The organism is Nocardioides sp. R-C-SC26 (assembly GCF_021246465.1).
In the GTDB taxonomy this organism is placed as follows: Bacteria; Actinomycetota; Actinomycetes; order Propionibacteriales; family Nocardioidaceae; genus Nocardioides.
Genome location: NZ_JAHRHK010000019.1, coordinates 10,650 through 51,692 on the forward strand (window position 1 = coordinate 10,650; position 41,043 = coordinate 51,692).

The window sequence follows — 41,043 nt, forward strand, 5'->3', positions numbered from 1 at the left end:
CGCGCGGGCGCCCGGGGCGGGCCCCGTCGTGCGTGAGGTCGAGCGTGGTGTCAGCGGCCGGACTTCTTGCCCTTCTTGGCCTTGACCACCTTCAGGACGGCGACGTTCGAGGCGGTCGCCGCGGTGCGGTCGTCGCCCAGGTAGACGGCGCGCAGTCGGTGGGTGCCGACACCGAGCTTGCTCAGCCGCGCGGTGACCACCTGCAGCTCGCTGCCGCCGGGCAGCGGGAAGCGCTGGACCACCGTCGACCCGTCGAGCAGCGCGAGCTCACCGGACGGCGCGCCGCTGGCTGCGTACACCGCCAGCTTGACCACGGCGGTCGTGCCGCGGGTGACCTGCCGTGAGGCGGGCTTGAGCGCCGTGAGCGAGGCGAGCTTGTCGACCAGGTGGGCGCCGGTGGTGGCGGCTGCCCCGTCGTAGCCGGTGATGTCGGGCACGACCTTGACGGCGACCTCGCGGCCCGCGTCGGCGGCGGTGGTGGTGTAGGTGGAGGCAGTGGCGCCCGTGATCGGCACGCCGTCGCGCAACCACTGGAAGACGAACTCGATCTTCTGGGTCCACTCGCCGGGGTCGGCGGTGAGCAGACTGCCCACGCTCGCCCCGCCGACGACCTTCGGCGCCTCGACCATCTCCGGCCGACCGCCGAGCAACGCGGTCACGAACGAGCTGACGCTGCGGGTCGGGTCCAGACCGTCGAGCAGCCCGGTGGCGACCACCGAGATCTGTCGGCCGAGGTCGTTGCTGGTCAAGGAGTAGGTGAGCCCGGTGGCTCCCGCGATGGGCACGCCGTCGCGCAGCCACTGGAAGCTGGTGAGCACGTTCAGGACGTTCCACACCGGCGCGATCGCGCTCAGCGTGCTGCCGAGCTGCGGAACGCCGCTGATCGCGGTGGGCTTGGTGGCCACGGGCGATGCGCCCTGGGTGACCACGACGCCATTGGTCGGTACGACGAGCGAGAGCACGGTGCCGAGAAGGCCACCGAGCGCGTTGCCGGTGAACTGCGCCGTGATCGTGCGGCCGACGTCCTGGGCGGTCGAGAGGTAGGACAGCCCCGTCGCGCCCGGGATCGCGACGCCGTCGCGCAACCAGGTGACCGACGTCGTCACGCCGGTGAGCAGGTTCCACACCGGCGCCACCGCGGTCAGCACGTTGCCGACCTGCGGACTGCCGCCGAGCAGCGGGGCGGTGATGACCTCGAGGTTGAGGAGGCCGCCGAGCAGATCGGACTGCGCCGCATGCGTGGCGCGCGGCTGCGGGTCGGCGGCGAGGCTCGCCGGAGCCGCGACCGCGGTGCCGAGTGCGAGAGCGGACGTGATGGCGACGGCGCCGACGGCGCGCTGGGGAGACAGCATGCTCGGGCCATCGGCCGCCGACAGCACGACCTGAGGTCTCGTCGGTGATCGGTGGGAGGATCCCTCCGTGGACGTGCATCTCGCCCCGCGGCTTCGCGATGCCTTGCAGGCGGCCGACTTCACCTACGACGCTGTCGCCGATCTCTTGGGCACCCGCGCTCACGAGGCGCTGGCACGCAACGAGACGGTGCCCGGACGACGGCGCACGCGCGGCGGCACGCCGCTGGAGACCCTGGTGCGGCTCTTCCTGCTGCAGACCGCCGTCGACCTCGACGCCGCCGAGGCGGCCCTGCCCGGTCTCGTGGACCGGCTCGCCGTCGCCGGCCTGCTCGAGATGAGCGTGGGCGAGGTCGTCGCGCGACTCGACTGCCGGCCCTATGCCACCGACGACCAGCACCTGTGGGTCGTCAGCGACCTCACGCCCGGCCTCGACGGCGGCCCCGCGCGCGTGGGTCCCGACCACGTGCTCGGCATCAGCGCCGCGTCGTCCTCGCTGGCTCAGCTGACGTTGCGCGAGCCGGTCGGCACCGCGCTCGACCTCGGCACCGGGTGCGGCGTCCAGGCACTCCACCTGGCGCGGCACAGCGGGCGCGTGGTGGCGACCGACGTCAACGCGCGGGCCCTCGCGCTGGCGCGGTTCAACGCGGCGCTGAACGACGTCACCCACCGCGTGGAGGTGCGCGACGGCTCGTTCTTCGAGCCGGTGGCGGGCGAGCGATTCGACCTGATCGCGACCAACCCGCCGTTCGTGATCTCCCCGGCGACGGGCGAGAGGCTGGTCTACCGCGACTCCGGGCTGCCCGGCGATCGCGTCGTCGAGGACATCGTGTGCGCCGCGCCGCGCCACCTGAACCCCGGCGGCTGGTGCCAGATCCTCGGCAACTGGATCATCGAGCGCGACCGCCCGTGGGACGAGCGACTCGCCTCGTGGGTCGAGCCCGGCCACGATGCGCTCGTCGTCCAGCGCGAGGTCGTCGACCCCGCCTCCTACGTCGAACTGTGGCTCAAGGACGCCGGTCGTCACGGCGCCTCGGACTACCGCGAGCGGTACGAGACCTGGCTGTCGTGGTTCGACGAGCAGGGCATCGAGGCGATCGGATTCGGGTGGATCAACCTCCGCGCCACCGGTCACGAGCAGCCGCGGGTCGAGCTGATCGAGTGGCCCTACGACGTCGAGCAGCCCATCGCACCGGCCATCGCGGCGTGGGGTGAGGCGACGGAGGCGGTGCAGGCCGGCATCGACGGCGGTGCCTACCTGCACGCCCGTGAGGACGTCGTCCAGGAGACCTACGGAGCGATCGGCGTGGAGGATCCCGAGACCGTCGTCCTACGTCAGCAGCGCGGTTTCCGGCGCGCCCGCACCGCCGACACCGTGGTCGCCGCGCTCGTCGGAGCCTGCGACGGCGACCTCACCGTCGACCAGATCCTCGGCGCCCTCGCCGAGCTCCTCGACCTCGACGGCGACGCCGTCCGCGCCGAGTACCTGCCCGTCGTCCGCGAGCTTGTCGCCGACGGGTTCCTCTCCGACTGACGTCGGACTCGGCCGGAGCGACGCGGCAGGATCATCGCGACGTCGATAGCCTCACGACGTGGCGATCCCCGGCTGGTACCCCGACCCCGCAGGACAATCCGGCGCGTTCCGGTACTGGGACGGCGCCGTCTGGACCGCGGAGCTGACCGGCGATCCCACGAGCCCCCACCCCGGCGCTGCTGTCCCACCGACTCCGACCCCCACCCCGCCTCCGAGCCCGGTCGCTCCGCCGCTCGAGCACACCCAGCCGTTCGCGACCCAGTTCAGGCCCGACGACGCCGGCCACGCCGCGTCGGGCGACGGCGGCCGGTCCGTCGACGATCCGACGCCGACGACGGCGCTCCCGCCCGCACCGCCGACGTCGCCCTTCCCCCAGGCCGGCTATCAGCCCTCCGGCCAGTCCGCGGGGTTCGGCAACGCCGGACACGACCCGGGCGCGCCCGGGCAGCCCTGGCCACCGCAGTCCCCCTACGGAGTCCAGCCCTACGGAACGCCCCCGCCGGGCAGCCACCCGCGGCGCGCCCGCCCGGTGCTGTTCGTGCTCCTCGCGGCAGTCGTGGCCCTGGCGCTCGGCGTCGGCACCTTCTTCGTGGTGCGGGGGCTGATCGACGACGGGGAGACGGTCGGCACGTCGACACCCGCGCGACCCGGCCCCGACGGTGGTCCGGACGCCGGTCCGAGCCCGAGCGAGGACCCGGAGCCGAGCGACCCCGACCCGAGCACCGGGACGGACCCGGGGACCGGGCAACCGGCACCCACCCAACTGCAGTGCGCCGGAGGCCTCCCGCAGGCCGGCGTGATCGGGGAGCAAGGCCGCTTCCTGGTCGGCGGCGGGCTGCAGATGCCCGAGATCGCCGGCTTCGCCGCCGGTACGGGCCTGGACCAGGCCGCTGCCTTCACCTTCGCGGACGGCGTGGTCGCGCCCTCGCGCATCATCGAGCAGACCGAGACGTCGGGCTGGGTGGCCGTCTATGCGCTCGGGGGTCTCAAGCGCGCCAACGGGTTCGGCAACCCCCAGCAGGCCGCCGAGGCGGTGATGACCTGCATGGAGCAGTCGCCGGTCTTCTACGAGAACGTCAGCGGACGCACCGACGTGTCCTCGGAGGCGGTCGAGGTCGACGGCCGCCCCGCGTGGAGCGTGACCAGCGAGATCCGCGTCGACAACCCCGAGCTCAGCGTCGAGGGCGACCGGGTCGTGGTCACCGTGGTCGACGTCGGCGACCCGTTGTCCTTCGGGCTCTACGTCAGCGTGGTCCCGATCGGCGACGACGCCCTGATCGGTCAGCAGGCCGAGCAGCAGGGGCTCCTGCGGCTGGCCCGCTGACGCCGTCGGCGTCCGTCCGGGCCCTGTCGACGGGGCCTGGCGACTGATTCGCAGCTGCAGCACCGCTCCGTTCCGGCGTCGAGACCCCGGCCGCGGCCGTGCCCCACCGCAGAGCCACTGAGGACGATGCGGTCACGTGCACGCGCTACCGTTCCGCACTGAGCGCCCTGCGGTCGCCGTGTCGGCCGCGCTCACCGGGCGCTCATGGTGAGGAGTGAAGGTCCGTGTCGCACAAGTTGGTGATCGTCGAGTCCCCGGCGAAGGCCCGCACCATCGGCGGGTACCTCGGCGACGGCTACGTCGTGGAGTCGTCCATCGGCCACATCCGCGACCTGCCCAACAACGCGGCCGACACGCCGGCCAAGATCAAGGACAAGCCGTGGGGCCGCCTGGCGGTCGACGTCGAGAACGAGTTCACGCCCTACTACGTCGTGCCGCGCGACAAGAAGTCGCACATCTCCAAGCTCAAGGGCCTGCTCAAGGACGCCGACGAGCTCTTCCTCGCCACCGATGAGGACCGCGAGGGGGAGGCGATCGCCTGGCACCTCCTGGACGAGCTGAAGCCGAAGAACATCCCGGTCAAGCGGATGGTCTTCCACGAGATCACCAAGCAGGCGATCCTCGAGGCCGCCGAGAACCCGCGCGAGCTCGCGATGGATCTCGTCGAGGCCCAGGAGACCCGCCGCATCCTCGACCGCCTCTACGGCTACGAGGTCAGCCCGGTGCTGTGGAAGAAGGTCATGTCCGGCCTCTCCGCCGGCCGCGTGCAGTCGGTGGCCACGCGCCTGGTGGTCGATCGCGAGCGCGAGCGGATCAAGTTCAAGGTCGCCTCCTACTGGGATCTCGAGGGCACCTTCGACGCCGGCGCCAGCCACGACCCGCGGATGTTCCCGGCGAAGCTGTACTCCGTCGACGGCGTGCGCGTGGCGTCCGGTCGCAACTTCGGCCAGGACGGCCAGCTCACCTCGTCCGACGTCGTCCACCTCGACCGTCCGCGGGCCGAGGCTCTCGCCGTCGCGCTGGCCGACACCGACTTCGCCGTCCGCTCGGTGGAGTCCAAGCCCTACCGCCGTTCGCCGTACGCACCGTTCCGCACCACGACGATGCAGCAGGAGGCCAGCCGCAAGCTCGGCATGAGCGCCTCGGTGACGATGTCGGTCGCGCAGCGGCTGTACGAGAACGGCTACATCACCTACATGCGTACCGACTCGACCACGCTGTCGGACGGCGCGGTCTCGGCGGCTCGGTCGCAGGTGCGCGAGCTCTACGGCGCGGAGTACCTGCCGGACGCGCCGCGCACCTACGCCAGCAAGGTGAAGAACGCCCAGGAGGCGCACGAGGCGATCCGCCCGGCGGGTGAGTCGTTCCGCACTCCTGCCCAGACCGGCCTGACCGGCGACCAGTTCCGTCTCTACGAGCTGATCTGGATGCGCACGGTCGCCTCGCAGATGAAGGACGCGACCGGACAGTCGGTGTCCGTGCGTCTGGGAGGCGCCGCCGCCCCCGTCGCAGGGCGCAGCGAGGACGTCGTGTTCTCCGCGTCCGGCCGGGTGATCACCTTCCACGGCTTCCTGAAGGCCTACGTCGAGGGCACCGACGACGGCGGCGCCAAGGACGACCAGGAGACCCGGCTTCCCTCCCTCGCCGAGGGGGACGCCGTCGCGGCGGCGTCGGTCTCGGCCAACGGTCACGAGACCAAGCCGCCGGCCCGCTTCACCGAGGCGACGCTGATCAAGGAGCTGGAGGACCGCGAGATCGGCCGGCCCTCGACCTACGCCTCGATCATCGGCACCATCCTCAACCGCGGCTACGTCTACAAGAAGGGCACGGCGCTGGTGCCGGCCTGGCTGGCGTTCTCGGTGATCCGGCTGCTGGAGGAGCACTTCCCGCGACAGGTCTCCTACGAGTTCACCGCGCTGATGGAGGACGTCCTCGACGAGATCGCGGGCGGACGCAAGGACCGCGTCAGCGAGCTGCAGGAGTTCTACTACGGCTCGGACCGCGTGCAGGGCCTGCACACGCTCGTGACCGAGCTCGGCGACATCGACGCCCGCGAGCTGGCCACCTTCCCGGTCGGCGACCCGGAGCTGGGCATCAACCTGCGCGTCGGTCGGTACGGCCCCTACCTGGAGGGTCCCGACGACGAGGGGAACCCCGCCGGCAAGCGCGCCAACGTGCCCGACGACCTCCCGCCCGACGAGCTCACCGTGGAGAAGGCGACGGAGCTGTTCGCCAATCCTGCGGGCGAGGAGATCGAGCTCGGAGTGCACCCGGAGACCGGGCTGCGGGTGATCGCGAAGAACGGCCGCTTCGGTCCCTACGTGACCGAGGACCTTCCCGAGGACGCGAAGAAGAACGCCAAGCCGCGTACGGGCTCGCTCTTCAAGTCGATGTCGCTGGACACGATCACCCTCGAGGACGCCGTCAAGCTGCTGTCGTTGCCGCGCGTGGTCGGCGTCGACCCGAACGACGCCGAGGGCGTGGAGATCACTGCCCAGAACGGCCGCTACGGGCCGTACCTGAAGAAGGGCACCGATTCGCGGTCGTTGACCAGCGAGGACCAGCTCTTCACCGTCACCCTCGACGAGGCGTTGGCGATCTATGCCCAACCCAAGCAGCGCGGGCGTGCCGCCGCGGCTCCGCCGCTCAAGGAGCTCGGCAACGATCCCGTCTCGGGGCAGCCGGTCGTGGTGAAGTCGGGTCGCTTCGGCGAGTACGTCACCGACGGCGAGTACAACGCCACCCTGCGCAAGGACGACACCGTCGAGTCGATCACCCTCGAGCGTGCCGCGGAGCTGCTCGCCGAGCGTCGCGAGCGCGGTCCGGCGAAGAAGGCCGCGAAGAAGGCGGGCGCGAAGAAGACCGCCAAGAAGGCGACCAAGACCGCCGCGAAGAAGACCGCCGCGAAGAAGACGGCGAAGAAGGCTGCTGCCAAGAAGTCCTCGTAGTCAGACCCACCGACGACGCCGACACGCGACGACCCCGCCAGGGACGTCGGCGTGTCGGCTTTCTCGGTGCGTCCGACTACCCGCGGCTCAGTCGGAGGGAAGGTCGGCGAAGGTCTCCTTGACGCCGTTGTACCAACCGAGCGACTTCTTCGGGTGACGCCAGCGGCCCTTCATGTCGTTGCGTGCTGGCTCGTGCGCAGTGTCGCCGGCCTTCACCGCGTCCTTGAGGTGGCGGTCCTGAGCCTGGATCACCTCATCGGCGGTCTCGCCGCGGTGGGCGAGGTCGCAGGGGCCGCCGAGCTGCTGGCAGGTCATCGTCTTCATCGGTTCTCCTGGTGTGGGGGGTGGGTGCGGGTCACAACGCGCGCTCCGCCGTCGTCATGGTGATGACGATCCCCGCGATGAAAGTGTGACCACCATGGCCAGCCCCGATTCCCGTCCTACGCCGGACCCCGCTGCGTTCGAGGCCGAGCGCCCGCGTCTGACGCACCTGGCGACCCGGATGCTCGGCGACGCCGCCGAGGCCGAGGACGTCGTGCAGCGGGCCTGGCTGCGGTGGCACGACCACGCCGACGTCAGGGACGACGTCGCACCGATCGAGAATCTGCCGGGTTGGCTGACGACGGTCACGACCCGCCTCTGCCTCGACCGGCTCCGCCAGCGGGTCCCCGCGCCGATGGATCCCGCCGAGCACCCGGGGCTGACCGAGCCGGACCGGGGCGCCACGGCGCCGGTCGACCCGGCCGATGCGATCGCCCTGGCCGACACCGTCGGGTTGGCGTTGGAGGTCGTGCTCAGCCGGTTGAGCCCGGCCGAGCGGGTGGCGTTCGTGCTGCACGACAGCTTCGGGTTCGACTTCGCCACGATCGCCTCCGTGCTCGACACCAGCGACGCCGCGGCGCGCAAGCTCGCCTCCCGGGCGCGCGCCAAGATCGGGCAGCCGACGCCGGAGGACCGCCTCGCCGACTGGGAGATCGTCGACGCCTTCCTGGCGGCGGCACGGGAAGGGGACTTCGCCCGACTGCTCGACCTGCTCGCCCCCGACAGCGTGATCGGAGCCGATGCGGCCGCGGTCCTGATGGGCACGCCCGAACGCATCGAGGGACGCGACGAGGTCGCCGCCTTCTTCAACGGTGCGGCGAGTGCGGCATTCGCGTCGTTCGTGGACGGCCGGCCCGGCGCGGCGTGGATCAATCGTGGAGAGGCCAAGGTCGCCTTCGACTTCACCATCGTCGACGGACGCGTCGCGAGCATCGTCTTCCGCGCGGAGCCGGCACTGCTGGCGACGGTGCGCCGCCGCTGAACCCGCACTCAGCGTGGCTCCAGGCTCAGCCCGGCGTCGGAAGCGTGAGCACCTGAGACGCTCCGGTGGTGATGGTCACCGGCATCGGCACGGGGCCGCTGCGGTAGTTCGTCGATCCGCCCGCGACGACGAGCCGTACCCGGTGCCCGGTCTTGAACCGGTGCACGATGGCCGGGAGCCGGACCGTGAACCGATTCTGCGGATCCAGGACCCTCGCCGGCGCGACCAGGTTGCGGATGAGGGTCGTGGTGCCGTCGGGCGCGACGTCAAGCAGCTTGACGAACAGCGTGAGGCCGCCGACGGAGCCGGCGATGCCGGTCACCTCGGCCAGCGGGGCCGACACGCCGAGCCGCAGGGTGGGCACCCCGGCGACGACGAACGGCTCGGGCAGCGGGGCGGTCGTGAAGTCGAGCGCCGTGCCGGGCAGATCGAGCTCCGGGAGCGGCACGGGGACGGCGCCGCCGAAGACGTCGAGCGGGTCGAACGACGTCGGCGCGCCGGCGGGCGGCGTCAGGAGCGACCGGGAGACGGCGCGGGCGCTCGCCGTGTCCGGCACCAGGGCCGAGCCGGAGAGATAGAGCCTCGCCTGCGAGGGCAGGGGGTAGCGCGGCGCGGTGCCGTAGGCGGGACGGGCATTGCCGCGGTAGCGGACCCAGTCGCGGAAGTAGGTGAAGCCGGGACCGGTGGAGACGTCGAGGTCCTTCAGGTAGCGGTCGAACCACCCCTTGATGCGACCCGCGACGTACTGACGCCGCGTGTCGACTGCGAACTCGTCGATCTCACCCGGCGCGAAGTCGGCGGAGTGGCCGCCGTTGAACCAGATCATCTGGGTCGGCACGCCGCGCGATCGCAGCGCCTCGTAGGTCGCGACCGCCTCGTTGAGGTTGAAGAGCGTGTCGCCCTGCCCCTGCCCGAGCAGCGTGGGGATCCGGATCCGGTCGATGAAGCCGGCGACGGATCGCCGGTGCAGTCGACCCTGCGTCGTGGCGTCGATCGTGCCGGTGACACCGGCGAGGGCCAGGGAGCTGCAGACCCACGTCTCGAAGTTGGGACAGCCGATCAGGCGCGGCGTGTCCGCGGGCAGGTTGGTCAGGCCGGACGCGACCCCGGCGGCCACGAATCCCAGCGCCCAGTTGGTCTTGGGTGCGCCAGGCACTCCCGCGACGACACCCTGGCCGGCGACGTTGTTGGGGGCGAGGGAGTAGGAGAGGTCGTTCCAGGTGGCCAGCGGCACGATGGCGTCGATGCGGGGGTCCTCGGCGGCAGCCGCGAACTGGGCACCCCCGCCGTAGGAGCCACCCACCATGCCGACGCGGGGGTCGTTGACGCTGCGACGGCCGGTGTGGTCGCGCGTGTCGCGGCGGATCACCTGCAGCGCGGGGGCCGGGCGGGTCAGATCGGCGTCGAGGAAGGCCGCGCCGGTGGCGCCGCCGAGGTAGCTCACCAGCTGCTGGGCGGCGCGTCCGTCCCACAACGGGTCGTCGAGGTGGATGGCGCAGGAGGAGCCGCCGAAGCCGAGCCCGGAGTAGGCCAGCAGCGCGTAGCCCTGACGCGCGAACTCGCGCCCGTAGCCCGCCAGCCCGTCCTTCGACCCGCCGAACCCGTTGGTCGCCATGATCGCGGGCACCGGTCGCGTGCGCGACGCCGCGCGAGGGAGGTACAGGTCGGCGACGACCAGGCACGTGGTCGCGCGGTCGGGTCCCACCTCGACCCGGAACCACAGCGGCGTGACGGTGAACGGCTTGGCGGCGGCACGGGTCTGGGCCGCGCTCTGGCCCGGTGTCCGGCCCGGCGTCTGCGCGGCGCTCGCGGCGACGCCGTCGGGCAACGACGTCCCGATCAGGGCGGCGGCGAGACCTGACGCGAGCAGCATCACGGGACGACGGAGCAGGGTCGGCAGGTGTTTCACAGAGGTCTCAACGAACGGGAGTGTCGACGGTCACGTCCAGCCCGGGCGGGGCGACGGGTCGATGCCTCCGTTGCTCTCGCGCGCCCCGGACGGCCCCGGTCTGGCCGCTGTCGGCGTGGGCTCGTAGGTTCGACTCCGTGAGTACCTCCGGCCAGCCCGTCTACGCCGAGCGCGGGGTCTTCGTGTGCTTCGAGGGGGGCGACGGCTCCGGCAAGTCGACCCAGTCGCGCCGGCTCGCCGGCTGGCTGGCCCGCGAGGGCTTCCACGCGCGGCTCACGCACGAGCCCGGCGACACCCTCGTCGGCGCCGAGCTGCGCCGCATCGTGCTCAGCCCCGAGACCGGCGAGCTGTCCGACCGCACCGAGGCGCTGCTCTACATCGCGGACAAGGCCGAGCACGTCGACACCGTCGTGTGGCCCGCGCTGAACCGCGGCGAGGTCGTGATCACCGACCGCTACGTCGACTCCACGCTCGCCTACCAGGGCGCGGGCCGCATCCTCGACGTCGGCGAGGTCGAGGCCGTGGCCCGCTGGGCGACCGGCGACCTGCGGCCGCACCTGACCGTCGTCCTCGACCTCGAGCCGGAGGCGGGCCTGGGCAGGTTCGAGGGGCGCGATCGCATCGAGGGCGAGTCGCTGGAGTTCCATCAGCGCGTGCGGGATGCCTTCGTCGCGATGGCCGCTGCCGACCCCGAGCACTACCTCGTGCTCGACGCCCGGTCCGATATCGAGACCATCGAGACCGCGATCCGTGACGCCGTCCGACCGCTGCTGGCGCAGGCAGACCGATGAGTGTCGCAGCGGACGAGAGCGTCTTCTCCGACCTGATCGGCCAGTCCCACGCCGTCGCACTGCTGCGGCGCGCCGCCGCCGGCCAGGGCATGAGCCACGCGTGGCTGTTCACCGGTCCACCGGGCTCTGGACGGTCCAACGCCGCCGTCGCCTTCGCCGCCGCGCTGCAGTGCGCCACGCCTGCCGGCTCCGCCGAAGGTGGCGCGCCCGGGCCTGGATGCGGGCGTTGCCACGACTGCCGTACGGCCATGGCCGGCAGCCACGCCGACATAGCCCGCGTGCGCACCGAGAAGCTCTCGATCGGTGTCGACGAGGTCCGCGACCTGGTGCGGCGCTCGGCGCTGGCGCCGTCCGGACCACGCTGGCAGATCCTGATCGTCGAGGACGCCGACCGGCTCACCGAGCAGGCCTGCAACGCGCTGCTCAAGGCGATCGAGGAGCCCACGCCGCGCACGATCTGGATGCTCTGCGCGCCGAGCGTCGAAGACGTCCTACCGACGATCCGTTCGCGGTGTCGCCAGCTCACCCTGACCACACCGGCCGCCGAGCAGATCGCCGGCTACCTGGTGCGCCACGACGGCGTCGCGGCGGCGCTGGCCACCTACGCCGCCTACGCCAGCCAGGGCCACATCGGGCGAGCCAGGGCCCTGGCCCGCGACGAGTCGACCCGCAACCGCCGCCGCGAGATCGTCGCCGTGCCGGCGCGACTGCGCTCCCTGGGTGCGTGCATGCACGCCGCCACCCAACTCGCCGACATGGCGAAGGAGGAGGCGGACGCGATCACCACCGAGCTCGACGCGCGCGAGAAGTCCGAGCTCGACGCGGGCTACGGCGTCGTCGAACGGGGTCGCCGCCCCCGCGAGTATGCGCCGGCGCTCGCGGCCCTGGAACGTGCGCAGAAGACGCGCGCCAAGCGGCGCCAGCTCGACGTCGTCGACCGCGGGCTCATGGATCTCGTCTCGGTCTACCGCGACGCCATCGCCGTCGCGCTGGGTGCGCCGGGCCGGCTGATCAACGAGGAGGCGCGCGCCGACGTCGAGATGCTGGTCGAGAACTCCACCCCGGAGCTGAACCTGCGGCGGATCGAGGCGATCTTCGAGGCCAGAGAGCAGATGTTGGAGTTCAACGTGCCGATGGCTTTGGCGTTGGAAGCCATGATGGTCGCGCTGGTCGTGCCTCGCAGTTGAAGGAGTCCGTGTGATCGACGCCGTGGTCGAGCCGTGAAGCGACAGATGACGTGGATCGTCATCGGGGTGCTGGTGATGGCGCTCGGCGTCGGCGGCGGCACGCTCGCCGCGTTCGTCCTCACCGACGACGACGCCGGGCCGCGGGCCGACGATCGTGAGTCGATGCCGCAGGGCGCCGAGGCGACCGGCGATCCGGTGAACGTGCCGCGCCGACTCACCGGCTTCTACGACCAGCTCGTCGACTGGACTCCCTGCGACGCCGTCGAGTGCGGCACCCTCGAGGTACCGGTCGACTACACCGATCCGGACGGCGCAGTCGTCGCGATCGCCCTGAAGCGGCTGCCCGCCGCCGAGCCCGATGAGCGCGTCGGCACCCTGGTGGTCAACCCCGGTGGCCCGGGAGTCGGCGGCACGACCATGGTCGACCAGGCCGGCTCCTACTTCCCGCAGAACTTGCGCGACCACTACGACATCGTCGGATTCGATCCCCGCGGCACGGGCGCCTCCGACCCGATCGACTGCGTCTCCGACGACCAGCTCGACTCCTACCTGGCCGCCGACCCGGTTCCCGACTCGCCCGAGGAGCTCGCCGGGCTGATGGGCGAGATGCAGACGTTCTTCGCCGGCTGCGTCGCCAACAGCGACGCTCTGATCGGCCACGTCACCACGGTGGAGGTCGCGCGCGATCTCGACGTCCTGCGCGGGGCTCTGCGCGAGGACGCGCTGGACTACCTGGGTTTCTCCTACGGGACGACCCTCGGCTCGACCTACGCCTCGCTGTTCCCGGAGAACGTGGGCCGGTTCGTGCTCGACGGCGCGACGAACCCGAAGCTGGGCCGGGTGGAGGACTCGCTGAGTCAGGCCGCCGGGTTCCAGCGGGCGCTGGAGTCCTACGTCCAGCACTGCGTGGACGGCGGTGGGTGCTTCCTCGGCGACGACGTCGAGTCCGGTCTCGCCACCATCAGCGGCCTCCTCGACGGGCTCACGACCCAGCCGCTCTCGACCATGCTCGGGCGCGAGCTCACCGTCGGCAACGCCTTCTACGGCATCGTCGCGCCGCTCTACAACGAGAAGAACTGGGTCTATCTCGACCAGGGTCTGCGCACGGCGATCGGCGGGGACGGCACTGTGCTGCTGACCCTCGCGGACTCCTACTCCCAGCGCGACACCTTCTCCGGTGGCTTCCAGAGCAACCTGATCGAGGCCAACATCGCGATCAGCTGCCTCGACGACCCGACGTCGGTGCAGCCCGATGAGATCGCGGATCTCCTCCCGCGCTTCGACGATGCGTCGCCGACCTTCGGTCGGGTCTTCGCCTGGGGCCTGCTCGGGTGCGCCGGCATCGAGGTCGCGGCCACGGAGGAGGCCCCGGCGATCAAGGCGGCCGGCGCCGCGCCGATCCTGGTCATCGGCACCACCCGCGACCCCGCCACGCCCTACGAGGAGGCCGTGGCCCTGGCACAGCAGCTCGACTCCGGGGTCCTCCTCAGCCGCGACGGCGACGGTCACACCGCCTACAACCAGGGCAACCCCTGCATCGACGCGGCCGTCGAGGCATTCCTGATCGACGACGTGGTGCCCGACGACGGCACGGAGTGCTGACGTAGGACGACGGCCGAGGGTCTCGAAACCCCGTTCCTCCGGTGGTCGAGCCTGTCGAGACCGTCACCCCATCTCGGCACGCTCGATGACCCACCCGGTGGTCGAGCCTGTCGAGACCCTCACCCCATCTCGACACGCTCGATGACCGACCCGGTGGTCGAGCCTGTCGAGACCCTCACCCCATCTCGGCACGCTCGATGACCGACCCGGTGGTCGAGCCTGTCGAGACCGTCACCCCATCTCGGCACGCTCGATGACCGACCCGGTGGTCGAGCCTGTCGAGACCGTCACCCCATCTCGGCACGCTCGATGACCGACCCGGTGGTCGAGCCTGTCGAGACCCTCACCCCATCTCGGCACGCTCGATGACCGACCCGGTGGTCGAGCCTGTCGAGACCCTCACCACCGGTGGTCGAGCGTGTCGGTTCCTCCGTCACTCGGACTGCGCTCGGATCAGACCACGCGGCCGAACCAGCGGATGGAGAGACCGGCAGCGAGGAGTCCCAGCAGCAGGGCGACCGCGACGGCGTAGGAGGTGACGTCGCGCGGCTCGGTGCGGAAGCCGATGGCGGACTGGATGTCGCCGTAGACCTCCTTCAGCTCCGATGCCGACTCCGCCGCGTAGCTCTCGCCACCGGTGGCGGAGGCGAAGGAGTCCAGCGACGCCTCGTCGACGGGCACGGGCACGAGCTGGCCCTCCACCATCACGGTGCCGTCGGGCGTGCCGTAGGCGATCGTGGAGACCGGCACGCCGTCCTCCACGGCCGCGGTGGCGGCCTGGTCGAGGCTGCTGCCGACGGTGTTGGTGCCGTCGCTGAGCAGCACGACGTGCGCGGGCACCTGCTCCTGGTCCTCGGCGCCGGACTCCGGTGTGCTCTCGGCGGCGATCGCCTCGATCTGCGCGAGCGAGGTGAGGACGCCGTCGCCGATGGCGGTTCCCTCGGCGAGCTGCAGCCGGTCGAGCGCGTCGATCGCGCCGGCGTGATCGGTGCTCGGCTTGGCGAGCACCGTGGCCGAGCCGGCGAACTCGACGACACCGACGTTGAAGCCCCCCGGCAGCCCCTCGATGAAGCTCTTCGCCGCGGCGCGTGCCGCAGTCAGCCGGTCGGGCTCCACATCGGTGGCCTGCATCGAGAGCGAGACGTCGACGACCACCATCACCGTCGCGCGCTCGCGCGGCACCTGCCGGTCGACCTGGGGGTGGGCGGCCGCGACGCACATCGTGACGAACGTCAGCGCGAGCAGCAGTGGCGGCAGGTGGCGGCGCCACTGCGGACGCTCCGCCACCAGCCGGTCGAGCATCGGCAGCGTCGCGAACGTGACGGCGTACCGCCCGCTGCGGCGGCGCTGCAGCAGGTACAGCAGGGCCAGCACCGCCACCGGGACGAGCAGCCACAGCCAGGACGGCTCGGCGAGTCTCATCGCGTCCCCGGGGTGATCGACGGCGCGGTCCGTGCGTTCGGCCGGACGGCGGCGCGGTGCAGGTGGCGCGCGAGGTCGCGCACCCAGTCGCGGTCGGTGCGCAGGGTGACGTGCTGGGCGCGAGCCGCGCGCACGGCCGCCGCGGTCGCCGACCGGTGCTCGGCTGCCGCAGCGGCGTAGCGCTCGCGCAGGCGCCGGTCAGAGGTCGCGACCTCGCGACGACGTCCGCTCTCGGGGTCGCGCAGGGTGAGCACCCCGACGTCGGGCAGCTCGAGCTCGCGAGGGTCGACGACCTCGACGAGGAGGACCTCGTGGCGCGCGGCGAGTCGGCGCAGGGGAACCTCCCAGGCGAAGGGACGATCGGTCCTCCCGTCGGCCTCGACGAGGTCGCTGACGACGACGCGGACGCCGGGTCGCGGGTGGCGGGCCGCCAGCTCGCGGATCGCGCGGGCCAGGTCGGGAGCCTCTGCACGTGGTGGGGCGGGGGTCGGGGCGTCGCCGCCCCGTCGACGCAGTGCGCGTTGGGCCGCAGCGCGGCAGGGGAGCGGTGCCTCCCAGCGCACCCCGCCGGCGGTGAGGTAGCCGGCGCCGAGCCGGTTGCCGGGGCCTTGGGTGAGGAGCCCGATCGCCGCCGCCGCCCCCGCCGCGAGGTCGCGCTTCTCCAGCGCCGCGGTGCCGAAGGCCATCGACGGGCTGTCGTCGACCAGCACCCAGGCCTCGAGCTCGTGGGTGGCCTGGGGGCGCCACACGTGCGGTTCGCCGACGCGCGCGGTGACGTTCCAGTCCATCCGGCGGACGTCGTGCTCACCGGGGCGGTAGCGCACGATCTCCTCCGGGTCGGTGCCCGACCCGAGCGTCAGGCCGGCCTGCTCACCGTGCAGGCGTCCGGGCAGACGACGTCGGACGGCGAGGTCGAGGGTCGCGAACACCGTCTCCGGATCGGTGCTGCCCAGAGGTACTGGCTGGGGCACCGGGCCCGTCGGGCCCACGCGGACTGCTCTCGGGTGGCCACGTGCGGCTGGGGGACCGCGCGCAGCACGTCGGCGACGACGGCGCGGGGGTCGGCGCCGTCCGCGACGGCGTCGAAGGTGAGCAGGAGCCGGTGACTCATCACGTCGCCGGCGATCTCGGCGACGTCGGAGGGCAGGACGTAGGAGCGGCCGCGCAGCAAGGCGAGCGCCCGGCCGGCCGCGAGCATGCCGAGCGAGGCACGCGGACTGACACCGAGCTCGATGACGCCGGCCAGGTGCGGCAGGCCGTAGCGGGCGGGATCGCGGGTCGCGACGGTCAGGTTCACCAGGTACGACATCACCGAGTGGTGCACGAACACGCGGTCGGCGACGCCTTGCAGGGTGACGACGTCCTCCGGCGTGAGCAGTCGCTGCGCCCGCGGCGGGTCGACCGACATCCGGTGCAGGATCTCGAACTCCTCCTGCCCGGTCGGGTAGGGCACGTCCACCTTCAGCAGGAAGCGGTCGCGCTGAGCCTCAGGCAGCCGGTAGACGCCCTCGGACTCGACCGGGTTCTGGGTGGCGAGTACCAGGAACGGGTCGGGCAGTCGGTGGCTGGTGCCGGCGATGCTGACCTGCTTCTCCGCCATCGCCTCGAGCAGCGCGGACTGCACCTTGGCGGGCGCACGGTTGATCTCGTCGGCGAGCACGAGGTTGGCGAAGATCGGGCCGCGCTCGACCTCGAACGACTCGTGGCTGGCTCGCCAGACCCGGGTGCCGGTGATGTCGCCGGGCATCAGGTCGGGGGTGAACTGCAGCCGCGCGAAGCTGCCGCCCACGACGTCGGCGAGCGTGCGCACGGCCAGCGTCTTCGCCACACCGGGCACGCCCTCGAGCAGCAGGTGACCGCGCGCCAGCAGGCCGACCAGCATCCGCTCGACCATCGCGTCCTGGCCGACGACGACCTTCTTGACCTCGATGAGCGCCCGCTCCAGCACCTGGGCCGCCTCGGCGATCCGCGCCTCGGCGGCGACGGCGTCCTCGGGCGCGTCGGTGCCGACGACGTCGGACGCGGCAGCGGGCGGGGACGAGTCGTGCGTCATGGCGTCCACAGTGGCAGAAGATGCCCAACGCAGGCTGAGAGCGGAGCAAGATCCGTGGGCCGCCGCGGCCGGAGGGTCAGCGGCCCTCGCGGGGGATCGCCATCCAGTCCGACCAGGTCAGGTCGCGTCCGACGTACCGCGGCGCCTTCAAGGGCCAGACGTCGCTGATCCATCGTGGGACGAAGGCATCCAGCGCGGCCTCGACGTCGGTGCCCAGGTACTCCTCGCGCACCCACCAGGAGATGTCGGCGTCCGCGCCGGCCTTGTCGGTCGGATCGATGTACACGCACCCGATCAACTCGGTCTCGTCGGCGTCGAAGAGGGCGTAGTTGAAGGAGAGGTGGGCCTGCGCCTCGTCCCAGTGGTGCTGCAGGTCGGCGCGGTCCTGGTCGGCTGTCATCGACGCGGGCGGCCACCCCCAGGCAGCCCCGTAGATCGACCACAGCCGCTCCCGCGATCCCATCACGGCGGGCATGTCGAGGTCGGTGTCGTCGGGATGGATCGGGCGCAGGTGGTGGCCGGTCGGAAGTGGGACGACGGTGGGGTGCCGCCAGTCGGCGGGTAGCCAGGGGTGGGTCGTCATGGTGGTCCTCCTGAGAGTGAGCGGTCGATGCGGCGACCTTCGGGGCACCGGCTTGCGGCCGGCTGAACGGACCGACCGTGTGCGCACAGCATCGGCCACAAGCGGCCCGCAACCGAGCCGCAAGGACGTGCGCCGACGGTGTCGCCATGTCCACGACAACCCTGTATCGACTCAGTGCCTGGTGCCTCATCGGCTCCTTCGTCCTCAGCCTGGCCGGCGGCCTCGCCCACCCGGTCGTCGACGGCGACGCCCACTCGGTGGATTCGCTGCTCGCTGGCCGCACCCCCGGTGCCCAGTACCTGATCTACGCCGGCGCCGTTCTCCTCATGCTCGGCCTGCCCGGTGGCTACCTCTTCCTGCGCGACCGGGTCGGCAGGCTCGGCTTCGTCGGCTTCGCGGGCTACATGCTCGGCAACGCGCTCAGCGCGATGTCGCACCTCGTGGTCGAGGGCTTCGTCGCCCCGACCGTGGCCGCCGACCCCGACGGTCGACACCTGATCGGCGAGAACAGCGAGATCATCGACGCGACTCCGTTCGTGACCCTGCAGGTCGTCGGGGGTCTGGTGTTCGTCCTCAGCATGATCCTGATCGCGATCGCCCTTCTTCGCGCGCCGGGTTTCCCCCGTCCGGTCGCCGCACTGCTCCTCCTGGGCGCCCTGGCGCTGATGACGCCGATCCCCGAGCACGCCGTGCTCAGCGGCGTCCTCGTCGAGGTGCCCCGAGGTCTCACCGTCGCGACCCTCGGCCTCCTGATCCTGCGCCGGGCGCGCCCGGGCGAGACGGCACCCGACTCCCTCGCCTCCACCGACCCCACGGCCGTCCGGTCGTCCTGAAAGGAGCTCTCCCCATGAGGATCCGCACCAACCGTCGCTCGTCCCCACCCGTCCGCACTCCGCGGACCCCGGCTCTGACCCTCCTGCTGGTCGCTGGGCTGACCGGCGCTCTGGCGCCGGCGCTCGGTTTCACGCCGTCGGCCCACGCCGCAACCACCCCGAACGTGCCGGCTCCGACGTCGTGGGAGGAGGGCTCCCACGACGAGGACCAGATCGTCGACTGCATCACGAGCGGGCCCTCGACCGGCGTCAGCGCGAACGTCGGGTGGGCGCCCGTGGGCAACCGCGTCCCGCGCGTCGGTGAACCCTTCTACGTCCGCCTGTACGCGGGCCTCGTCGGGCTGCCGTGCAGCGGCAAGGTCGCCGTCGTGCCGGAGATCCTGCGTCCGGCGGGCGTCGAGTTCGCCGACGAGGTGCCCGGGTACCCGGTGCGTTGGTCGCTGACGCGGAGCGGCGAGACCCCGCGGCTGCGCACCGGCGGACTCGGCTACCACCTCGGAGTGAACGGGGGCGTGACCGTCGAAGCGCCGGGCGACGAGGCGTGGGTGCTGCGTCAGGGCGACGTGTTGGAGGTGCAGGTCCCGGTCGTGGCCGAGCGCGGTCTCAAGGGCCCCGCCACCCAGCGACCCGAGTGCCAGAGCCGGCGCGAGGGCACGCGACCGTGCCCGGTCGCGCAGGCGGGCGACCACCTGCAGGTCGCCTTCACCGTCGGGGGGCACGGCGGTACCAAGTCCTACGTGACGCCGTACGTCGCTCTGTTCGCCGACGGCGCAGGGACGCCGGGGCCGGGCACGCCGGGCGCTGCGCCGTCGCGGGTGAAGGCCACCTATGTCGCCCGTTCGACCGGCTCGGGCTCGGCCACGGTCGTCGTGTCGAGCTCCGCGCCCGCCGTCGGTGCGCTGACCGTGCGCGACGGTGCCCGCGTCATCGCCCGCGGCCGCGTGGAGCGCGCCGACCAGGGCCGGGTCCGTCTGCGCCTCCCCCGCCTGACGCCGGGCGTGCATCGCCTCTCGACTCGTTTCGAAGGCTCGCGCAGCGTGGCGCCGTCCACCTCGCCGATCACCCGGGTCACGGTGCGGGGATCGAAGACGGCGAGCGCCCCTCGGCTGCTCGGTGCCTCTGCTCCGGTGGAGTACCAGCGTGTGCACACCGTGTCGGGCTGGGGCGGGTTCGCCGACGGCCAGCTGCGGACGCCGCGATGGCTTCGCGCCCATGACGTCGCCGCCATCGCCGCGGGCGACGACCACTCGCTCGCCCTCACCCACGACGCCGGGTCGCCGGCTGGGGTTGGAACGGCGAGGGACAGGCCCAGCCGCCCGCCGACCTCCAGGACGGCAGCAGCCCGGTCGGCGTGATCGACGCCGGTCCGTGGCACTCCTTGGCGGTGCTCGCCGACGGCAGCGTGCGCGCGTGGGGCGCGGGCGGGGAGACCGATGAGGGGCAGGCCGACGTGCCGGCCGCGTTCACCGGGCCGAACCCGCAACGACCGGTCGTCGATGTGGCAGCCGGGTTCTACCACTCCGTCGCGCTCACCCGTGACGCTCGCGTCGTCACCTGGGGCGCGGAGCAGAACTTCGGTGACGTCGACGAGGGGCAGCTCGACGTGCCCGATCCGCTGGAGGACGGGACTCGCCACGCGATCGACGTCGCGGCCGGTGGGCGGCACACGCTCGCCCTCGACAGCACCGGTCGGGTCTGGGCGTGGGGAAGCGACGACCAGGGACAGGTGAGTCTGCCCGCTGAGCTCGACGGCACCCGGGCGGTGGCCGTGGCCGCCTACCACGCCGTCTCGATGGCACTGCTCGACGATGGCCGCGTGATCGCGTGGGGCGACGACGGCACGGGCACGGTCTCGTTGCCGCCCGAGCTGACCGGACAGCGGATCCTCGCGATCGACGTCGGCGCCGAGATCGCGGTGGCGCTCACGGCGTCCGGTCGCGTCATCAGCTGGGGTGACAGCGCCACACCCGTCCCCGCCGCGATCGCCCGGCACGCGCCGTTCCGTACGGTCGCGGCCGGCGGACGTCACGTCCTGGTCGTGCACCGGGCGCCCAAGACGCCGACGTCGGTGCGGGTGCTGACGCCACGGCAGGTGCGCGCCGACCGGCCGGTCCGCGTCGGGGTGCGCGTGGCAGGTGTCGAGTCCGGCACGGTCATGCTGACCGACGGCGGACGGCAGGTGGCCGTGGTGCGTCTGGAACGCGCGGGCACCGACGTCGCCACCGGCACGGCACGCCTGAGCGGCCTGAAGGCCGGTCGTCACACGCTCGTGGCCACCTTCGCAGGGACGGCGACCGCCGCCTCGGCCTCCTCGCCGGTGCGGATCGTGAAGGTGAGGGCCGGTCGCGGCTGACCGGCTCGGGGACGGCTCCCCGCCACGCTCTCGGAGGGGCGCCCGCATGCAAGTGAGTTGCAAGCGGGCGTCCCTACGATGCGTCCATGCTCGAGATCAGCGCGTTCGGCGGCGTGCGCGCCCGTCTGGACGGGCGAGCCCTGGACCTCGGCGGTCCACGGCAGCGATCCGTGCTCGGGCTCCTCGTCGCCTCCGGGCGGCGAACGGTGTCGGTGGACCGGTTCCTCGAGGAGCTCTGGAGCGGGGAGCCGCCCCCGAGTGCCGCGGGTGCGCTGCAGGCCTACGTCTCGCGGCTGCGTGCGGCGCTCGAGCCGATGCGAGCCAAGCGCACCCCGGCGTCGGTGCTGGTGAGTGCGCCGCCCGGGTACGCCCTGGCCCTCCCGGACGACGCGGTCGATCTGTGGCACTTCGAGCGCCTGGTGCGAACGGCCCGCGCGGCGACACCTGCATCGCGCGGGCCGATCGTGGACGACGCTCTCGCGCTGTGGTCCGACGAGCCGCTGGCCGAGTACGCCGACGAGGAGTGGGCGGCCCCGGAGATCGCTCGGCTGCGTGAGCTGCGTGACGAGGCGGTGGAGCTGCGGGCCGAGTCGATGCTGGGCGACGGGGGGACCTCCGCCGAGGCGGCGGCGCTCGTCGCCGACCTCGAACCGCACGTGCGTGAGCATCCGCTGCGCGAGCCGTCCGTGGCCCTGCTCGCCCGGGCCCTGTACCGCGCGGGTCGTCAGAGCCAGGCGCTCGCCGAGCTCGCCGCCCTGCGGGAGCGTCTCGTCGACGAGCTCGGTCTCGACCCGAGTCCCGACCTGCGTGCACTCGAGGCCGACATCCTGCGGCAGGCCGAGCACCTGGCTCCTGCGCCACCGACGACGACGCGCGTGCCCGGCCCCCGCCCCCGGGCGGAGGCGGGCCACGAGCCTTCCCCCGAGACTCCGCGAGCGCACCAGACGGCCGACGTGTCCGAGCTGGTCGGTCGTGAGGACGAGCTCACGCGTCTCGAGCGCGCTGCCGCCTCGGTCGGGCGCCGACCCGGGATGGTGTGGGTGTCGGGCGAGGCCGGCGTCGGCAAGTCGGCGCTGGTGAACCGGCTCTGCGACCAGTCGGTGTCTGCCTGGGCGGTCGTACGCGGACAGTGCCCGGAGGTGATGGGCGCCCCGCCGGGACTCGCCTGGGCCGAGGCCCTGCGTCAGCTCGGGGTCGACGTCGGGGCTGCGCCCTGGGAGCTCTACCACCTGGCCGACGAGGTGCGACGCACGCTGGAGGCGCGCGCGGACACCGCCTTCCTGGTGGTGCTCGAGGACGTGCACCGCGCGGACGACGGCACGCTGCAGGTGCTGCGCCACGTCCTGGAGACCACGACGGCACGAGCGCTGGTGGTCGCCACGTTCCGTGCCGAGGAGACCGGACGGGATCTGGCGGCGACCCTGGCGTTCTCCGTCGAGCGCACGTTGGATCGGATCGAACTGACGGGCCTGGCGGCCGGCGCCGCCGACGCGGTGCTGACGACGCAACTCGGCGCCCTCGCCGCCGACGTCCCTGTCGACCTGCGTCGTGTGCTGGTGGACAGGACCGGCGGCAACCCCCTGTTCCTTCGGCAGCTGGGTCGACTCGTCGCCTCGGAGGGGGCCGCCGTGGCCCTCGACGCGGTGCCGGTGGCGATCCGCGACGTGTTGGACCGACGGCTCGAACGCCTGCCGACGACCACGGTGGACGCCCTCGCTCGAGTGGCGGTGCTCGGCCGCGAGGTCGACGTCGACCTCGCCACGGCGCTCGAGGCCGAGGTGGGCGAGCTGGACGAGGACTCCCTGGCCGACCACCTCGACGCCGGCCTCGTCGCGGGCCTGCTGGAGAACCCGCGTCCTGCCGAGCTCCGCTTCACCCACGCACTGGTGCGCGACACCTGCTACGGACGCTTGGCGCCGCTGCGCCGACACCGGATGCACCGGGCGGCGGTCGCCGTGCTGGAGCGTGAGCGTCCGGACGCGGTCGAGGAGATCGCGCGGCACGCTGCCGCGAGCCTGGACCGCCGCAGCGCGGCGGATGCGTTGCCCCGGCTACGGGCGGCTGCGGCTGCGGCGACGCCGCACGTCGCCGTCGAGCACCTCAGGGTGGCGCTGCGCGCGCTCGATCTCGACGGCGCCTCGTGGGGCGAGGTCTTCGACATCAGGCTCGCCCTCGTCGAGGCGCTGGCCAACGACGGCGACACCGTCGCGGCACGTCGTGAACGGGACGAGGCGGTCACACTCGCCCGCCAGGAGGGCGGCCCCCTCGACGAGGCGCGTGCGTGGCGCTGGCCGGCCCCGCTCATGTGGTCGCGCGCACCGTCCGACGTCGCCTCCGACCGGGTCGCGGAGCTGCTGACACTGGTCGAGCGCATCGGTCACGACGATCCGGCAGTCCGGATCGGTCTACTCGCGGCGGCCGCGATCGAGGCCGACCCCCAGAGCCCCGCCACGGTGCACGCAGCGGCGTCCGAGGCCGTCGAGCTGGCCGATGCGCTGGGCGATCCCGTGCTGCTCTGCCGCGCTCTCAACGCACTGTGCCTCGGTTCTTTCCACGACGCCGAACCGCACGTGCTCGCCCCGATCGCCGAGCGGATGCTCGGCGTCGCCGAGGGCGCCGGGCTCCACGGCTTCGTGGCCGTGGCACGGATGATGCTGCAGTCGGTCGCGATCGGCGCGGGTGATCTCGGCGAGGCGGCCGAGCACATCCAGGAGGCGATGGCGGCGGGGACGAGTGGTCAGCTGCCGGAGCTGCTGCTGCTCGCCTCGATCTTCGAGTCGACCACCCATCTGCTCACCGGAGGACTCGACCACGCCCGCCGGGGCTTCGCCGAGGTGACGCGTGCGATCGAGGCCGCGGGCGATGCGAACGCTCGTTTCATCGGGTTGTGGACGCGATTCGCCGTCGAGTACGCGGCGGGGGACACCTCGACGCTCCAGGACGCCGCCCGCGAGATGACCGAGGAGCTCACCTGGCACTCCCGCGACCTGTGGGTCCTGACCCTCCTCGACGCCGGGGAGGTCGCGCGTGCCCGCGAGGTCTGGCACGAGCGGCCGCCCCAGCCGATGCCCCGGGACGCGACGTGGCTCTTCGACGCCGCGGTGCGGGCACACGTCGTCCACGCGCTGGGAGACGTCGAGACCGCCCGCGTGGTCCGCGACGACCTCCTGCCCTGGTCGGGCCAACTGGCGCGCACGCTCAACGGAGCCCTGGTGATGGGCCCGGTCGACCACTTCCTCGGCCTCCTCGAGCTGACCCTCGGGGACCAGAACGCAGCAGCTCTGCGCTTCGAGGCGGCGCGCGCGCTGACGGGCCCGGGTGGCGCGACGACGTGGTCGCGGAGCTGGGTGCGCACGCCGACTCACCTGCGCGGCTGAGCCACCCGCTCCGCGTCGGGACGGCCTGCAAGTCGGCGCCAAGTCGCCGGCAAGCAGGTCAGGCGACCGTCGTCGCATGAGACAGATCCCTCCTGCCGCCGTCGCCGCACTCCGTCGCCGGGTGAGCGGCGTGGTGGCCTACCCGGCCGACGTCGGGTACGGCGAGTACGTGGAGCAGGACGAGCGGCCGGTCGTGGTCGTCGTCGCCGCCACCGACGACGATCTGGTCGCCACCGCGCAGATAGCACGCGACCACGGGCTCCCGTTGCACGTGCGGGCGACCGGCCACGGTGCGGACGCGGTTCCCACCGGCGGGCTGTTGCTCCTCACGCACCGGTTGCGCGACGTCGTGGTCGACGCGGACGCGGAGACCGCGAGCGTCTCTGCGGGAGCGCGCTGGCAGGACGTCGCCGATGCCGCCGACGCGCACGGCCTCGCCGTGGTGAGCACGCACGCGCGCTGGGGCGGCGTCGTCGGGTCGGTGCTGCGCGGTGGGCTCGGCCCGCAGGCGCGCCGTCACGGACTCTGCTCCGAGCACGTCGTCTCGGTGCGGGTCGTCGGCGTCGACGGCTTCGTGCACGACCGGATCGACGTCGAGGCCCCGGACTCGGCGGCTGTCGTGGTGCGACTGACGTTGCGGCTCCACGCCGACGTCGCCGTGACAGGTGGTCGGGTCACGGTGTCGAGGCCCCACGCGCTGCGCGACTGGGTGCGGCGCCACCGTGAGATGCCCGACGGCGTCACCGCGCTCGCCGTCGCCCACGACGGGGTCGCCGACGAGGTGACCTCGCGGGTCGAGCGAGCGGGCGGGTCGGACCAGTCCGCAGCCCGCTGGCTCGCACAGCACGGCGACCCCGGGCTGAGGCGGCCCCGGTGGCAGCGCGGCTGGCTCGTCGCCGACCTGCCCGAGGACGCCGTCGAGGTGCTGGCGGCGTTTCCGGGGCGAGTGGAGGTACGCAGGCTCGGGGGACGACTCAGGCACAGCGCCGGACTCGCCGGCGCCGAGTGGTCGGTGCGCACCACCGTGGACGACGTCGGTGCCGACGGTCTCGACGTCATCGACCTCGACGACTGGCCGATGCGGCTCGACGACGTGCTCGTGCCCCTCGCGCCGACCGGGCAGCTCACGCATCTCGGCCTGCTCGACACCGTCGACCGCCGGCCCGACGAGGAGCGTCGCGACCGGAGTGATCGCGACCGCACCCACGAACGCCGTCGCACAGACGCGCTGCACGACACCGACCCCACCGACCAGACCCAGGAGACCGTCGCATGAACACCAGAGACACCCACGAACCCGCCACCACCGCGCCCGTCGTGATGCTGCCGGGGCAGGCCGCGGCGCCGGAGGGCCCGTGCGATCTGTGGGGCATGTACGTGATGCACCATGCCTTCCGCCGCGATCTCGGCCGCTTCGCCGCGACCGTCGGCGACGTCCCGACGAGCGAGCGTGCGCGCTGGGCGGGCCTGGCTCGGCGGTGGGACCGGTTCACCACGTTCCTGCACGAGCACCACACCAAGGAGGATGAGATCCTCTGGCCGGCGCTGCGTGCCCGGGTGGACGCGGCCGCCGACATCGCGGGTGCGGACCTGCTCGACGCGATGGAGTCCGAGCACGAGGTCCTCGATCCGCTGGTCGCGCGGGTCTCTGCCGGGCTGGAGCTGCTGGCCCGCGGGGGCGACTCCTCGGACCGGGAGGGACTCGCGGCGACGCTCGCGGAGACCGCTCGGACGCTGGATGAGCATCTCGCCCACGAGGAGCGCGACGCCGTCGCGCTGATCCAGCACCACCTGAGCTCGGCGGAGTGGCAGCAGCTCGAGCGCGCCGGGCTGGCCGCCAAGCCAGGCCCCCGCGACCTGCTCTTCATGTTGCCGTGGATCGCCGACGGTCTGGGGGAAGCCGACCTCGGCCCGTTGCTGAGCGAGGGTGGCGCCGTCGTCCGGATGCTGCTCGCGCTCGGCCGTCGTGGCTACGTCCGTCGCGAGCGCGACCTGTTCGGTGTCGAGGTGCGCCTGCCTCGCTGAGGCCGGTCGGCCTCAGCGCTGCCGTACGGGCTCGGCGATCTGCTGGATGCGCTGGGTGGCCAGCTCGATCATCAGCCGCGCGGCGGGGGAGAGCACAGCGCCCGTTCGGTGCACGACGGCGAAGGTGTCGAACTGCCGTGGTCGCAGCGAGACGTAGCCGGCGGTCGGCGCCAGCCGAGGGATGAGCTGCTCGGCGGCGCCCTTGGGCACCACGGAGTCGGCCAGCCCCAGGCCCACCAGCTCGACGGCGGTCTCGATGTCCTCGACCTCGATGCGGGTCTGGGGATTGCGCCCGGTCTCGTGCAGCATCTGCCGCAGCGTCGTGCGGGTGCCGTCGACGTGGCGGAACGAGGTCTCGCTCATCACGAGCGAGGCCTGGGAGAGCCGGTGCGCCGTGACGGGCGACGTCAGGTGCTCGGGGTCGGCGCTGATGTAGACGAGCTCCTCCCGGGCGACCGGTGTGACACTCATGCCCTCGCTCTCCACCGACGACAGGGCGAGCATGGCCGCCCCGAGGCGGCCGCGACGCAGGCCCCCCGCGCCCTCCATCGAGTTCTGCCCGACCAGCTCGACCCGGACGCCGGGGTAGCGGGCGAGCACGTCGGCCACCAGGCCCGCGCCCGCGTAGAGGCGGGCGATGCCGAACATGCCGAAGCGGATCGTGCCGCTCTCGAACGACGTCACGCTGGCGACGGCGCGCTGGGCCTCGGCCACCTCGGCGAGCACACGCTCGGCGTGCGGGCGCAGCGTGTCGGCGACGGTCGTGGGGACCACCCCGCGGCCGACCCGGCGGAAGAGCTGCACCCCGAGCGACCGTTCCAGCGTGCGGATCTGCTCGCTCACGCTCGGCTGCGCGTAGCCGAGTTCCTCGGCGGCGCGGGTGAGCGAACCCTGCTCGTAGGTGGCGAGGAAGCAGGTGAGCTGATGCAGGGACAGCATGTGAGCCAGGTTACGACAATCTCAAGGTTCAACCTTGAGTTCGTGATGGAAAGACTGGCTACCCCTATGGGTCGCGTGGCTCCAGAATGGAGTCATGTTCGCGCATCACTGCACCTCCTGCACCCGCCGTCAGCTGATCTTCCCGAGCCAGATCACCTCGATGGACAACACCGATCACGGCATCGTCGTCCGCTTCACCTGCTGGTGCGGCGCTGAGCAGGAGCTGCTCACCGGCCGGGACGCCGAGCGCGCGGAGGGCACGCGCGCGGCCGTCGTCGCCGCCTGATCCGACCCTCTCGCGCGCCCGTCGTGCGCGGCCGGTCCTCGGTTTCGCGACGCCTGACGCCGTCCGGTATCGTTCGCGAGTCGCTCGTCACCGAGCGGCGGTGCCGCCTTAGCTCAGTCGGTAGAGCGAATCACTCGTAATGATTAGGTCGTCGGTTCGATTCCGACAGGCGGCTCGGTTTGGATCTGGCCCTGACCAGCACAATCGTGCAGGTCAGGGTCAGTTTTGTTCGTATGCCGGCCATCTGCGGAACCGATCGTGCGTAGGGTGCAGGCGGAGCGCGCGGTCCGCTTCAGACGGAGATGCCCGCGGCGGGGACCATTACGCGACGGATATAGGTGCGAAGTGCGCTCTCGTCACGGGTGACGTCACTGGGGTAAGTGAGGAGGGAGACCATCAGCCGGAGGCCGGTCTCGGCGATCTCGTCGAGCCGTTCGGCGAGGTCTGGCTGATACGCCGCAAGCGGGGCATGCATGTCGCGCACCACGGCGATCACGGCGGGCGACATCGTCAGCGCCCGTCCCTCGGTAGTGTCCAAGGCCGACAGCAATGTCGCGATGACCGGGCTGTGACTGATGGCGTCGTAGGCGTGAGTCGTCAGCTCGACCATGAAGTCGGCGGCCGTGGGGGCGCTCCGGCACTGCTCGTGAAGGTGGTCTACGATCTGGCGCGCAGTGTCGTCGACGGCGTCGCGGACGATGTCGTCGCGGTTGCTGTAGTAGGTGTAGATCGTCTGGCGTGAGACCCCGGCCTCGCGTGCGACGGCTGCGACGGTGACTTTCTCGAGTCCATGCTTGGCAATGACACGGACGGCGGCGTCGAGGATGCGCTGTCGAGGCTCCTTGCTCAGCGACACCGGGAGGGGAGACCACGCTGCGCGGCGTGTCTCCGAACCGTTCACCATGGACATCAGTCAACCATCCGGCTCCGCCGCACCTGGCGGGACGATACGACCGACTCGGGGACACCGCCGGACGCTTCCACCGGCCTGACGCATGACGATCTCATCCGACGGACAGCCCGTCGCACGCGTAGGAGTTTCCTCCAACGGGGGACCATCGGCCCTCCTCGAGTCGGATGAAGCGCCAGCAGTCGCCGAGGACCTTGGGTCCGACCTGCTGAGGCGAGTGCAGGCCGTTGGAGGTCCAGTTCTTCACCCGGCTCAGCCCCTTGACCAGAGCCGCGCGGCTCAAGCCGGCACCGAGTCCAACCGCCTGCTCGACGAACAGGCGGGTCGCCGACCAAGCGAAGACCCCGAAGAAGCTGGGCGAGGCACCCGGTTTCACTTGTTGGAGCCACGACAAGTAGATGGACATCTCCTGACTGCGAGCCGCCTCCTCGAACGGCACGAAGTTAAGGGCGACCGTCGTGCCGTCGACAGATGCGCCGCCCTGTTCGACATAGGCCGTCTCGTAGTCGGTGGGGTCCCGAAAGTAGATGCCGGGCTTGTAGGCGACCTGCGCCATCGTCTGTCGCAGGCGCAGCGAGTTCTGGTACGCGCCGACGAAGAAGACGACCTTGATGTCGCGATCCTTGAGCTGCTGGACGTAGGAGGCGTAGTCGAACTCGGCGACATCGATCGCCTGGACGTAGGTGAACTTCATACCGAGTTTCTCCAGCGCGCGGACCTCGGACTTGGCGTTCTCCGCCGCGCCGCCGGCATTCAGGTAGAGCATCGCGGCGTTGCGAGAGCCCTCCGGGTCTTCACGGCGAGCGAAGTTCGCGAAGGCCTTCGGCCACTGCCCAGACCGGGAGGACTGGGCACCGAAGCACGTCGTACATGCTGCGCGTTGAGCCGTCACGTTCGCGGTTCTGAAGTCGGGTAGGCCACACGATTGCGCTGTCGACGCGCCGCCGGAGTCGAATGCGGACATCGAACCCACCATGGCGAACACTTCGCGGCATGCCGCGGCGTAGGCCTGTTGGTCCGCACTGGCATCGGTGCGGGTGTCGTAGGTCTTCAGCCGGAGTGAGTGTCCGCACAAGTCGTTGGTGGCGTTGAAGTAGGCGATGAAGGCCTGGGTGGCATCCTGCGCTGCCTCGAACAGACCGGGTACGGGACCTGAGACGTCCGAGGCGTTCCCGAGGACGATCTCGTTGTCGGTGATCCCTGGTCCGGGCGGGATGTCCTGGCAGCGCGCCTCACTCGGCACGTCGATGGGTGGCACGTTCTCCGGCCCGGACGAGGTACCACCCATCGAGCCCGTCGCGTCCGTTCCCGTGAACTCTGGGGCGTCCGACGTGGTCGGGCCTTCGGCTTCGGTCGGCAGCAGGGGTCCGTCCGTGCTCGCGCCAGACAGCCCATCCTCGACGATCGCGTTCGGCGCGACTCCGACATCACTGGTCGCAAAGGAAGTTCCGGGGCCTCGTTGCGCATCGGCAACCGTCTCCGGATCGAGCTGAGTTCCGCAGGCGGTCAACGTCGTCGCAGCGAGGATGAGCGCGACGGTGCGGCGAGCGCTCACTGTGCGATAAGTCACATGACATGGTTGACACCATGCGACAGATCTGTCAAGTTCTCCGCAGAGTCGCTGAGTATCCGACTTCGCGGCGGATCCTCACGCTGAACCGGGCATGGAAGACACGGAGACGACCGATGACGGCGACACTGCCGACCGACCGACCGACTCGCGGGCTCTCGCCGCTTCAGCGCGCCTTGCTGGGCGTGGTGGCTGCTTGGTTCGCGATCATCCCGGTCTTCTGGTATCTGGAGATCCATCTCGGGGTGTCCCAGAAGATCGCGTCGAACACGATGACAGTGATCCATGTCTGCCTCTTCGCGACGGCGCTCGGCCTCCCGTGGATCCGGCTCCCCGGCATGGGGCCGCGGGCGCGATCGCAGCGCCTCGATGGCATGGTGATCGTCTGGCTGTTCATCTGCCTGGCGCCGCGGTTCATCTGGGAGCTGCCGTGGCTTCTCGCTCTGGACCAGATCAAGAGCGGCGTGGCCGAGGGCGCACTCTGGACCTACTTCTGGTCCCCGTACCTGGTTGGTGGCGATGCTCGCTATCTCAACGGCGATCCCCTGGTGGTTACGCTTGAGTGCATCGCGTTGTTCGCCGGGGCCTTCGAGCTCTATGCGGTCGTTCGCTTCTTCAGGCAGGGCAAGCGGTTCACCAACACCCAACTCACCTTCATCATGGCCGGAATGATCGTCGAGGTGACGCTGCCGGCCGTCTATTTCGGCACGGAGATCGCCAATGGGCTGGGCAATATCTCCAGCACCACCGATCTCATCATCAAGTTCGCGCTCCTCAATGCCTTCTGGTGCACGCTCCCCTTGATCACCTTTGCGTGGGCTGCGAGGCGGCTCGCGCGCCAGGACCTTCAGGTGACCTTCTGAGACGTCGTCCGGGTTCGGGCCCTGGGCGGCGTCGCCGTGAGGGGCGGCTCACCACGGCGCGTCGAGACCGATCAGGGCGTGCAGCACCTGGCAGGCGTGTGCCACGACGTCGTCGCGGTGCGGGCGCGATTGCCGATCGTCCGCCGTCCACTGCAGGGCGAGGTCTTCCACGTACGCCGTCCAGGCGTGGACGATGGGCAGGGAGGCCTCGTCCAGGTGCAGCGACGTAGCGATGCGGCGCGCGATGGCCATGCGGTGGGTGTCGACGCCCTCCCCTCCGACGGCCAGGGTGCCCTTGCCGAACACCAGCGCCATGTAGAAGTCGCGGCGGCGTTCGATCTGGGCGATGTAGCGCTCGACGAACTGCGGCAGGGCGACGTCGGGCCCGGCGCCGTCGTCGGGGGAGACGTTGCGCAGGACCCGGCGGAGAGCGGCGCCGATCACGGCGTCGTAGTAGTCCGACTTGGTCGGGAAGTAGTGGAACAGCAGGCCGCGGGAGATGCCGGCCTCGGCCGCCACGTCGTCGAGTGACAGGTCCTGGATCGGCTTGTCGACGAGCATCTGCAGTCCGATGCCCACCAGCTGCCGACGGCGGTCGTCGCGACGCAGCCGCGTGCGGGTGCGCTCCGCGCCGCGATCCTCGCTCATCTATTGAGCATCGCTCAACAAATCTGGCATGGTCAAGGCATGGACTTCTCGCCGTCACCGCGTGCCCAGGAGCTGACCGCGTTGGTCGCCGACTTCATCGGCACCGAGATCGAGCCGGTCGAGGCCGACTACGTCGCCGAGATCGCCCGACGTCGGGCGGCCGGCGGTGGCGAGCAGTGGCAAGAGCTGCCGGTGCTCAAGGAGCTGCAGGCCAAGGCGCGCGCCCGGGGCCTGTGGAACCTCTTCCTTCCCGCCGGTCACGAAGGGCCCTACGCCCAGCGCTACGGCACCCTCGGCGGCGCGGGGCTGACCAACCTCGACTACGCGCCGATCGCCGAGCTGACGGGCCGCTCCTTCATCGCGCCCTACGTCTTCAACTGCAACGCGCCCGACACCGGCAACATGGAGGTGCTGCTCAAGTACGGCGACCAGGCGCAGAAGGACCGCTGGCTCGACCCGCTGCTCCGGGCTGAGATCCGCAGCGCCTTCTTGATGACCGAGCCCGCGGTCGCCTCCTCCGACGCTACGAACATGGAGCTGACCGCTGTCGTGGACGGCGACTCGATCGTGCTGAACGGCACCAAGTGGTTCTCCACCGGTGTCGGTCACGACGACTGCGAGATCTTCATCGTGATGGGCCTGACCGACCCCGACGCCGACCGTCACCACCGCCACTCCATGGTGCTCGTGCCGCGCGACACCCCCGGCGTCGAGATCGTGCGGATGCTGTCCACGATGGGCTTCTACGACGAGCCCCACGGCCACGGCGAGGTCTCGCTGACCGACGTCCGCGTGCCGCTCGACCACGTCATCTCGGGGCCGGGCGAGGCGTTCGCCATCGCCCAGGGTCGCCTCGGGCCAGGCCGGGTGCACCACTGCATGCGCCTGATCGGGCTCGCTGAGAAGTCGCTCGAGCTCGCGATCGAGCGGGGCACGTCGCGCCAGGCGTTCGGCAAGCGACTCATCGACCTCGGCGGCAACCGCGAGCGGGTGGCCCGCGCGCGCATCGCCATCAACGCGACCCGACTGCTGGTGCTGGACGCCGCGTGGAAGCTCGACGTCGGCGGATCGATGAACGCGATCTCGGAGGTCTCCCAGATCAAGGTCGCCGCGCCCCAGATGGCCTTGGAGGTCATCGACTTCGCCATGCAGATCCACGGCGGCGCCGGGCTCACCGACGACTTCCCGCTCGCCGCGGCCTGGACGGGCGCGCGCTCGCTCCGGTTCGCCGATGGCCCCGACGAGGTGCACCTCGGTCTCGTCGCGCGCCTCGAACTGATGAAGCACGGCCTCTCCCGCTGACCGTCGCGCCGACGCGACGACCTCCGCCCCCGTGACGAATAGGACAACCATGACGACAGGAACGATCCTCATCACCGGCGCGAGCTCCGGGCTCGGCGAGGAGATGGCGCGGCAGTTCGCCGATCTCGGCTACGACCTGGCGCTCGCCGCCCGCCGCGCCGAGCGCCTGGAGGCCCTGAGCGCCGAGATCCGCGAGCGTCACCCGAACCGGCGCGTGGAGCTGCATGCGCTCGACGTCAACGACGACGACGCCGTGTTCGCCGTCTTCGGTGCGGTCGCCGAGCAGTTCGGCACCCTCGATCGGGTCGTCATCAACGCCGGGCTCGGCAAGGGAGCGCCTCTGGGCACCGGGCGCTACGACGCGAACAAGGAGACCGCGATGACGAACTTCGTCGCGGCGCTCGCCCAGACCGAGGCCGCGATGGAGATCTTCCGGCGTCAGGGCTCGGGACACCTGGTGATGATCAGCTCGATCTCGGCGCTCCGCGGGATGCGGAAGACCATCACCGCCTACGCTGCGACCAAGGCCGGCGTCGCGGCGCTCGCGGAGGGGCTCATCAACGAGAACGTCAAGGCCAAGGGCATCGACGTCTCGATCATCTACCCCGGGTACATCCGCTCGGAGATGAACGAGAAGGTCGCCCAGAACACCAAGTTCATGGTCGACACCGCCACCGGCGTGAAGGCGATGGTCGCGGCCATCGAGAAGCGTAAGGAGCGGGCCTACGTCCCGGCGTGGCCGTGGGTGCCGATCGGCTTCGCACTCAAGCACGCCCCGATGGGCGTCGTCCGACGACTGTCCTGACGATGGGCGAACTCGACAGCCCCGACGGCGCGCGCGCCGTCCGCGACGAGGACGCCTTCGACGTCGCCGCGGTCGATGCCTGGCTCCGCGCTCACGCCGACGGCGTGACGTGGGGCGACGGCGTCCCCCACGTGCGCCAGTTCTCCGGCGGTGCGTCCAACCTGACCTACCTGCTGCGCTACCCCGCGCGGGACCTGATCCTGCGTCGCCCTCCCGCGGGCACCAAGGCCAAGGGCGCCCACGACATGGGCCGTGAGTACCGCATCCAGGCCGCCCTCGCGACGGCGTTCCCCTACGCGCCGCCGATGGTCGCGCTCTGCGACGACGCCTCGGTGCTCGGCTCCGAGTTCTACGTGATGGACCGGGTCGAGGGGCACATCCCGCGCAAGGAGCTGGGACTGGACCTCGATGAGTCCGACGTGCGCCGACTGTGCACGAACGTGGTCGATCTCCTGGTCGACCTCCACGCCGTCGACGTGGACGCCGCCGGCCTGGGTGAACTCGGTCGGGGCTCGGGCTACGTCGGCCGCCAGGTGGAGGGGTGGACGCGGCGATTCCGGGCCGCCAGGACGTGGAACGTACCGAGCTGGGACCGGGTGATCGCCTGGTTGGAGGAGAACCAGCCCCAGGATCGAGGCACCTGCCTGATCCACAACGACTTCCGTCTCGACAACGTCGTGCTCTCCGAGGACGACCCGACCCGGCCTGTCGCACTCCTCGACTGGGAGCTCGCCACGGTCGGCGACCCGTTGATGGACCTCGGCTGCTCGCTGGCGTACTGGGTCGAGGCCGGCGACACCCGGCTCGCTCAGCGGTTCCGGCTCCAGCCCACCCACCTGCCCGGCATGCTCACGCGCCGGGAGGTGGTCGAGCACTACTGCGAACGCACCGGGATCGAGCTCACCGACCGGCAGTGGACCTTCTACGAGGTGCACGGGCTCTTCCGGCTCGCGGGGATCCTCCAGCAGATCTACTACCGCTACCACCACAAGCAGACGACGAACCCGAAGTTCAGGAGCTACTGGGTGGGCTCGCACGTGCTGCACCGTCGGGCCACGAAGCTGATCAGGCAGGCAGGCTGAGCCCGGCGCGTGCCTGTGGACGGCGAGTAGCCGTCCACAGGCGCTCGTGCCCTAGGTTGCGACCCATGCCCTCCGGCCGACGTCGCACCGCTCGCGCTTCCCGCACCGGTCCGGTGCCCCTCGTGGTGGTGCATGCCGCGCTGCTGGTCGCGGGCGCTGTCGCCGTCTCGGCCGATCCGCCCGCTCATGGCTGGGCCGTCCTGACTTGCGTCGTCGGCTACCTCGTCGCGCTGGTCGTCGTCTGCCGCGTCACGTCGCGCCCCGACCTGCTCGCGCTCGTCGGGTTCCTGGTCCCCGTCTCGATCTTCCAGGTCCTGCCGGACTGGATCCTGGCCGAGGTCCTCGGCACTCTCCGTTTCCCCGACACGGGCGGGCCACGGGTGGACGACGTCGTTCCGTTGGCCATGGCGGGGATGTGGGTGGCGCCGCTCTTCGTCGCGCTCGCGCTCAGCGCCGGGAGGCCTGCGCGCGCGGCCCTGTACGCGGTGGTCGTCTTCGCGGGCGCTGAGGTGCTCGCGCCTGCTCTCGACCTCTGGGAGCCGGTGGGTGACACGACGCGGATGTTCGGCATCGCGGTGTACGTCCTGCCGGCGGAGGCCGCGCTCGGGTGGGCGGCCGCGTTCGCCTTCAACCAGGTACGCACGCGGTCGCTCCCCACGCGGACCGCCGCGGCGCTGGCGGTCGCGACCTTCTACCTGGGGGCGCTCGTGCTCTCCTACTTCGTGATCGACGTCGCCACGTGGAGGCTGACCTGGTGAGGAGGTGTCCACCTTCTCACCCGTCCGTGGAGGTACCGTCCGCTAATCTGAAGTCGAGGGGAGTACTCCACAATCCTCACCCGGTCATGACGGCGCCCCGATGGTCGCCCCGGGTGGGAGCCCGCGCGGCGGAGGAGACCTCAGGAGATCGTTGACCCTGAGGAGACCTGTGCCCGCGTCCCTGCTCGCCGCCGCCGAGAGCGGTTCGGCATCCACGCTCGACACCATCGCCACCCCGACGTTGTGGCTCGTCACCGTCGCCGCGGTGGTGGGCTTCCTGGCCGTCGACTTCGTGCTGACCCGTCGCCCTCACGAGGTCTCGATGAAGGAGGCCGTGGGCTGGTCGGCGTTCTACATCGCGCTGCCGCTGGCCTTCGGCGTGTTCATCCTCGGCCAGTACGGCTCGCAGCGGGGGCTGGAGTACTACACGGGCTACCTGGTGGAGAAGTCGCTCAGCGTCGACAACCTGTTCGTCTTCATCCTGCTCCTCGCCGGTTTCGCCGTCCCGCGTGAGTTGAGGCAGCGCGTGCTGCTCTACGGCATCGTGGGCGCCCTGGTGATGCGAGCGATCTTCATCGCGCTCGGGGCGGCCGCCCTCTCGGCCTTCGACTGGGTCTTCCTGGTCTTCGGTCTGGTGCTCGTGGCGACGGCGGTGAAGATCCTGCGCGATGCGCTGGGCGGGGACAACCATGACGTCGACGTCGCGACGCTGCGCAGTGTGCGTCTGCTGCGCCGCTTCGTCCCGGTGACCGACGACTACGAGGGTCCGCGGATGACCACCCGGGTCGCGGGCAGGAGGGCGCTCACTCCACTCGCCGTCGTCGTCGTCGCTGTTCTGGCCACGGACCTGGTGTTCGCGATCGACTCGGTGCCCGCGGTCTACGGCATCACCGGCGACCCCTACCTCGTGTTCGTGACCAACGCCTTCGCCCTCCTGGGCCTCCGTGCGCTCTACTTCGTGCTCGAGGGTGTGTTGGCCAAGCTGGTCCACCTGGGGTTCGGGCTCGCGGCGATCCTCGCGTTCATCGGGGTCAAGCTCGCCCTGCACTGGGGTCACCTGCAGTGGGAGTCGGTTCCGGAGATCCCGACACTCACCTCGCTCATCGTCGTCGTCGGCATCCTGGTGCTGACCACCATCACCTCGCTGATCGCCACCCGCGACCGCAGTGAGGAGCGGAGGTCCGTCGAGGCGTGACCGGGCACTCAGTCGCCGGTGCGGCCGAACCAGCGACTACTCGGTCGGCCGTTCCCAGGCAGTGCGGGCCGAGGTTCGGAAGGGCTTGGAAGCGTCGGCGAAGCCGAGCCCGGCGACCAGTTCGCGTCGGATGTAGCCGTTGCGCACGCGCTGCGGGTGGTCGCCGACGCGCGTCGTGGTGACGATCCGTTCGGTGCGGTAGTCGATCCGCGACACCGTGTCCGACCCGCTCCAGGAGATGTAGCAGTAGCGGCCGTCCCAGCTCGGCGTCACCCAGTACGGCTTGAGGCCGCCCTTGATCAGCTTGCCGCGCTGGAAGCCCTTCGCGGTGACCACGGTGGCGTAGTCGCTCATCGTGCCCGCGACGCAGATCTTGGTGCCCTCGGGGTTCATCGCGATCCCGTGGTGCGCCGAGTCGAGCAGGTAGAGCGGGCGCGGCGTGTTCGGGATGAGGTTGGGCAGGCGGACGACGCGGGTGATCTTGCCCGAGCGGCGATCCATCTCCACGAAGCCGTGGAAGAAGGAGAGCTGGAAGTAGAACTTCTTCTCGTCAGGCGAGAGCGTGATCGGGCGCACCGAGATGCTCACGTTCTTCAGTCCGCGCTCGTCGAGGGCCTTGCGGACGTCGTAGCGGCGCACGACCTTGTTGGTCTGGGCGTCGACGATCTGCAGCACCCGCTCGCCCTCGAGCGGGTCGGGCAGGTCCGGATTGTCGAACGGGCTGTAGACCGTGCCGATGCTGGCGTGCAGGATCCGGCGGCCGCCGTCGATGTAGGTGCTCTCGTGCGGTGAACCGCCGGAGGAGAACCTCCCGGTCGGCTTCCCGTCGCGGACGCGGAGCACGTGGACGACGTTGCCGGTGGAGGCACTGACGATCACGTGACGACCGTCGGGCGAGAGCGCCATGTGGTCCGAGCGCACACCCGAGACCGGGAATCGCCACACGATCTTCTTGGTGCGCAGGCTGATCGCGACGACGTCGGCGAAGGAGGGCCGCGAGATGACGACGAGACGGCCGTCGTTGGAGGAGTACATGTCGTCGACGAACTGGTCGTTGCCCTCGCCGATGAGCGCTCGGATGCCCAGGTAGAACGCCAACCGGTAGGGATTGGTGGCGATCTCCTGCATCCGCTCGGCGTAGTCCGGCACGACGTCGATCTCGGCGACCGCGCGGAAGGTCTTGGCATCGAGCACCGTCGCGGTGCCCTCCCAGTTGTTGCCGACGAAGACGACCCGGCGCAGGCCGGCGGGCAGCGGCCCGGTGTCGGACGGCGAGGTCCGCGCCGAGGGCGCGGGCGGCACGTTCCCGGCGACGGCGGACGTCGACGCAGCAGGGTCCTCTGCTGCGGCCGCCGGTGCCGACGGGAGTGCCGAGGACGCCGTCGCCAACGCGAGGACGACGGCTCCGATGCCACCGAGGAGTCGGGAAGTTCGGGAGTGTCCTCGCCGCATGGGCCGCATCGTGGGTCGCACCTCGGGAAGTTCGGGGGTTACGTGGTCGGGTCATTGTGCCCCGCGCGGCCGCGGCGCAGGCTCGCCGTCCGTCCGGGAACGCCACGCAGCCCACGCCGGTCGTTCCCGACGTCGGCGGGTCACCTGGGAGGATCTGGCTCCGTGGCCTCCCACTCCCTCGGTTCGCGACCGCGTCGTCCCCGTCTCGCGGCGGGCTCCCGGCGTGCTCGGATGGTGGTCGCGACGGCCGTCGTCGGCATCGCCTTCGGCTCCCTCGCGGGCTGCTCCGGCGCGGACGGCCCCGAGTCCCCGGGCACCACGCCGTCCGCCGACGGTGCAGTCGATGCCGATCGGGTGCGGACGGGCCTGGCGGCGGTCTACGTCGGCGACCACGCCACCGGGTCCCAGCGAGAGGAGGGCGAGTGCTTCGCCGATGCGCTGCTCGGTCGACTCGACTCCGACGACCTCGTCTCCGCGGGCATCCTCGACACCCGTGGCGACGTCGTCACGACGCTGCCGGTGCTCGACGTCGACACGGCGACCGCGTGGGTCGACGCCCAGGCCGACTGCATCGACTACGTGCTCGCCTCGACCCGCGCGCTGACGGCGCAGAGCAAGGGCAAGCTGGACGGGGAGCGGTACCTGGCGTGCCTGCGTGGCGCGCTCGAGCCCGAGCAGATCCGGGACGCGCAGGTCGCGGCGCTCAGCGGCGGGATGGAGAGCCCGGCCATCGCCGAGCTCACTCGCGCTCAGAGCGACTGCGCGACCGAGTCGCTTCCGGTCGACTGACGTCCGTCTCGAGATGGTCGGCCTAGGCTGCGGTCAGTGAGCGTCAGTCCCTCCCTCCACGCGACCACCGTCGGCGAGACCGGCGCGACGGTCGTCTTCCTGCACGGACTCTTCGGACAGGGCCGCAACTTCACCCAGATCGCCCGCGCACTCGAGCCGGAGTTCTCCTCGGTGCTCGTGGACCTGCCCAACCACGGCCGTTCGTCGTGGACCGACGCCGCCGACTACGTCGAGATCGCCGACGCGATGGCGCAGTGGCTGCGTGATGGCGTCGCCGCAAGCGGTCCGGTGCACGTGGTGGGTCACTCGATGGGCGGCAAGATCGCGATGGTGCTCGCGCTGCGGCACCCTGACCTGGTCGAGCGGCTCGTCGTCGTCGACATCTCGCCGACGGTCAGCGACGGTGCCGGCGAGTTCGTGCACCTGCTCGACAGCCTGGCTCGTCTCGACCTGGACGCCGTCGAACGTCGCGCCGACGCAGATCGGTTGCTCGTCGAGGACATCCCCGATGAGCGGGTGCGTGGATTCCTGCTGCAGAACCTGCGTAGCCGCGATGGCGGCTGGGAGTGGCAGGCCAACCTCGACCTCCTGCGGCGAGAGCTGCCTGTCATCGGCGACTTCCCCGCCGTCGAGGCCACGTTCGACCATCCCGTGCTGTGGCTGGCCGGCGACCGCTCGCCCTATGTGCGGCCCGAGCACGCCGAGCAGATGCGGCGCCTGTTCCCGCGCACCCGGCTGGTCACGGTCAAGGACGCCGGCCACTGGCTGCACGCCGACCAGCCCGACGCGTTCGTCTCCGCACTGCGGGTCTTCCTCGGCGCCTGACGCCTCGCCTGTCGACGAGGTCGGCTTCTGCCTCGCCGGGCCCGAGACGCTCGCTGCGTTCGCTCCTCGACCACCGTCGACGTCAACCGTCACGCCCCGTGTGCGAGTATAGGAACCGTTATCGTTTAGAAGGAGTCGTGATGCAGCAGGACATCCATCCCACCTACGGGCCCGTCGTCTTCCGAGATCCCTCGGCCGGCGCCGTCTTCCTCACGCGGTCCACCATCGTCGGCCGACTGGCCGAGGATCACCCGAACGTGGAATGGTCCGACGGGCGTACCTATCCGGTCGTGGACGTCGACGTCTCGACCGCGAGCCATCCCTACTGGACAGGCCGCGGCCGCGTCCTCGACACCGAGGGCCGGGTAGAGAAGTTCAACCGCCGCTACGGCGCCACCTCGGCGTCGAGCGCAACGACTGAAGGAGACCGTTCGTGAACAAGAAGCAGCTCATCGAGGCCATCGCTGATCGCGCCGACGCGCCGCACGGCACCGTGGAGGCGGTCATCGCCGCGTTCGGCGACGTCGTGGGCGAGGCGCTGAAGTCCGGCGACGCCGTCACCCTGGCCGGGTTCGGCACCTTCGAGGCCCGTTCGCGTGCCGCTCGCACCGGCCGCAACCCCCAGACCGGCGAGGAGATCCAGATCGCCGCGAGCACGGCTCCGGCGTTCAAGCCTGCGGCGGCGCTCAAGCGCGTCGTCAACGGCGAGGGCTGACCTCCTCGGGCCTGTTTCTCGCAGGCTCGACTCGTGCGACCTCCTTGTGGCCCAGGTCACAGCGACGTAGTGTGGCTCGCGTCACACCGGTTCGCCGGTTCCCCGGCCCAGGGAGGTCGCTATGCGCCACCACCTACTCGCGCACCACGCGCACTCTGAGGACCGCGACTCCGTATGGGTGCTCGCCGCCGCTGCGATCGCCTTGATCGGCACCGGGTTCGTACTCGCCCTGCTGCTCGTGGAGTCTCTCGGAAACCTCTGAACCACCCTGCGCGCGAGGCCCCGGCGCCCGGGCGCGGCGGGGGCGCGCG

At 71.3% G+C, this 41,043-nt stretch carries 37 protein-coding genes and 1 tRNA gene; 26 read left to right on the forward strand and 12 right to left on the reverse strand.

Annotated features, from left to right (window positions below):
* Positions 1-50: 50 nt before the first annotated feature.
* Positions 51-1,352, reverse strand: a complete 1,302-nt coding sequence (locus KSO97_RS15195) for an Ig-like domain repeat protein (protein ID WP_232680345.1) — start codon at positions 1,350-1,352, stop codon at positions 51-53.
* A 67-nt stretch (positions 1,353-1,419) separates the two neighbouring features.
* Here KSO97_RS15195 and KSO97_RS15200 point away from each other — a divergent pair, with 67 nt between their 5' ends.
* From KSO97_RS15200 to topA, 3 genes are all read left to right on the forward strand, one after another.
* Positions 1,420-2,883, forward strand: coding sequence for a methyltransferase (locus KSO97_RS15200; protein ID WP_308188322.1), 1,464 nt, complete (start codon positions 1,420-1,422; stop codon positions 2,881-2,883).
* 58 nt (positions 2,884-2,941) lie between these two features.
* Positions 2,942-4,207, forward strand: a complete 1,266-nt coding sequence (locus tag KSO97_RS15205; RefSeq protein WP_232680347.1) for a DUF2510 domain-containing protein — start codon at positions 2,942-2,944, stop codon at positions 4,205-4,207.
* 224 nt (positions 4,208-4,431) lie between these two features.
* Positions 4,432-7,155: a type I DNA topoisomerase gene (gene topA / locus KSO97_RS15210; RefSeq protein WP_232680349.1), complete on the forward strand. Its 2,724-nt coding sequence runs from the start codon at positions 4,432-4,434 to the stop codon at positions 7,153-7,155.
* Between the two features lie 87 nt (positions 7,156-7,242).
* On the opposite strand, the gene KSO97_RS15215 is transcribed toward topA, so the two are convergent.
* Positions 7,243-7,479: a hypothetical protein gene (locus tag KSO97_RS15215; protein WP_232680350.1), complete on the reverse strand. Its 237-nt coding sequence runs from the start codon at positions 7,477-7,479 to the stop codon at positions 7,243-7,245.
* A 94-nt stretch (positions 7,480-7,573) separates the two neighbouring features.
* Between KSO97_RS15215 and KSO97_RS15220 the strand changes: the two genes are divergently transcribed.
* A complete protein-coding gene (locus KSO97_RS15220) occupies positions 7,574-8,458 on the forward strand; it encodes a sigma-70 family RNA polymerase sigma factor (protein ID WP_232680352.1) in 885 nt (294 codons plus the stop codon).
* Positions 8,459-8,483: 25 nt separating this feature from the next.
* On the opposite strand, the gene KSO97_RS15225 is transcribed toward KSO97_RS15220, so the two are convergent.
* Positions 8,484-10,367 carry a CocE/NonD family hydrolase gene (locus KSO97_RS15225; protein ID WP_232680354.1) on the reverse strand — a complete coding sequence of 628 codons (1,884 nt, stop codon included), beginning with the start codon at positions 10,365-10,367 and terminating at the stop codon, positions 8,484-8,486.
* A 137-nt stretch (positions 10,368-10,504) separates the two neighbouring features.
* On the opposite strand from KSO97_RS15225, the gene tmk reads away from it, so the two are divergent.
* Genes tmk through KSO97_RS15240 form a run of 3 tightly spaced genes read left to right on the forward strand, consistent with a single transcriptional unit; the run spans position 10,505 to position 13,947 of the window.
* The gene (gene tmk, locus KSO97_RS15230; protein WP_232680356.1) at positions 10,505-11,158 is read left to right on the forward strand and encodes a dTMP kinase; all 654 of its coding nucleotides are present in this window, start codon (positions 10,505-10,507) and stop codon (positions 11,156-11,158) included.
* Positions 11,155-12,345 (forward strand): DNA polymerase III subunit delta', encoded by a 1,191-nt coding sequence (locus KSO97_RS15235; protein ID WP_232680358.1) that lies wholly within the window; start codon positions 11,155-11,157, stop codon positions 12,343-12,345. Before tmk ends, KSO97_RS15235 begins: the two co-directional genes overlap by 4 nt.
* 45 nt (positions 12,346-12,390) lie before the next feature.
* Positions 12,391-13,947, forward strand: coding sequence for an alpha/beta hydrolase (locus KSO97_RS15240; RefSeq protein ID WP_232680360.1), 1,557 nt, complete (start codon positions 12,391-12,393; stop codon positions 13,945-13,947).
* A gap of 453 nt (positions 13,948-14,400) precedes the next feature.
* Here the strand turns inward: KSO97_RS15240 and KSO97_RS15245 are convergent, their stop codons facing one another.
* The 4 genes from KSO97_RS15245 to KSO97_RS15260 all read right to left on the reverse strand — a co-directional run bounded on the left by KSO97_RS15245 (position 14,401) and on the right by KSO97_RS15260 (position 18,005).
* Complete coding sequence (locus KSO97_RS15245; RefSeq protein WP_232680363.1) at positions 14,401-15,369, reverse strand: VWA domain-containing protein; 969 nt, start codon at positions 15,367-15,369, stop codon at positions 14,401-14,403.
* Positions 15,366-16,298 carry a DUF58 domain-containing protein gene (locus KSO97_RS15250; RefSeq protein ID WP_232680365.1) on the reverse strand — a complete coding sequence of 311 codons (933 nt, stop codon included), beginning with the start codon at positions 16,296-16,298 and terminating at the stop codon, positions 15,366-15,368. Before KSO97_RS15250 ends, KSO97_RS15245 begins: the two co-directional genes overlap by 4 nt.
* The gene (locus tag KSO97_RS15255; RefSeq protein WP_232680367.1) at positions 16,226-17,422 is read right to left on the reverse strand and encodes a MoxR family ATPase; all 1,197 of its coding nucleotides are present in this window, start codon (positions 17,420-17,422) and stop codon (positions 16,226-16,228) included. The genes KSO97_RS15250 and KSO97_RS15255 overlap by 73 nt, the downstream gene beginning before the upstream one ends.
* A 76-nt stretch (positions 17,423-17,498) precedes the next feature.
* Positions 17,499-18,005 carry a GNAT family N-acetyltransferase gene (locus KSO97_RS15260; protein ID WP_232680369.1) on the reverse strand — a complete coding sequence of 169 codons (507 nt, stop codon included), beginning with the start codon at positions 18,003-18,005 and terminating at the stop codon, positions 17,499-17,501.
* A gap of 146 nt (positions 18,006-18,151) precedes the next feature.
* Here KSO97_RS15260 and KSO97_RS15265 point away from each other — a divergent pair, with 146 nt between their 5' ends.
* From KSO97_RS15265 to KSO97_RS15290, 6 genes are all read left to right on the forward strand, one after another.
* Positions 18,152-18,838 carry a hypothetical protein gene (locus KSO97_RS15265; protein WP_232680370.1) on the forward strand — a complete coding sequence of 229 codons (687 nt, stop codon included), beginning with the start codon at positions 18,152-18,154 and terminating at the stop codon, positions 18,836-18,838.
* A 14-nt stretch (positions 18,839-18,852) separates the two neighbouring features.
* On the forward strand, positions 18,853-20,193 hold the full coding sequence (locus KSO97_RS15270; RefSeq protein ID WP_232680372.1) for an Ig-like domain-containing protein: 1,341 nt from the start codon (positions 18,853-18,855) through the stop codon (positions 20,191-20,193).
* Positions 20,190-21,191, forward strand: coding sequence for a hypothetical protein (locus KSO97_RS15275; RefSeq protein ID WP_232680374.1), 1,002 nt, complete (start codon positions 20,190-20,192; stop codon positions 21,189-21,191). Before KSO97_RS15270 ends, KSO97_RS15275 begins: the two co-directional genes overlap by 4 nt.
* An 86-nt stretch (positions 21,192-21,277) precedes the next feature.
* Positions 21,278-24,568: a BTAD domain-containing putative transcriptional regulator gene (locus KSO97_RS15280; protein WP_232680376.1), complete on the forward strand. Its 3,291-nt coding sequence runs from the start codon at positions 21,278-21,280 to the stop codon at positions 24,566-24,568.
* Positions 24,569-24,644: 76 nt separating this feature from the next.
* Positions 24,645-25,844 (forward strand): FAD-dependent oxidoreductase, encoded by a 1,200-nt coding sequence (locus KSO97_RS15285; RefSeq protein WP_232680378.1) that lies wholly within the window; start codon positions 24,645-24,647, stop codon positions 25,842-25,844.
* Positions 25,841-26,593 carry a hemerythrin domain-containing protein gene (locus tag KSO97_RS15290; RefSeq protein ID WP_232680380.1) on the forward strand — a complete coding sequence of 251 codons (753 nt, stop codon included), beginning with the start codon at positions 25,841-25,843 and terminating at the stop codon, positions 26,591-26,593. Before KSO97_RS15285 ends, KSO97_RS15290 begins: the two co-directional genes overlap by 4 nt.
* A gap of 12 nt (positions 26,594-26,605) precedes the next feature.
* Here KSO97_RS15290 and KSO97_RS15295 read toward each other — a convergent pair whose 3' ends face one another.
* Positions 26,606-27,532 carry a LysR family transcriptional regulator gene (locus tag KSO97_RS15295; protein WP_232680381.1) on the reverse strand — a complete coding sequence of 309 codons (927 nt, stop codon included), beginning with the start codon at positions 27,530-27,532 and terminating at the stop codon, positions 26,606-26,608.
* 94 nt (positions 27,533-27,626) lie between these two features.
* On the opposite strand from KSO97_RS15295, the gene KSO97_RS15300 reads away from it, so the two are divergent.
* Positions 27,627-27,818: a hypothetical protein gene (locus KSO97_RS15300; RefSeq protein ID WP_232680382.1), complete on the forward strand. Its 192-nt coding sequence runs from the start codon at positions 27,627-27,629 to the stop codon at positions 27,816-27,818.
* A 102-nt stretch (positions 27,819-27,920) separates the two neighbouring features.
* Positions 27,921-27,993: transfer RNA gene (locus tag KSO97_RS15305), tRNA-Thr, on the forward strand.
* 117 nt (positions 27,994-28,110) lie between these two features.
* On the opposite strand, the gene KSO97_RS15310 is transcribed toward KSO97_RS15305, so the two are convergent.
* Both KSO97_RS15310 and KSO97_RS15315 read right to left on the reverse strand, forming a co-directional pair.
* Positions 28,111-28,728 (reverse strand): TetR/AcrR family transcriptional regulator, encoded by a 618-nt coding sequence (locus tag KSO97_RS15310; RefSeq protein WP_232680383.1) that lies wholly within the window; start codon positions 28,726-28,728, stop codon positions 28,111-28,113.
* A 94-nt stretch (positions 28,729-28,822) separates the two neighbouring features.
* Positions 28,823-30,238, reverse strand: coding sequence for an ABC transporter substrate-binding protein (locus KSO97_RS15315; protein ID WP_232680385.1), 1,416 nt, complete (start codon positions 30,236-30,238; stop codon positions 28,823-28,825).
* Positions 30,239-30,414: 176 nt separating this feature from the next.
* Between KSO97_RS15315 and KSO97_RS15320 the strand changes: the two genes are divergently transcribed.
* A complete protein-coding gene (locus KSO97_RS15320; RefSeq protein WP_232680387.1) occupies positions 30,415-31,161 on the forward strand; it encodes a hypothetical protein in 747 nt (248 codons plus the stop codon).
* A 48-nt stretch (positions 31,162-31,209) separates the two neighbouring features.
* On the opposite strand, the gene KSO97_RS15325 is transcribed toward KSO97_RS15320, so the two are convergent.
* Entirely contained in the window at positions 31,210-31,809 is a 600-nt protein-coding gene (locus tag KSO97_RS15325) for a TetR/AcrR family transcriptional regulator (RefSeq protein WP_232680389.1), read from the reverse strand.
* A gap of 39 nt (positions 31,810-31,848) precedes the next feature.
* Here KSO97_RS15325 and KSO97_RS15330 point away from each other — a divergent pair, with 39 nt between their 5' ends.
* The 5 genes from KSO97_RS15330 to KSO97_RS15350 all read left to right on the forward strand — a co-directional run bounded on the left by KSO97_RS15330 (position 31,849) and on the right by KSO97_RS15350 (position 36,951).
* Positions 31,849-33,111: an acyl-CoA dehydrogenase family protein gene (locus KSO97_RS15330; protein ID WP_232680391.1), complete on the forward strand. Its 1,263-nt coding sequence runs from the start codon at positions 31,849-31,851 to the stop codon at positions 33,109-33,111.
* 49 nt (positions 33,112-33,160) lie between these two features.
* Entirely contained in the window at positions 33,161-33,916 is a 756-nt protein-coding gene (locus KSO97_RS15335) for an SDR family oxidoreductase (RefSeq protein WP_232680393.1), read from the forward strand.
* 2 nt (positions 33,917-33,918) lie between these two features.
* Positions 33,919-34,998 (forward strand): phosphotransferase family protein, encoded by a 1,080-nt coding sequence (locus KSO97_RS15340; protein WP_232680395.1) that lies wholly within the window; start codon positions 33,919-33,921, stop codon positions 34,996-34,998.
* A gap of 65 nt (positions 34,999-35,063) precedes the next feature.
* Positions 35,064-35,756 carry a hypothetical protein gene (locus KSO97_RS15345; protein ID WP_232680397.1) on the forward strand — a complete coding sequence of 231 codons (693 nt, stop codon included), beginning with the start codon at positions 35,064-35,066 and terminating at the stop codon, positions 35,754-35,756.
* Positions 35,757-35,925: 169 nt separating this feature from the next.
* Positions 35,926-36,951, forward strand: coding sequence for a TerC family protein (locus KSO97_RS15350; protein WP_232680399.1), 1,026 nt, complete (start codon positions 35,926-35,928; stop codon positions 36,949-36,951).
* A gap of 36 nt (positions 36,952-36,987) precedes the next feature.
* Here KSO97_RS15350 and KSO97_RS15355 read toward each other — a convergent pair whose 3' ends face one another.
* On the reverse strand, positions 36,988-38,403 hold the full coding sequence (locus KSO97_RS15355) for a YncE family protein (protein ID WP_232680401.1): 1,416 nt from the start codon (positions 38,401-38,403) through the stop codon (positions 36,988-36,990).
* Positions 38,404-38,565: 162 nt separating this feature from the next.
* Between KSO97_RS15355 and KSO97_RS15360 the strand changes: the two genes are divergently transcribed.
* The 5 genes from KSO97_RS15360 to KSO97_RS15380 all read left to right on the forward strand — a co-directional run bounded on the left by KSO97_RS15360 (position 38,566) and on the right by KSO97_RS15380 (position 40,994).
* A complete protein-coding gene (locus tag KSO97_RS15360) occupies positions 38,566-39,192 on the forward strand; it encodes a hypothetical protein (RefSeq protein ID WP_232680403.1) in 627 nt (208 codons plus the stop codon).
* Between the two features lie 36 nt (positions 39,193-39,228).
* Positions 39,229-40,017 carry an alpha/beta fold hydrolase gene (locus KSO97_RS15365; RefSeq protein ID WP_232680405.1) on the forward strand — a complete coding sequence of 263 codons (789 nt, stop codon included), beginning with the start codon at positions 39,229-39,231 and terminating at the stop codon, positions 40,015-40,017.
* A gap of 140 nt (positions 40,018-40,157) precedes the next feature.
* Positions 40,158-40,454 carry a type B 50S ribosomal protein L31 gene (locus KSO97_RS15370; RefSeq protein WP_232680416.1) on the forward strand — a complete coding sequence of 99 codons (297 nt, stop codon included), beginning with the start codon at positions 40,158-40,160 and terminating at the stop codon, positions 40,452-40,454.
* On the forward strand, positions 40,451-40,732 hold the full coding sequence (locus KSO97_RS15375) for an HU family DNA-binding protein (RefSeq protein ID WP_308188324.1): 282 nt from the start codon (positions 40,451-40,453) through the stop codon (positions 40,730-40,732). Before KSO97_RS15370 ends, KSO97_RS15375 begins: the two co-directional genes overlap by 4 nt.
* A gap of 121 nt (positions 40,733-40,853) precedes the next feature.
* Positions 40,854-40,994 carry a hypothetical protein gene (locus tag KSO97_RS15380; protein WP_232680406.1) on the forward strand — a complete coding sequence of 47 codons (141 nt, stop codon included), beginning with the start codon at positions 40,854-40,856 and terminating at the stop codon, positions 40,992-40,994.
* Positions 40,995-41,043 lie beyond the last annotated feature (49 nt).

Coding starts and splice junctions, on each gene's coding strand:
- KSO97_RS15330 (WP_232680391.1), top strand. CDS start 31,849: ATGGACTTCTCGCCGTCACCGCGTGCCCAGGAGCTGACCGCGTTGGTC.
- KSO97_RS15265 (WP_232680370.1), top strand. CDS start 18,152: ATGTCCACGACAACCCTGTATCGACTCAGTGCCTGGTGCCTCATCGGC.
- KSO97_RS15325 (WP_232680389.1), bottom strand. CDS start 31,809: ATGAGCGAGGATCGCGGCGCGGAGCGCACCCGCACGCGGCTGCGTCGC.
- KSO97_RS15355 (WP_232680401.1), bottom strand. CDS start 38,403: ATGCGGCGAGGACACTCCCGAACTTCCCGACTCCTCGGTGGCATCGGA.
- KSO97_RS15240 (WP_232680360.1), top strand. CDS start 12,391: ATGACGTGGATCGTCATCGGGGTGCTGGTGATGGCGCTCGGCGTCGGC.
- KSO97_RS15285 (WP_232680378.1), top strand. CDS start 24,645: ATGAGACAGATCCCTCCTGCCGCCGTCGCCGCACTCCGTCGCCGGGTG.
- KSO97_RS15345 (WP_232680397.1), top strand. CDS start 35,064: ATGCCCTCCGGCCGACGTCGCACCGCTCGCGCTTCCCGCACCGGTCCG.
- KSO97_RS15220 (WP_232680352.1), top strand. CDS start 7,574: ATGGCCAGCCCCGATTCCCGTCCTACGCCGGACCCCGCTGCGTTCGAG.
- KSO97_RS15255 (WP_232680367.1), bottom strand. CDS start 17,422: ATGACGCACGACTCGTCCCCGCCCGCTGCCGCGTCCGACGTCGTCGGC.
- KSO97_RS15215 (WP_232680350.1), bottom strand. CDS start 7,479: ATGAAGACGATGACCTGCCAGCAGCTCGGCGGCCCCTGCGACCTCGCC.
- KSO97_RS15260 (WP_232680369.1), bottom strand. CDS start 18,005: ATGACGACCCACCCCTGGCTACCCGCCGACTGGCGGCACCCCACCGTC.
- KSO97_RS15380 (WP_232680406.1), top strand. CDS start 40,854: ATGCGCCACCACCTACTCGCGCACCACGCGCACTCTGAGGACCGCGAC.
- KSO97_RS15195 (WP_232680345.1), bottom strand. CDS start 1,352: ATGCTGTCTCCCCAGCGCGCCGTCGGCGCCGTCGCCATCACGTCCGCT.
- KSO97_RS15300 (WP_232680382.1), top strand. CDS start 27,627: ATGTTCGCGCATCACTGCACCTCCTGCACCCGCCGTCAGCTGATCTTC.
- KSO97_RS15340 (WP_232680395.1), top strand. CDS start 33,919: ATGGGCGAACTCGACAGCCCCGACGGCGCGCGCGCCGTCCGCGACGAG.
- KSO97_RS15235 (WP_232680358.1), top strand. CDS start 11,155: ATGAGTGTCGCAGCGGACGAGAGCGTCTTCTCCGACCTGATCGGCCAG.
- KSO97_RS15295 (WP_232680381.1), bottom strand. CDS start 27,532: ATGCTGTCCCTGCATCAGCTCACCTGCTTCCTCGCCACCTACGAGCAG.
- KSO97_RS15310 (WP_232680383.1), bottom strand. CDS start 28,728: ATGTCCATGGTGAACGGTTCGGAGACACGCCGCGCAGCGTGGTCTCCC.
- KSO97_RS15245 (WP_232680363.1), bottom strand. CDS start 15,369: ATGAGACTCGCCGAGCCGTCCTGGCTGTGGCTGCTCGTCCCGGTGGCG.
- KSO97_RS15370 (WP_232680416.1), top strand. CDS start 40,158: ATGCAGCAGGACATCCATCCCACCTACGGGCCCGTCGTCTTCCGAGAT.
- KSO97_RS15270 (WP_232680372.1), top strand. CDS start 18,853: ATGAGGATCCGCACCAACCGTCGCTCGTCCCCACCCGTCCGCACTCCG.
- KSO97_RS15335 (WP_232680393.1), top strand. CDS start 33,161: ATGACGACAGGAACGATCCTCATCACCGGCGCGAGCTCCGGGCTCGGC.
- KSO97_RS15280 (WP_232680376.1), top strand. CDS start 21,278: ATGCTCGAGATCAGCGCGTTCGGCGGCGTGCGCGCCCGTCTGGACGGG.
- KSO97_RS15290 (WP_232680380.1), top strand. CDS start 25,841: ATGAACACCAGAGACACCCACGAACCCGCCACCACCGCGCCCGTCGTG.
- KSO97_RS15320 (WP_232680387.1), top strand. CDS start 30,415: ATGACGGCGACACTGCCGACCGACCGACCGACTCGCGGGCTCTCGCCG.